Genomic DNA, 41,312 nt, shown 5'->3' with positions numbered 1-41,312 from the left:
CGCGTTGTGAGGTTATTAACGGCTTTGGTCGTTTCTTGTACCTGTTTTTTTAATTCTTCCATCGTGCGATTAGCTTCCTCTCTGCGGCGATCAGCTTCGGCACTGCGGCGATCAGCTTCCTTTTGAAACTCGGCAAATTGGGCCTCAGTTCTTTCAAATAACTTGTAAATATCGGAGATCGTTACAGCGTCTGACATAGGAAGATTCTTCAAGGTTGAGAAGTCTAGTCCCATTCTAGCGACTTGGCCCAGAAGAAATGTCCCTAGCTTCTCATCCGTGTTTTTTCAATCAATTATTGACTATCAACTAATCAGCGATCGCAGTTCAAGGGGAAGGGGTCAAAGGTCAAAAGGCGATCGCGGTCAATGGATAATTATCAACCGAAGCTCATGCGGCCATGGGCTACTATTTTGATCATCAGGAAGAAATTGACCTGGAAATCACCCAAGAATGGGATCAGGTACAAATTAGCATGACGCAAATAGCTAAATCACTTTTTACACCGGGATGAAAGAAGTGACTTTTTCCCCCCCCTTACCCCGAATGCACCCCGTAACTGATATAAGTAGAGATGTAGGTCTATAACCAAAATTGCCGCATCAGTTCGGTTAGGTGACTGTTTTTCGCTTGTCTAGGAGGGTAGATATGCTCAACGAATTAATTTATGAAGGATTAGGTTTAAGTGCTGTTTTCGGAGGACTATTCCTCTGGTCGCGCTCTAGTCTCGTCAGCAAAAATACCGCCCTTTTAGCCGCACAAGCGCAATTACAGCAAAGTAACTCAGATTTGTTGGCTCAAGTCAAGGGTTTAGACGTGGCGCAATCAGAGTTAAAAGACGAAAATCAGCAGCTGCACGCCAAAATCATTCACATAGAACAACATTCCGCCCAATTACAGCACAAAGCTACGGATTTAGAAAATTCTCTCCAGTCCCTCCAGCAAGCTGTGCAAATAGGTGAGAGTGAAATCGAACAACTGAAAACCACCGCTAAGGACATAGAAGCGGAGAAAGCTGGTTTGATGGAGCAGTTAGAGGCAGAAAAAGCCCAAATTACTAGCCTAGAAGCACAAATTCAAACTTTAGAGCAGCAAAAAGGCGAAATTAACCGTCAATTTGATTTGACCAAAAAACAGACCACCTCTCTCTATAGTCAAATTCAGACCCTAGAACAGGATAAAGCTCTCTTACAGCAAGATATAGAAAAAGCCGAGGAATTAAGGGCGAAAGTGGCCGATTTAGAGCATAAAAACCAAGAATTAAGCGATTTAGCCGCCCAAATTCCCAGCTTGCAAGGTCAAATTCAAACCTTAGAACAGAATCTGGCTCACCAAACAGAACAGTATGAGCGAGGACAGCAGGAAATAGCCAGCTTACAGGGTCAAATTACTGGGTTAGAGCAGCAAAAAAAGTCTCTCAGCGAAGATTTAGCCGTAAGTCAAACTCGATCGCTCTCTTTAGGTCAAGAATGCGACAATTTAACTATAAAACTGCAAGAAACCGTCGCTCAAGTGACCGCCATAACCGCCGAAAAGGACAGTCTCGGCGCTCATCTCGAAGCAGCTAAACTGGAGTTACAAGCTTTAGAAGTCCAGAAAGAGGAATTATCGGCAGAATTAACCACTGCTGCCGAAAAAATTGCTGATTTAGAAGGTCAATTACAGGAGTTAACTCAGTTACCCCAACAATTGGCTGATTCTCAGGCAACAATTGCTAATTTAGAAGGGCAATTACAGGAATTAACCCAGTTACCGCAACAGCTAGAAACCTATCGGGAAAATATTTCTAATTTAGAGATTCAACTACATCAATTAAGTGCCGAAAAAGACCAATTAGAAGCCACAACTTCCCGTCATATCGAGGAATTAAGCCAACAAAATCGCCAACTAACTGAAGGTTTAGAAGCCCAAAAAATGGCGGCTAAAGCTTTAGAAAAGGAAAAAATTAAGTTTGAGGGCGAGTTAGCAACTAAGCAAGCAGAAATCGCCGCTTTAGAGGTTAAAATTCAAAACCTACAGCAAGAAAGAGACTATTTCTCTCGACAAACTGCTCCCATTATTACTAATGAACCAGAAGCAATTATTAGTGAAACTCCAGTAGTAGCAGAACCAGAAACCCCCCCGGTGATTGCCAAGGAAACTCCGGTAGTAGCAGCAGAAAAAATCCCGGTTGCCGACACAAGTTTAGAAGTGCAACCAGCAGCAAAGATAGTGCAAACGAGTCAAGAATCCGCAGAAAATCCCCTCAGGGGAAAAACCTTAGTTATACTAGGAACTTTCAGCAAAATCAGTCGCGAGAAAGCGAAATCATTGATTATTAATGTCGGTGGTACTGTTACCGGTTCCCCCAGTGCGAATACTGATTATATTCTCCTCGGTAAAGCTCCCGGTGAGAAACTCAAAAAGGCTCAAAAATTAGGCATTAAAACCCTTTCAGAAGCCCAATTTCTGCAAATGGTAGAATCCTAAATCAGTAATCAGTTATCAGTAATCAGTTATCAGTAATCAGTTCACTGTTTACTGATTACTGTTCACTGAAAATACACCCCACACCCCACACCTCCCTTTCCCTTAATTACCAAAATTATGAGTCAAAAAATTGCCTTTTTAGGATTAGGAGTAATGGGAGCGCCGATGACGGCTAATCTTGTCCGTCAGGGTTTTGCTGTCAATGCTTGGAATCGCACCCCAGAGGCGCCGGGGATAATCATTGCCAGGGCAGCAGGTGCGAACATTTGTTCTAATATTGCCGCCGCCGTCAGGGATGCCGAGATTGTCTTTACCTGCGTCGGGGATGTGCCTGACGTGGAGGCAGTAATTTTAGGACCGGGGGGCGTCATGGAATCGGCAGCAATGGGAACTCTGGTGGTGGATATGAGTACCATTGGCTCTCAAGCCGCTAGGATGATTGGTAAAAAGCTAGAGGAAAATAATCTCCGTTTTCTCGATGCTCCCGTCTCTGGGGGCGATATTGGGGCGAAAAACGGCATTTTAACTATTATGGTGGGAGGGAAAGAAGCGGATTTTCAGACTTGTCTGCCCTGTTTTCAAGCCATGGGCAAAACTATTCGCTGGTGTGGCGAAATCGGCAACGGACAAGCGGTAAAACTCTGTAATCAAGTCTTGGGGGCGGTTCACATGGTGGCGCTGTGTGAGGCTCTAAAAATGGCAAAAATTCAAGGATTAGACCCCAATTTAGTTATAGAAGTCTGTAAAACGGGGGCGGCGGGTTCTTGGGCGTTGGAAAATTTGGGACCAAAAATCCTCGCCCAAGATTTACAGCCAGCTTTTATGATTGAACATATCTTAAAAGATTTGCGATTAGTCAAAGAAACTGCCCAGACAGCCGAGGAAATTCTGCCCGGGACAGATTTAGCAGAAGCTTTATTTAAAGTAGTAGCGGAATTGGACGAAGGTAAGGGAATTAAACAGGGAACCCAAGCGATGATTCGCGCCTACGATTAGGCCTTTTGTTGGCGATAAATATCATCGGTACGGGCAGCCATGATGAAATCATTTTGATGTAATCCCCCCACGTCATGGGTCCACCAAGAAACGGTAACTTTACCCCATTCTGTCAATAAAGCTGGGTGATGGCCTTCTTTTTCCGCCGCTTCTCCCACGGCATTAGTAAAGGCAATTGCCCCTTGAAAATTGTCAAATTTATAGAGTTTTTGCAGACGGGGAATACCCTCGTATTCTAAGAGATTCCAATCGGGAATTTTAGCCTGTAAAGCGGTAATTTCCTCGGCAGTGATAGGAGAAGAACCCGATTGATAAGGTTGACATTTTTGTTGAGCAAGTTCGGTCATAGGGGTATCAATCCAGATTTTTTAAGTAAGTAGTTATAATTAAATTGAAGATAGATTTTGCCTCTGATCCCCCCTGCCCCCCTTTGATAAGGGGGGTGCCGATAGGCGGAGGGATCCCCCCTGCCCCCCTTGATAAGGGGGGTGCCGATAGGCGGGGGGATCCCCCCCGCCCCCCTTGATAAGGGGGGTATCTGACAACTTTTAACACCTACCTACTTACCTTTATTATAGAGGAAAATCCCCCAGAGAAATTTTCTATTCTTCCTCTGACTCTGGAGAACTTACCCAAGGGGTAGAAGATTCGGCAGCTTTCGGGAAAGAAAAAGATTTTTTTGAAGGAGAAGGCAATAATTCCAATTGTCGATTACCGGTTTTATAGCTAGTTTTATTTTTATGCTCTCCCCGTCGTCGTTGGGAGGTTTTTTCCTCCGTGGTATTTTCGGCTATCACTTCATACAAAATCGCCCGTTTATCCTCTTGTTGTCCTTTTCTTAAAACCCGTCCTAAACGCTGAATATATTCCCTAGTGGAACCAGTTCCCGATAAAATAATCGCGATGCGTGCTTCTGGCACATCAACCCCTTCATTGAGAACATGGGAAGTCACCAGAATTTTGTATTCTCCCTGACGAAAACGGGTCAGGATTTCATGGCGTTCTTTCACGGGAGTTTGATGGGTTATGGCAGGTATTAAAAAGCTCTCGGAAATGCGGTAAACTGTGGCATTATCGTTGGTAAAAATTAAAATTGGTTCCGGATGGTGTTCACAGATTAATTCGGCTAAAACCCGCAATTTTCCCTGGGTTCCGGAGGATATTTCCTTCGACTCCCGGTGGGCTAACATCGCCCGGCGCCCTTCGCTACTTCTGGCACTAATCATGACAAAATTTTGCCAACCATCTAAACCAGACAAACTGAGATTATTTTTTCTTAAAAAATCATTGCGAATTTTAATCGCTTCTTGATATTTTTCCTGTTCTTTGGCAGATAGTTTCACTTTAATTTGAATTATTTCATGATCCGCTAGGGCTTTTCCTGACAAGTCTTGGGGACTTTTTTGATAAACAATTGTACCAATAAGATAATCTAAATCCTGATGACTACCATCACCGCGATCTGGTGTTGCTGTTAAGCCTAAACGATAGGGTGCGATCGAATCTTCCGCTATTTTCCGAAAGAAATCCGATGGTAAATGATGACATTCATCAAAAATCAAAAAAGCGTAACGATTGCCAAGAGTTTCTGAATAAATTGCCGCACTTTGATAGGTGGCGATTAAAATAGCACTATTATCCTTAGAACCTCCCCCTAATAATCCCACCTCGGCATCGGGAAAAGCCGCCAACATCTGGGCATACCACTGGTGCATTAAATCAATAGTCGGCACGATAATTAAGGTGCTGCGGGGAGTCGATTGTAGAGCTAATTGGGCAAGATAGGTTTTACCGGCAGCGGTGGGAAGGACGATAACACCCCTTCTCTGGGATTTTTTCCAAGCGATTAACGCTTCCGTTTGGTGGGGGTAGGGTTCCCGTTCAAAACTGGCAATTAATTCTAAATTGTTGAAAGCTTTTGCTTCATCTTGGAAGTTAATGCCCTCCTCCTGTAGAGTTTCCACGAGAGGACGATAATGAATGGCCAAAATGCGAAATCTTTCGATACGATCATCCCAAGTGGCAAAATCTAGCCATTTTTTTCCTTTTGGTGGTGGATGGAGAATTAAGGTTCCTCGCTCATATTTGAGGGTGGGTAAGCGCATTTTTCAGTTATCAGTTATCAGTAAACAGTTATCAGTAAACAGAACGTAGGTTGGATTGAAGCATGAAACCCAACGCCCGCTCATGTTACGCTACCGCTAACCCATCCTACAAATAATTGTGCCTCCCTACTTATCAGTAAACAGTAAACAGTAAACAGTAAACAGTATAAGTGAACTGAAAACTTACATCTGATAACTGATAACTGATAACTGATAACTGATTCAAGGCTGACGGCGGCAAGATAGCTTATCGCTAGATTATATTGATCGGGTTAAAAAAATAGAGTGTGAATTAACACACTCTCAGCATATCGAAACAGCCAAAGTTTGGCAATAGATTAAATCTTTTCGGTTAGCTTAGTCAGAACGCGATTGGAACGTTCCACAAAAGCTTGCATTCCCTCAGCATCAAATCCTTTTTGAGCGATTAAAGCTAAATCATAAACGTGCTGACAGAGCATTTTTGCTAATTGCGCCGATGGAGATTCGCCACTACCGGTAACAATACTTCCCTGACTAATCTGGACAATCTGTTGAATTAGGGGATGATTAGTATTAATCATCAGAATATGTTCTTCGGGGAAAGCCATGGATTTTTGTTGCATCATTGCCGTCATTTCCTGTAAGCGTCGCATCGCTTCTGGAAGTAAGACAATTGCCGGGGGAGTACCTTGGGGATCATCGGATTTCAAGGCTTCAGTTTTGATATTGATGCGGGAATTATCGAGAGCTTTGGCGAAGATTTCTTTGATCAATTCAGCCCGGGTTTTATTACTACCGGGATCGATAATTTCACTAGCTTGATCCTGTTCGAGCAGCGTCGAGTCTAATTCAGAATCAACCCGGGTGAATTTCACATCGGAGTATTCTCTTTCTAGGAAAGGAATAAAGTAATTAGTATCGATGAAAGAATCAAAGAAGAGTATCTCTAACCCTTGATTTTTGTAGAGTTCAACGTAGGTGGATTGGCTACGAGGATCGGTACAGTAAAAAACTCGATTTTCGTGGCGTTCTTTATGGCGTTCTAGGTAGGCTTTGAGAGTAGTATAACCTTCCTGTTCGATCGCTTCTAGGGGAGTTTTCGCCGTTGCTTCTTGCCATGCGTCACCTTCGGCGGTTTGCACTTCCACTTGTACTGTGGTTTCTGGGGGTTTGTAGGTAGTGCGATAGATTAAAATATCTTCTACCTGCTGTTTAAATTTATCCTCTTTCAAGGAACCAAATTTAATAAAGGTTCCCACATCTTCCCAACAACGAATATATTCTTTTGCGTCTTCGTTGTAGAGAGATTTGAGGCGATCAGCAATTTTTTTGGCAATAAAATCGGCAATACGGCGAACGGTACGATCTTTGGTTAAAGCACTTCGAGACACATTTAAAGGAATATCTGGACTATCGATAACTCCTCGCAAGGGCATCAGGAAATCGGGAATAATTTCCTCGCAATGATCGCTGACAAAAACCTGATTACAGAATAACTTTAACTGTCCTTTTGAGACATCTACATCTGGTCTGAGTTTGGGAAAATAAAGAATGCCATTGAGCAAGAAAGGATAATCGGTATTCAGATGTACCCAGAGTAAAGGTTCTTCTTGGAAAGGATAGAGATAACGATAGAATTCTAGGTAGTCTTCTTTCGTCAGATTTTGAGGAGATTCTTTCCATAAAGCTCGTTGTTGATTAATCACTTCCCCATCAATTTTAATGGGAACGGGCATAAAATCCGAGTAGGTTTTGACTAACTGGCGAATGCGGGCAGCTTCTAAATATTCCCCTTCCTCATCCATTAAAGTTAGGGTGATAGTGGTGCCGATTTGGCTGCGGGAAGAATCGGTTAGTTCAAACTCTGGAGAACCATCACAGCACCAATGGACAGGGGTAGCACCTTCCTGATAGGAAAGAGTATCAATCTCTACCTTTTTAGCCACCATAAAAGCCGAATAAAAACCTAGTCCAAAATGACCGATTAAATCGTTGGCTGATTTTTGGTATTTATTGATAAATTCTTCCGCACTGGAAAAGGCAACTTGGTTAATATATTTCTTGATTTCTTCCCCCGTCATCCCGATTCCATTATCGGTAATTGATAGGGTACGATTTTCTTTATCGATGGCGAGATTAATTTCTGGTTCGGGGACTTCTCCTCTCGCTTCTCCTGCTAAGGAAGCCATTTTTAATTTCGAGATGGCATCAACACTATTAGATATCAATTCCCGCAGAAAAATTTCATGGTCAGTGTAGAGGGATTTTTTGATAATAGGGAAGATATTCTCGGTATGAATCGTGATATTACCTTTTTCGAGTACCGTCATACGTTCAATTACTAAGGGCTTGACTATTCTAACTTTTTTATTTTGCTCGATGATGGCAGCATTGATCACAGAGCGATTGCCCAACTTCCTCTAGGGTGATAACCGTACCGATAAAGGGATTTAACGGCAGCGGGGCGATTTCTAGAACTCGAACGCAAAAATCGCGGTTATTGATGACTTTTTGACTTTTACAAGCGGTTGGTTGAGATTTGCCGATTGAGGGGGAATTGCAGTAGCTCTACTGGTCACTTTGCAGATATCCCTCAATCAAAATATCGGGATTGAGATAATTAACCGTGACATTTTCTAACTGTAAAGCTTCGCTCATTAACTGGAAACCTAAATCACCCACAGCAGTAGGTGCCTTGATTCCCCCGATGATTTTGGGCGCGATAAAAGCGATAATTTTTTGTACCATGCCCTCAGCGATCGCTGCCGCACTTAAACCGCCGCCGCACTCCCACAAAACCTGACAAAATCCTCTCTGATAGAGATTTTCCATCACTAAAGTGGGTGTCACCTCGGTGAGTTCGATCACTTCCACGCCTTTTGTTAATAATTGTTGCTGAAGCTTGACATTAGAATCAATTTGTGTATAGACAAGCGTGGGAAATTGACTGGTATCCCAAAGATGGGCCGAGGGAGGTAAATCGAGCGATCGAGTCATGACCACGCGCAGGGGATTATGATCAGAGAGGCCGTGAGTGGTGAGGTGGGGATTATCTTGACGGACAGTGCTACCGCCGACGATAATCGCATCACAAGCCGATCGCAGTCGATGGACTATTTGGCGAGAAGCGGGGCTAGTAATCCAAGTGCTATGACCGGTAGTAGCGGCAATTTTGCCATCGAGAGTCATGGCATATTTGAGAATACCGAAGGGTTTTTTAGCGGTGATGCGATGGATAAAACCCTGATTGAGTTGACGACATTCGGACTCCTCCACTCCCACCAGCGTCTCGATGCCTGCCGATGCTAGTCTTTGAATGCCTTTCCCCGCCACCAGGGGATTAGGATCGATCATCCCCACCACCACTTTTTTAATACCTGCTTGCACAATTGCCTCGCTACAGGGGGGAGTCCGTCCATAGTGGTTACAGGGTTCAAGATTGACGTATAAAGTGGCACCACGAGCTTTTTCTGCTGCCTGTCTCAGGGCGAAAACTTCTGCATGGGGTTGTCCGGCCTCTGGGTGAAAACCTTCGCCGATAATTGTCCCCTCTTGAACAATCACAGAACCCACCAAAGGATTAGGAGAAGTTCGCCCCAAGGCTTGCCTAGCAAGGGTTAGACATCTTTGCATCATTTTGCGATCGAATTCCGTTGCCTGGGCCATGGTTGATTTCTCCAAAGGAGGGGAGACTTTATCAGTGATCAGTAAACAGTAATCAGTGATCAGTGGGAAGCTTTTTTCAGTGTTGCCAAAGGCACGGCGTAGCCGTCCAGTAAACAGTAATCAGTGAACGGAAAACTCACATCTGATAACTGATAACTTCTCTACTATTGTTATTTTAAAGTGAAACGTATCAGAGGATACAGAAATCTCAAATAAAAAAAAACAAAGATCGAAAAACGTTGACTACTCACACATCAAGATAAATCCCTAGCTGTTTGGTCTTCTGAAATGATTGACCTCTGTTCCTAGGATTTAGCGGTTGAACGGACATAATTGCTCGGTAATTATTTTCAAAAGTAATGAATCGACCTACTAACTCAACAAAGTAAACGAATTAACGATGAAACGAATTGCTCGAAAATCTGGGGAACTTGTCGGTTTATTACCGAAAATTAACCCTGTCTGGTTAGCCTGTGTTCCCTTGTCTGCGATTATTTTTGTGGTTTGGAACACAGCCGTACAGGCCCAAGATGCGAAACCCCTAACCCCCGAAGATGTCCAAAACGCCCTTAATACAATCTGGGTTTTGATTGCCGCTATCCTCGTGATCTTTATGAATGCGGGTTTTGCGATGCTAGAAACGGGATTCTGTCGTCAGAAAAACGCCGTTAACGTTCTGGCCAAAAACCTGATCGTTTTCGCCCTCTCCACCATATCATTTTGGGCGATCGGTTTCTCCCTGATGTTTGGGTCTCTCAGTAACGAATTTTTCGGTACAGGAGGCTGGTTCCTTAGCAGTAGCGATCCCGCCACCTACGTTATGCCTGCCTCTTTGCCCACCTCGGTGTTCTTCCTGTTCCAAGTAGCTTTCGCGGGAACGGCGGCAACCATTGTATCTGGGGCGGTGGCAGAACGGATTAAATTCGTCGATTTCCTCGTTTTTAGCTTAATTATCGTCGGTATCATGTACCCGATCACCGGTCACTGGGTTTGGGGTGGCGGTTGGTTAGCTGACCTTGGTTTTAAAGACTTCGCTGGTTCGACGGTGGTTCACTCGGTGGGTGGTTGGTCTGCTTTAACCGGGGCGGCAATTCTCGGCCCGAGAATGGGTAAATACATCAACGGTCGCACCAGTGCCTTACCCGGCCATAACATGAGTATCGCGACCTTGGGTTGTTTAATTCTCTGGATTGGCTGGTTCGGTTTTAACCCCGGCTCTACTTTAGCGGTTAATGAAACTGTACCCTATATCGCTGTCACCACTAACCTCGCCGGGGCTGCAGGTGGCATTGCCGCTACCTTTACCGCTTGGGCGAAAGATGGTAAACCCGACCTTTCGATGATTATTAACGGTATTCTCGCCGGTTTAGTAGCCGTTACTGCCGGTTGTGATGGTGTATCCTATTGGTCGGCGGCAATCATCGGTTTAATTGCCGGTGTAGTCGTGGTTTACTCGGTGTCTTTCTTCGATAACCTGAAAATTGATGACCCGGTGGGTGCGACTTCCGTTCACCTCGTCTGTGGTATGTTTGGAACTTTAGCCGTCGGTATCTTCAACAAAGATGCGGGTTTAATCACCGGTCAATTCCAACTGTTTATTAACCAAATTATCGGAATTGTGGCAGTAGGGGCATTTACCGTGATTGTCAGTGGTATTGTTTGGACAATCCTTAAGGCTACCCTCGGTATTCGTGTTACTCCCGAAGAAGAAATGGAAGGTTTGGATGTGGGTGAACACGGAATGGAAGCCTATAGCGGTTTCGTCAAGGAGTCCGATATCGTTACTGGTGGCTATTATGCTTCCAGTGTTGACATGGAAACGCCCAGCAGTCGTTAGGGTGAACCTTGTAAAGATAGATTAATTAGATCCCCGACAAAGTTAAAGAGAAAAGGAAGAAGGCCTCGCCCCGATGCGATCAGTGGCTATAATTAGCTTCTAAACCTTTTCTCTTTCGGTTTTTTGTCTCTTTCCAGACAGAAAAAATTAATCTTGCTACTAGGCACCAACCGTCAATGAAAAAGATCGTAGGAATAACCATGCTTTTGCTGGGACTGGGATTCAATTTCGGAGTTGCCCCGGTTTTTGCGGAAACCGTCGCCGCCGCTCCCCCCAATCCGATTAGTGCTGGAGATACAGCTTGGATGCTGATCTCGTCGGCTTTAGTTTTATTAATGACCCCCGGACTGGCTTTTTTTTATGGGGGTTTAGTACGTTCGCGTAACGTCCTCAACACCATGATGATGAGTTTGGTAGCCATGGGCGTCATCGGTGTAACTTGGGTGTTTTGGGGTTATAGTCTCGCTTTCGATGTCACCCCGGGTAAAAGTGACTTTGGTGAAGGGATTGAAGCTTTTATCGGTGGTCTGGATTGGATTTTTCTCAACGGAGTCACCGCCGCCGCACCTGACAATATCGGTTATGCACCCACCGTTCCCCATCAAGTGTTTATGGTCTATCAGATGATGTTTGCGATCATCACCCCGGCTTTAATTTCAGGGGCGATCGTGGAACGGGTCAACTTTAAGGCCTATTTTTGGTTTTTACTGCTTTGGTCTACCTTGATCTATTCTCCCCTAGCTCACTGGGTTTGGGGTAAGGGTTGGTTGGCAGCCACTGGGGCGCTGGATTTCGCCGGTGGAACCGTTGTTCACGTTAGTTCCGGGATTTCCGCACTGGTGGCCGCTTGGGTAATCGGTCCGCGGCGTAGTTTTGGAACTCAAACCTATGCACCCCATAATGTGCCGTTTGTTCTCCTCGGTATCGGTTTACTCTGGTTTGGTTGGTTTGGTTTTAATGGGGGTAGCGCACTTTCCTCTAGTTCCCTAGCCACGACAGCTTTTGTTAATACCAGTATCGCCGCTTCGGCTGGGGGTTTGACATGGATGCTGATAGAATGGATTTTACGCGGTAAACCGACGGCGATCGGTATTGCTAGTGGATTTTTGGGGGGATTAGTGGGTATAACTCCCGCTGCCGGCTATGTGCTGCCGATTGGGGCGATTCTGATTGGTTCGATCACTGCCCTTAGTTGTTTTTTTGCGGTTAGTCTCCGAGCAAAATTGCGCTTTGATGACTCTTTGGATACCTATCCCGTCCATGGTGTGGGTGGGACAATAGGGGCAATCCTTACGGGGGTTTTTGCGACTAAATCGGTTAATTCCTTCGGTAATGACGGTTTACTATTTGGCAACCCCGGCTTAGTTTGGACGCAATTTGTTGGCGTTGCCGCTACTTATATCTTTGCTGCCGTGGGTACTTTTGTCATCCTGAAAGTTCTCAGTTTATTCATGGATTTGCGGGTTAAACCGAATACGGAAGCAGAAGGTTTGGATGTGCCTCAACACGGAGAGGAAGCCTACGGACAGGAATTCGAGTTTGGTAGCAGCTTTTCCTACCAAGAAAATCCTCCTAGCACAAATCCTCGAGAAAATTATTAGCGATTCAATCGGCTATCAGTCCGGCTAACAGAGGCGAAATTTCGTCTCTGTGGAACTTGGCTGAACAATCAAAAAAAAAGAACGGGTCTGCTTCTAGATGATACTAAATCTGGTTATTAAAAACTGATTATTTATTCCCCCTTTTGCCTCTTGCCTCTTGCCTCTTGCCTTTCCTGATATGTAGCCTATACTCAACGGATTTAGTGAGATGAGGTTTCAACCCCTCACACATTGCGCCAATACCAGCGAGTAACATCGGTTAAAAACTGTTTGACTCTGGGAGGAGGGGTTATTTTTAATCCTAGCCATTGATAGGGAAGTTCTCCTACTACATGATATTTCTTAGAGATGTTCATATTCGTCGGTAACTCCATTCCCCAGCGTTTAAAACTAGCGGCGCAATTTTCTGTGATTTCACCGCGACTGGTGCTTTCCCCATACACGGCTATATTCTTGTCCACAATTAATTGTCTTTCTCCCACTAACTTTGTAATTCTGAAACTATCCATTTCCTTAGCAACAAATGGTCGATCAGGAAAACTTTCAAAAACTCTTCTCAAAGCTTTTACTTTTATGAATTGATGAGACCAGAGATCCGGGAGAGTATCTGCTTGAGAAAATACCGTTTCTCGTAAAACGACTTGCTTTTTAGGGGTGAGAATCTTGACTCCTTCTTGAATAAATTTGTCGCTTTTAAAGTAACCACCTTTAAGGTGGCGCAGGCAGAGAACTGTTAAGAGATCGGACTCGGTGTTATTGATAACAAAATTGTAGATATCATTAGCTGCCTCTTCTTGAATTCGGATCAGGTAACGATCATCCATGCACCAATAAATCCATTCTTCATCAGGCAAGTCTTTTAAGAGATTTAAAACCGTATCCCTGATCTTGGAACAGTCCATCGGAATTAACTCCACTTTATCGCCATATTTTGCTAAGTTCTCAGGATAATTGTCGTAGGGAACACGAAAAGTAAAAGGATTACTTGGCCACAATTTTTGATAAGTATAAATCATGTGATCAGCAAATTTAATGTACTTATCGCAGGTCAAAACGATCGCTTTCATAAATGATTCTTAATCCTGAATAGTTTTTTAGTTTTAGCTGTTATCCTTACGGAGCGACTAATTATAGGATTATCACCAGCAAATTTACAGCAAAGCTGTCTATTTGTCAATACTTTTGGTATCCTAGTCTTGAAAAAACAGAGAGCGGCACTCAAGAAGGCCGTTTATTCTCTCCATCAACTGGCAATTTTAGCGATTATTACTGACAATAATCAAGAATAACGAATCGAGTTAAGTAGCTGGTTATAATTAAATTAAAAATGGATTTTAGGTTCGATCCCCCCTGCCCCCCTTGATAAGGGGGGTGCCGATAGGCGGGGGGATCTGAAAGTTTTTAATACCTATCTACTTAAGTAGTTATCAAGTCACAAACATTTAAAAAAAGAAATAGGTTTATATTGGGGTAAAATCCAGTTTAGAATGGTCACAAGACCCAGAAAAAAGAAAAAAATTCAACAGAAACTAGCGGAATATTTAAAAATAGCAAAATCTCAATATAGACTCACAGCGATCGCACCATACCAGAATTGAGGGATAACTTTCCCAGGTCCGCAAACCGGAGGGGACAAAACTGGTTTATGCTAGAAAGGGTTACTCTTAACGTAACTTTACAAAGTCATCGATCGCCCACATTTATGGATTGCATCATCAATCGTCGAGCGCGGTTTTCAGCCAGCCATCGCTATTATCTACCAGAATGGGACGAAGCCGAAAATCAAAGACTTTTTGGTCTTGGTAGCCGTTTTCCCGGTCATGGTCACAATTACGAATTATACGTCTCCCTATACAAAGAACTCAATCTTTATGGCATGGTGGAAAATCTCTCCACCGTGAAACAGGTAATTAAACGAGAGATAACCAGTCAATTAGACTACTCCTATCTCAATCAAGTCTGGCCGGAATTTCAGCAAACCCTACCCACCACAGAAAATATCGCTAGAGTTATCTGGCAAAGATTAGCACCCTATTTACCATTGGTCAAAATTCAACTATTTGAACACCCCGAATTGTGGGCAGAATATCAAGGAAAAGATATGGAAGCAACTTTAACTATCAAAACCCATTTTAGCGCCGCCCATCGTTTGGCTTTACCGCAATTAACCCTCGAACAAAACTCGGAAATCTACGGCAAATGCGCCAGGGTAAACGGTCATGGTCATAATTATCACCTAGAAGTATCCGTGGCGGGAGAAATCGATCCCCGCACCGGTATGATTGTGGATCTAGGGGATTTACAAAAAGCGATCGATGAATTGGTAGTAGAACCCTTCGATCATACTTTTTTAAATAAGGATATTCCCTACTTTGCCGAAGTGGTTCCCACCGCGGAAAATATTGCCCTACATATCGCTCAACTATTAGAGGAACCAATCCGCCAATTAGGAGCCGAATTAGATAAAGTTAAACTAATTGAAAGTCCCAATAATTCTGCCGAAATCCACTGCCGTGGTTCGGTTCAAGCTCCCCGACAACTTCTAGAAAAAACCCTGACAGCCGTTTAATTGCCTGTTGGTTAAGGTGATTAGGGTGAGCATGGCTCACCCTGATGGATTTAATTAAACCCTAGTTAAACACTTCTCGCCATCCTCGCTTTCCTTTGCTTTGGCGCAAGGGAGAGGCTAAATCGACAATTTTCTCCAGCAGTTTCGGGGCCAATTTTTGACACCAAAGAGCTAGATGACTTTGCCAACCGACGACAATTTCCGTTTTTTCCCTATTTAACCCGGTAATTAGGGTTTGGGCGACTTCTTCGGCGCTCATCGGCTTTAACCATCGAAATAACTGCAATTCTCGCACCATATCCGTATCGGTTAAAGAGGGTAAGAGGGTGACAACTTTGATGTTGTGTTCCCGTAATTCCGACCTGAGAGCCTGACTAAAACCCAAAATGGCAAATTTGGTGGCTGAGTAGGTAGCGAAGCTAGGAGCGGCAATTTTACCCATCATGCTGGAAACATTGACGATGGTTCCCTGTCCCCGAATTGCCATCCGGCGGGCAATTAAGCGAGTGACCGTGTACATGGCCATCAGATTTAAAGATATTTCTGCTTGCACTTGCGAAAATTGCGATCGCAGAAAGGGGGTTTGATGGGCAATACCGGCACAGTTAACGAGGATATCAATGCCACGACATTCTTGCCAAACGCGGATAATTGAAGGACTAACAAGGTCATTTTCGGTTAAATCTAGGGCTAAAGGTGTGGCAATGACCCCTAGAGACTCAATTTCTTTGGCTAGTTTGTCTAATCGCTCTTGATCTCTGGCAAGAATCACAATTCTGCTTAAACCTTGTCGGGCTAATTCTAAGGCGATCGCTCGTCCAATGCCCCGGGATGCCCCCGTGACTAGGGCTGTTTTTCCCTGTAATTTCATGATCAAACTCCTGTTTTAAGCAACAGTACAGAAATTTATTGGTTTTGCTTCTGAAATCTTTGATTTGTGCATCTATGCCCTACATAAGTAGCGAAGCAATCGGGGGATAGATGGATAGGTTAGGGTGCATGGGATTTTTCCTCCTTCAAAGCGCACTCTTGAACCCACGGTAACAGTTGTCTTTACAAACAGCAATCTTTTTTAACACTTTTCCGCAAAATCACTCGATCGGATGAACGCTCAGGGTGATCCTCAATCCTATGGAAGGGGAGCAGGGAGAGGGGAGAGGTAGGGTTGATTCATGAATCAACCCTACTATGAATCAACCCTAGGGGAGAGGGGCAGCAGAAAAAAAAATTGTGGTTCCACCCTATTGTTGATCTCAATTTAGGTGTTCAATGTCGGTAATAATCGGTAGAATCACCGTGATCTTTGTGCCTTTTCCTTCCTCACTTTCTATGTAAATTTGTCCTTTGTGCGCTTCCACACAGCGTCCGACAATGGCTAATCCTAATCCCGTTCCTTGAATATTATCGACATTGCTACCGCGATAAAAAGGTTTAAATAAATTTTCTTGATTTTTGCTGGGAATACCAATGCCTCGATCGATAATTTTAAAGACTACCTGCTCGGATTCGACAATAATCTTAAATTCTACGGGGTTTCCCTGTGGTGAATATTTGATAGCATTTCCCAGTAAATTTGTCAAGATATGTTTAATTAAATTAACATCCCAAAGTCCTCTTTCTAAGCTGCCCTCAATTTGGAAAATAATTGCCGATTGTTTTTCTGGCTTAACCATAAAAGATTCTACCAATTTCTGACAATAATCGAGCAAATCCACCGGATCAAATTGACAGTATAATCTCCCGGAATCGGCCCTACCAATTAATAACACTTCTGTGAGCAATTGATCCATGTCTTTAATGGCCGATCGAATCATGCGAAAATAGCTAACTTGCTGATCTTTTGTCAACCGATCGCGACTTTCTTCTAATAATCCAGCCGAGAGTAAAATTTTATTTAAAGGATTGCGAAAATCGTGAGATAACATGGAAACAAATTCAGTTTTTAACTGATTTAATTCCTGAGCTTTTTCCAGTTGATTAGTGCGTTCAATCACGCTCATTTTTAAAGCTTCGTTCGATTCTCGTAAAGCTTCCTCCATCTGTTTTCGCTCGATCGCATAACATAGCGATCGAGTTAAAATTTCTAAACTTACTTCTCTTTTAATTAAATAATCCTGCGCTCCCTGACGTAGTGCTGCCAAAGCTAAATTATCATCATTAGTATTAGTTAAAACCACGATTGGTAATTTCGGAGCCGTAATTAAAAGGGGAGCTAAGGATTCCAAATCCTGACTATCTGGTAAAGTTAGATCTAATAAAATTACATCAAAATTTGTTTGTTTTAAAAGAGAAATTGCCTCCGATAATCTTGACACATTAACCAGATGAAATTCTTTTTTTTCATTACCCTTAAGAATTTCCTTTAATAATCGAGCTTCGGCTAAATTATCCTCGATTAAAAGAACTTTTATATCCTGCGAGAGTCCCATTGTTTAATCAAGAGTTAAAGAGATTTGGGAAGTTAGGAAGTGGGGTGTGGGGTGTGGGGTATAGGGTGTAGGGTGTAGGGTGTGGGGAGAATAAAGCTGCCTCCTGCCTCCTGCCTCCTGACGACCGACTCCTGATAACTGATAACTGATCACTGATAACTGATCACTGATAATGATTCACTCCCCAGGTAAAGTAGCGGTTTCTAACCAAAAAGCCTCGATATTTTTGACAATTTTGAACAAATCGTTGAGATTGCGCGACTTGGTTATATAACAATTAACGTGCAGTTCATAGCTATAAAAAATATCCTCCTCGTTGCGAGAAGTGGTTAAAACCACCACAGGAATTCTTTTTAAACTGGGATCGTTTTTGATTTCCGCTAATACCTCCCGTCCGTCTTTTCTTGGCAAATTCAGATCGAGAAGAATCAGATTAGGACGAGGAGAATCGATATACTCCCCTTCTCGACGCAGATAATCCATAGCGTTGACACCATCCCTAACGATAACTAATTCATGCGGGACGGTGCTAGTTTTTAATGCCTCTTGGATGAGGCGAATATCAGCTTTACTGTCCTCCACTAATAAGATAATTTTGTGTGGCACGTCCTCGCCAGCGCTCACGCTCGTTACCTCCTAGGGGAATTGTAAAATAGAAAACCGCTCCTTCACCTAATTGGGATTCTACCCAAATTCGTCCGCGATGACACTCGATAATTTTCTTACAAATCGCCAAACCCATGCCTGTGCCAGGGTACTCGTCGCGGGTGTGCAGTCGTTGGAAAATTACGAAAATGCGTTCGGAAAATCGGGGATCGATGCCAATTCCATTATCGCTGATAGAGAACAGCCATTCCTCCTCTTGACGTTGAGCAGCAATATGAATAGTGGGAGTCGCTTTTCCTCGGAATTTAATGGCATTACCGATGAGATTTTGGAACAATTGCATTAACTGGGTTTTATCTGCCATGACAATTGGCAAAGGATCAACGGTGATTATAGCTTGACTTTCCTGAATTCTCCCTTTCAGGTTAGCGAGAGCTTTTTCCAGTGCCAGATTAGCATCGATGGTATTAAACTCTACCGCCTGCATATCCACTTTTGAGTAAGCCAGCACATCATCTATTAATGTTTGCATCAAGCTGACACCTTCGACGGCAAAAGTAATAAATTCTTTAGCATCTTCGTCCAGTTCTTCGGTGTAGCGCATTTCTAGCAACTGCACATAGTTGGCGACTTGATTGAGGGGTTCCTGTAAATCGTGGGAAGCGACGTAGGCGAATTTTTTTAATTCGGCGTTTGATAGTTCCAAATCCCGCGCTAAACGTGCCAACTCATCCGCTTGTTTTAAGATGATATTGACGATCGCTTTTCGTAATTCTAGTGCGGCGTTAATTTCTACCGCTTTCCAGGGTAAAGATTTGAGGCGAACGGTTTCTTTCCAGAGGGAGAAAGATTTACGCGGACAGAGACGAATATTACCATCTATGGCAGTCGTTTCGATCGCTTTACCCGGATCACCACCCCAGTTCACGGTTTGAATTACTTCCGGACGAAACCAGAGGAGATAATTACGTTTAGAAATGGGAATTGCTAGTAAACCACTGGCAATGTCTTTAAACTTACCCGCATCGGCATAAATTCGCGGTAAGGAATTGGTATAGTAAACATCTTCATGGACGTTTTTTTCTAGCCAAGTAATCAGATAGTTTAGTTCTTCTTCGCTCGGTGTTACTCCAATTAAGGTATAGTTACCACCTAAGCAAATAGCGGCTCCCGTGGCTTTAGTTAGATCGAGCAGATTCGGTTTATGGGCAATTAATCCATCAATAAAGTTATTAGCTTCCGCCATATAATCGATTAATTGCGATTGCACAAAGCTTAATTTTACTCGATAGTCATAATCCTCGGTTTCTTCCCGTGCCGATATTTCCGAGAAAATTACTCTTCCTAAGAACTCACAAGCTTTACGCAGTTCGTAGGGTACATATTTAGGGGTGCGGTGATGACAGGCAATAATGCCCCAGAGACGTTTATTTTCAATCAGAGAAATGGTTAGAGATGCTCCCACTCCCATATTATGCAGGTATTCTAAATGACAGGGAGAAGCACTTCTAAGACTGGACAGGGTTAAATTTAAGGGTTGTTGAGTTTCGGGGTGAAGACTAGGCACTAGATCGACGGGTTCAGAGGTAGCATCGGGAATCTGTCGAATCCAATTAGCACTTAATAAATTTCGTGCCGGGAGAGGGATATCGGAAGCGGGATAACGTAAACCGAGATAGGGTTCTAGTTGCTCTATTTTGTCTTCTGCTATCACATCACCGTTATCTTCTTCGTCGAATTTGTATAACATAACTCGATCGAATCCTGTCATTTTTCTGACTTCTTTAACGATGATATTACAGAAATCTTTCAGGCTACGGGTAGCTTCAAGTTTATCGATCGAAGTTTTGGCTAGGTGATAGAATCTCAGGAAAGGAATGTTTTCATAGGAAATAGCTGGTTCTAACTCTAAAATCAGCATTTGTTCGGCGTTGCGGTGAAAAATAGCATCAAAGACGGCAAAATCATCCCCTTTAACCCGCGCCCAAATTTTGGCAGGATTGAGAGCATCAAAATCGTTATTTTCTATGGCTGATTTTAGAGGATCGATCTGAAAGGGATCGAAGATTTCCTCTAGGGTTTTACCGATAATTTCCCCCGGAGAAATGCCCAATAAACTGCGGCTATTACTGCTAGTTTGGCTGACTTTTAGCTCCGGTTCGCTGAGAACTAAAAGCACCCCGTGCGGTTGAATTCGGTTATAGAGATGGATTGGTTCCCGTTCGATCGAAGTTGGGTTAATTGTCTCGGTTATAACTTCCATGTGTATTTCTCCCAGAGGATTTTTGCCAAGTTGAAAACTCTTTGTTTATTAAAACTATTTCTTCTCACTTTCAGGGGGCGATCAAGAATAAATTTACTTCTCTTAATACTAGGCCATCAAAAGTAATAAAACTTTAATTAATCAGTTATCTATCGATCGAGCAGTTCTGTTCAGTTCCCTTTATTATAATCAGTTTTTCTCTGAGAATCTATGGTAATTTGTTAAGAATTAAGAGTTAATGTTACAAAGGAAGGATAATTCTTAATAAAAATATACGGTAGTTAAGGGGTTTCAGACCCAAAAATTTCCAGGAACGCACCCTAGAAAAGTAGGCGATATCGTACTGTAATTATACAATTGATAAGCAAGAACAAATTCAAGAGATAAATTAGTAAACTTGATCGTGTTTTCCAATATCAACTATAACAATTAAAGTTTCTCCTGAATCAGTATCTTGACGAAAAGTAAAAATAATACGGCAATCGTAACTAACAGAACATGACCAATAACCTTCTAATCTACCTGTCAGCTTATGAGATTTTAAAGAAGGGGTAAAGGGATTATCTTCTAACAAATGTAGAACCTCTGATACCTTGCTTTGTAGTTGAGGATTTTTGCTGATTAAGCGTTGAAAAGCTCTTTTAAAGCTTTTGTCAGCAACTAATTTCATTCTTCTTCATCCTCTAACAAATAAGCCATTATCTCTTCAGCACTGCCTTTTTTTGCTGTTCCCATTGCTAAAGATTTTAAGGTTTCTTCGCCATTTTTAGCCATCTCCTCCCGGCGTTTCTCAATGCGTCTTTTACGAATTAGCTCAAACAAATAATCTTGGTCTTCAATGGATAGACTCTCTACCGATTCGATCAGATCTTGAAAAAATGCGATACTCATTAAAGTTTACCCCTGTTAGTTAACTTTTTTTCCTGATATGTTATCACAATATAGTCAAGTAGGGTGCGTTAGGCAATCCCTTGTTTTTAGGGAAAAAATCAAGAGCTAAATATCGCCGTAACGCACCACACAGAAAGGTTTTTGGTGCGTTACTACTGGATGTTTCAGCAGTTAAGTAGGGTGCGTCAGACAATCCCTTGTTTTTAGGGAAAAAATCAAGAGCTAAATATTACCGTAACGCACCACAAAGAAAAGTGTTTGGCTACTTTTATAAGCCGCTATGACGGAGGAGAGGCTCGGTACTAGGTTCGCGACCGCGGAAAGCTTTAAAAACATTCATAGGATGGGAACTTCCCCCCATAGCTAAGACAGTATCGCGAAAACGGCGACCGATCGCTTTCACTGCTTCTTCGTTATCTAATCCTACTTCCTCGAAAGCGGCAAAAGCATCGGCACTGAGAACTTCTGCCCATTTATAACTATAGTAACCCGCCGCATAACCGCCAGCGAAAATATGTCCAAAAGAACACAAGAAAGCATCTTCTGGTAGAGGAGGAATTATCGTCGTCGTCGCCGCTAAACGCTGTCTGACTTGTTTAGGAGTTTCGCCGCCATTGGGTTGATAACGATGGTGTAATTCCAAATCTACTAAAGACAAATGTAGCTGACGCAGCATAGCCGAACCGCTCATATAATTCTTAGCTAGGAGCAGTTTTTGGTAGTAATGTTCGGGGAGAGTTTCACCGGTTTCGTAGTGTTTGGCCATACTCATTAAAGTAGGGCGATCATAACACCAATTTTCCATAAATTGACTGGGCAATTCCACCGCATCCCACTCAACGTTACTAATACCCGCTGCGCCGGAATAGTCCACAGTGGTTAACATATGCTGTAAACCGTGGCCAAATTCGTGAAATAGGGTAGTTACCTCCTCAAAGGTCATTAAACTGGGGTTTCCGTCCACTGGAGGCGTTTGATTGCAGATTAAATAAGCCACAGGTAAACGCACCTCGGTGCCGGTTTTGGCGCGACCGATACAGACATCCATCCAAGCGCCGCCGCGTTTTTCGGCGGGACGACTGTAGGCATCGAGGTAGAAATAGGCGATTTTTTCGCCCTTTTCGTCATTAATCTGGAAATAACGCACATCGGGATGCCAGATAGGTGCTTTACCGTCGGCGGCGATAATTTCTACCCCAAAAATCCGTTTAGCGAGGCTAAATAGGCCTTCTAAAACCCGTGGTAGGGGGAAATAGGGGCGTAATTCCTCGGCACTAAAGTTAAACTTGGCCTGACGCTGTTTTTCTGACCAATAGGCTATATCCCAATGCTTGAGATCGTCGGTTCCCGCAAAAGTTTTTAAGGCCTCTAAATCCTGTTTTGCCGCTTCATAGCTTACTTGGCGTAAATTGTCAAGCAATTTCTCGATTTCATCCACAGAATTGGCCATTTTCCTGGCAAGACTGACCTCGGCGTAGGTACTATAACCTAGAAGATGGGCCTGTTCCTGACGAAGTTGCAAAATGCGATCGATTAAGGGATTATTATCCAATTCTCCCAGATCGGCCCGACTAACGTAGGCTTTATAGAGTTTTTCGCGCAATTCCCGATTATCGCTGTACTTCATAAAGGGGAAATAACTGGGAAAATCGAGGGTAATCACCCAGGGGCCGGTTTCGGTGCTGGCGTTAGTTTCTCCTTGAGTGCGGGCGGTTTGGGCGGCTAAACTAAGGAGACTAGCGGGTAAACCGCCGATATCTTCTGGGGTTGTTAGTTTCAGTTGAAAAGCTTTGGTGGCATCGAGGAGGTTATTAGAAAATTTCGTGGTGATTTCCGCTAATTCCAGTTGAATTGCGTTAAATCTGTCTTTTTTCTCCCCTACCAATCCCACCCCGGCCAATTGGGCATCCCGCAGGGAAGCTTCGACAATGCGCTGTTGTGCCTCGTCTAATTGCCCCCAGCTTTCCCCTTGACGCAGGGACAAAAATGCTTCATAAATGGGTTTACTTTGGCTTAAACGGCTAATAAACTCGACTACCTGTGGTTGTACGGTTTCGTAAGCTTGACGCAATTCCGGGCTATTTTTTACCCCCATCAGATGACCGATAATCCCCCAACTCCAGCTTAAACGTTCTTCGATCCGGGTGAGGGGTTCGACTAATTTTTCCCAGGTGGGGGTAATCTGCGCTTCTAGTTCGGTTAATTCTCTGGCCAGTTCCTGCAAAAGTTGCGTCATCCCAGGGACAATCAGGCCGGGTTGGATTTGGTCAAAAGCCGGTAATCCTTGACCGGCAAGCAGCGGGTTACTGGTGTTCGTCATAATTGTTGGTCTGGAAGGGTGGGTAATCTGTATCTTTTACTACCCTAACCCAAATCCCCGACCATCTATCCGGGCGATCGAACGCCGGAGCTTTTTCAGTGGGGTGTAGGGTGTGGGGTGTGGGGTGTGGGGTGTGGGGTGTGGGGAAAGAAACCTCTTTCATCTGTGGGGGTGAAAATTTTTTCATTGGGACTGCCTCTGTTGATCAAAGATAAGCAAAAATTATTTATTGACTGCAAAAACTTGAGAATATTTAAATTAACATTCCGCAATATTTACAAATTCTTAAGAATTAATTGAGAAAGATTTTTATTTAACAACGATGTTACAATGGTTACAGCGATTTTACTGAATTTCATAATGGTTTATTCTGTGCTTTTTTGGGCAGCAATGGTTGAAACCCTTGCCACATATAGAAGGTGATCCTAATTAAGACGGTCAAATCAGTCAATTTCACCCATAACGATGATCTTTTTTTTATGTAGTTTTATTGCAAAAAAAAAGTTTTTTTGACAAAAAGCACAAAGTATGATATTACCCAACGTATTTCTGGCTGCGAGTAATTATTGTAGAGGGGGAGAAAGGAGAAGGGAGAGGGGAGAATAAATAAAAATAATCTCCCTACCCCACACCCTGTCCCTAGGAAAAACTTCTTCAGCAAACCCTAGTTAAGGCCTGCTCGATTCTCTGACTATCGAGGGAGCGGCCGATAAAGACCAAGCGAGTTTGCCGCGTTTCCGTGGATTGCCAGGGTCGGTCGAAGAAAGAATCAAAGCGATCGCCGACTCCCTGTAACACCATACGCATCGGTTTGTTGGCCACATTAACAAATCCCTTGACCCGATAGATTTCTTCTCGGGCCACCAATTCCTTGATCCGTTGGGTCAAAATTCGGGCATCTACGGGAGAATCGAGGCAAAACTGCACAGAATTGATATCCTCATCGTGATCGTGTTCTTCCTCGTGATCATGATGACTAGGACGACTAGCTAAATTATCCTCGACGGCGGCATTAAATCCCAATAGCACATCGGGGCTAATTTGTCCATCGGCACAAGTAACTATTTTGACCGTTGATCGCAGTTGTGTTTTCAGCCAATTAATAATTTTTTCTAATTCAATTTCGCTGATGAGATCGGTTTTAGTTAAGAGTACCAGGTCAGCGCAGGCTAACTGATCCTCAAATAACTCCTCAATAGGCGTTTCGTGTTCTAAATTGGGGTCTGCTTGCCTTTGTGCCGTTAAAGCATCTAAATCCGCCACCAGACGACCCCTAGCGATAGCAAAACCATCCACCACGGTGATTACTCCGTCCACCGTCGCACCGTTGCGGATTTCCGGCCAGCGAAAAGCTTGAACCAAAGGTTTAGGTAAAGCTAATCCGGAAGTTTCGATCAGCATACAATCCAACTGTTGCCGTCGCTCCAGCAATTTCTGCATGGTGGGGAGAAATTCTTCCTGTACTGTGCAGCACAGACAACCGTTGGTCAATTCCACAATATTATCGTTGGGGTTGTCGTCGCAGGTCTGACAACTTTTCAACAAATCACCATCAATTCCCACTTCTCCGAATTCATTGACCATAACGGCCACCCGTCGGCCTTGATTATTTTGCAGTAGATGACGGATGAGGGTAGTTTTTCCCGCACCCAGAAAACCCGTGATCACAGTAACTGGAATTTTATGCATAGATAGGGCGATCGATCATATTCTTAGATCAATGTATCAGACTCTCGGTCTAGGGTTGAGGGTTTCAGCGCTAATTCTTTAGGATTGCCCCACCAATTGCCGGACTGTCACAAACTAGCTGAAATTTTCCTAGTTAGTCGTTATTCTGGTAAAAGTTTCAGCCGGCTAAAATAATCGCTGAAGAACTTTTGTGGGAGTGGATTATGTTACAACGTCTTTTTTTAGCCTTTACCCTCGCTTTTCCCCTTTATCTAGGCATCGCTATTCAACAAACTTCTCCTCTAGCTGATAGAATAAATCGCCCTTCTTCTCGCGGAATCAATAAAATTGAGCAGACGGTAAAAGCTATCCAAAAGCAATTAAAACAAGAGCATTCGGTTCAATTAGATTAATAAATTTTGGCAACAAGAGGAGAGGTAAAACTCCTCTTTTTCACTTTTGATTTGACAAATTACTTGCCATTTGCTGCGGGGGACGGTATTCGGGAACTAAATCTTGTAGGGACTTAACTAAGCCCTGACGGTCATTAACTTGAATAGAATTAAGCAATTGCTCTAATTTGATTTGTAATTTTTCCCAAGCAAGAAAGTGTTCATTAGCGCAAAAAATCTTTGGGTGAGCGGTGGGACGAGCTTTATCGGTATCGATTAATAATTCTTCGTAGAGTTTTTCCCCCGGTCTTAATCCCGTGATTTCAATATCGATATCTTGTCCTAATTCCAAGCCACTTAAACGGATCATCTGTAGGGCCAAATCGTAAATTCTTACCGGTTCACCCATATCTAACAGGAATACCTCACCCCCTCGGGCCATGGCTCCTGCTTGCATAACCAAACGCACCGCCTCGGGAATAGACATAAAATAGCGAATAATATCGCGATGGGTGAGGGTAATATTCTTACGTTGGGCGATTTGTTCCCGGAAACGCGGCACCACGGAACCGCTACTATCGAGAACATTGCCAAAGCGGACGATAGCGCAACAGGTGGAAGTGTCGGGTAAAGCGGCCAAAGCTTGCACGACTAACTCAGCACAGCGTTTACTGGCCCCCATAATGTTAGTCGGTCTGACGGCCTTATCGGTGGAAATGAGAACTAAATTACTAACCGAATTCTCGATCGCAGTCTGAGCGACATTTAAACTACCCCAAACATTAGTGTAAACCCCCTGACTAGCATTGGCTTCCACAAGGGGAACGTGCTTATAGGCGGCCGTGTGATAAATTGTCTCAATCTGGTGTTGTTGGATGACTCGGTCTAGATGATTGCGGTCGAGAACATTGCCTAGATAGGCATACTTGCGTAAATCGCTATAATTTTCGCTTAAATCAAGATCGATTTTGTAGAGGGAAAACTCGTTTAATTCGTAGATTACCAGGCATTTTGGCTTGAGGAAGGCGATTTGTCGGCATAATTCCGAACCGATGGAACCACCACCCCCGGTGACTAACACCGCTTTACCGGTGACATTTTTTCCAAAAAGTTCGGGATGAGGTAGAATTTCTTCCCGTCCTAATAATTCCGAGACATCGACACTGCGAATCTGATTGATGGTCGTTTCTCCCGATAAAATTTTTGAGAGGGGAGGAACGGTTTTAATGTCGATGGGTAAAGTTTCTAGACTTTCGATGATTTGCCGCTTTCTGGCCTTGGCTACATTAGGAATAGCGAGAATAACCCAGTCAAAGGCTGTTTTTTGGTGCAGTAGTGCCAATTGAGAGGGGGGATAAACCCTAAAGCCTTGGATCACTCGGTGCTGCAAATCGGGATTATCATCAACAAAGGCCAATAAACGATAGTGGGGGTCATTTTGTAGGGAACGTGCCAATTGACGACCCACAACCCCCGCACCATAGATAACAATTGTCGGTTCTCTATCAACACTACTGACGTAAATATTCAGACGGTGAAAGACAGAACGAATCAACAATCTCACCCCGATAACCAATACTAGGGTTAACAATGCGTCGATAATCAGGACTGAACGCGGCAAAAAGGCATCCCCTTGAAAGTAGGCCAGAATGATTAAAAACCCTGAACTATAGAGAACCGCTTGCAGTACGGAGGAAAGAAACTCTAATCCTGTATAACGTACTACGGGACGGTAAATACCTTTGAGATAGAAAACTAGAGTTTTAATGGCAATTAAGCCCAATATTGGCTCTAAAAAAGGTCTAATTTCCCGATATTCGAGGCTCAGATTCAACCTGAGAGAGAAGGCCAGATAGATGGTTAGACAAAAAACAAGGCAGTCGGTGATCATTAAAAGAGATCGCTTCGATGACCTAGATAGGTAATTAGCCAATTTAAGGATTTTGTTCGCCAGTTTTCTATACATTATCCAATTGATTAATTAATCTTAAGGTAAATTACTTGGCTCCTCTCGACTTTGTCTGGTAATCAGTGCTTATTATTCGGACGAGTCTTGCTAGGCAAGGCTTTGAAGAATATATTTACGGAAAACTACCCCTATTTTTCTCTCTTCCATACAGAAACGAGAAGAGCCAATATTTTTTTTATAACAGTAGCACTGTCCGTCTTTCCAGAGGATAATATCACCTAAATCCAATTATGTCAAGCGGCGGGATTTGTCAAGACTTTGGCTCTCTTAGGTTTGGTGGGTAAAATGTATTCTAAGATACAGTCCTGCTGGCGAGGGAGTGGAGGGAACCACTCCAGACACAGAGGACACAAAGATTGATCGCTTCTAGAGTAAGTTAAACTGGTCGCAACGCGCTCGCTACGCGAGATCACACAAAGAATAAGAGAGCCGGACTTTTTTCCTTTTAGCAACTTTTCATCGCTCCCTAAAAATTTTTTGCTTCCCCAAACTAACCGATAACTGACCGCTAGTCAAGGGTTACAATCAAGAATTGATACAAAAATTTATCGAGTCAAGTTATGAGTAATCAGTACGATGCGATCGTGATTGGGTCGGGAATCGGGGGATTGGTGACAGCGACGCAATTAGCGGCAAAAGGAGCAAAAGTCTTGGTTTTAGAGAGTTATCTGATTCCGGGGGGCAGCGCGGGTTATTTTGAACGAGAGGGTTATCGTTTTGATGTGGGTGCTTCGATGATTTTTGGTTTTGGCAAAAAGGGGACGACTAACCTCTTAACCAAAGCTTTGGCAGCGGTGGATATGAGTATCGAAACCATTGCCGATCCCGTCCAGATCCATTATCATCTCCCGGACGGATTAGACTTAAAAGTTCATCGCGACTACGAACAATTTTTACAGGAATTAATTAGCCATTTTCCCGCAGAAAAAACTGGTATCCGGCGCTTTTACGATGAATGCTGGCAGGTGTTTAATTGTCTCAATAGTATGGATTTACTATCGCTGGAAGAACCCCGCTATCTGACTAGGGTTTTTTTCCAGCATCCTTTATCCTGTTTGGGATTGGTCAAGTATTTACCCCAAAATGCGGGAGATGTGGCCAGAAAATATATTAAAGACCCGAAATTATTGAAATTTATCGATATGGAATGTTACTGTTGGTCGGTAGTACCCGCCGATCGCACTCCGATGATTAATGCGGGAATGGTCTTTAGCGATCGCCATTACGGCGGAATTAACTACCCCCGGGGGGGAGTGGGACAGATTGCTCTCAAGTTAGTCGCGGGATTGGAAAAAGCTGGTGGTGAAATCCAGTATCAAGCGAGAGTGAATAAGATTATTTTAGATGCAGGACGGGCGATCGGGGTAAGATTGACCAATGGTAAAGAATATTACGCTAAAAAGATTGTTTCTAATGCCACCCGTTGGGATACCTTCGAGAAACTACTCCCCCCGGAATCTCTCCCGGGTAGCGAAAAAAAATGGCAAAAACGCTATCAAAAATCCCCCAGTTTCCTGAGTTTGCATCTGGGAGTCAAGGCCGATGTATTGCCATCAGGAAGCGAATGTCACCATATTTTACTAGAAGATTGGGAAAATATGGAAGCAGAACAGGGAACTATCTTTGTTTCTATTCCTACCTTACTCGATCCCTCCCTAGCACCCCCGGACTATCATATCATTCATACTTTCACCCCTAGCTGGATTGATCAATGGCAAAAACTGCCTCCCCAAGAATATCAACAGAAAAAAGAGGCCGCTGCTCATCGTCTCATCGAGCGCCTGAAAAAACTCTTTCCCAAACTAGATACAGGATTAGATTATATCGAAATTGGCACAGCCCGCACCCATCGCCGCTTTTTGAATAGAATCGATGGCAGTTACGGCCCAATACCGCGAAGAAAACTGTTAGGTTTATTAGGAATGCCCTTTAATCGCACAGCTATTCCTAATCTTTATTGTGTGGGAGATAGTACCTTCCCCGGTCAAGGATTAAACGCGGTGGCCTTTTCTGGTTTTGCTTGCAGTCATCGTCTAGCGGTAGATCTCGGTTTGCCTCGTCCCAGAGATTAAAAGCTGAAAATCAGGATTTTTACCGGCGAATTCGCAAACGGGAAGGGGATACTTGACAGCGTTTCTCAGATAGATGAAGCGCATTTTTGCGACTGGAATCCTTACTTCGGCAAGGTTTGATTTATACTTCACCTTGACGAGAAACGCTGTAGATCGGTTTTGCTGATAACTGATAACTGATAACTGATAACTGATGCTTACTCCCTTTGATTCCTCGAAGTCTTTACATTGGCAGCAAAGCTTGCGATCACCGATTGTTCGTCAATTGGAGATATTTAGCTTTACAACGCAGTTTTTGACTTTTTTGCTCTGGGATCGTCTAACGGGGGCTAATAGGGGCAAAAAACGGCAAAGGAGAGCGAAATGGTTAGTTGATCGCCTCATGAATTTGGGACCAACTTTTATTAAAATTGGACAATCTTTATCGACGCGAGCAGATTTAATTCCGCTCGAATATATCGAACAATTAACCCAATTACAGGATCGAGTTCCCGAATTTAATAGTCAAGAAGCGATCCGAGTTATTGAAACAGAATTAGGACAACCCCTAGATAATTTATTTGCAAGTTTTACCGTGTCTCCCCTCGCTTGTGCCAGTTTAGGACAAGTACATCGAGCGCGGTTATTAAGTGGGGAAGAGGTCGTTATTAAGGTACAAAGACCGAATCTAGAAGGACTATTTAATCTCGATTTTGAATTGTTGCATCGTCTCACCCGTTGGTTAAATATTTTACCCGTGGTGAAAAAATATAATTTAGAAGCTATCTATCAAGAATTCTTTGAACTACTCTTTCAAGAAATTGATTATATTCATGAGGGCAAAAATGCTGATCGCTTTCGGGAAAATTTTAAGAATTATCCTCAAGTAAAAGTCCCTTTAGTTTACTGGCAATATACCACCCGCAAGGTATTAACTTTGGAGTATGTACCCGGGATTAAAGTCGATGATCGAGAGACTTTACTAGCTAATGGTATTAACGTAGATGGGATTATTCAACTGGGGATATGTTCCTATCTCAAACAACTATTACAGGATGGTTTTTTCCAATCGGATCCCCATCCGGGTAATATGGCAGTTAGTCAGGAAGGGGAGTTAATTTTCTACGATTTTGGCACGATGTTCGAGTTAAAGTCCGTCGCTAAAGATCAAATGATCGAAACCTTTTTCGCTGTCTTGAGAAAGGATACGGAAACAGTCTTAAAAACTCTGGTGTATATGGGTTTAATTGAACCCGTTAGAGATCTGCAACCCGTGCGAAATATCGTCCAGTTTCTCTTAGATGAATTTCGCGATAAACCGGTAGATGTGAGGGTCTTTGAACAAATTAGCGATCAAGTGTATTTAATGTTTAAACAGCAACCTTTTCGCTTACCTCCCCAAATGACTTTTATTATTAAATCTGTCACCACTTTGGATGGGATTGCCCGCTCTTTAGATCCTCAGTATAATTTATTAGCAGCTAGTCAACCTTTTGTGAAAAGTCTAGCGGTATCAGGAGGAACTACCAACACCATGCTTACCCTAGCTAATCAAGCTCGCACTTTTTTTCAACAACAATGGCAAAAAGGTAATAAAAACGAAAGAATGATCCGTCAGTTAGAGGAAAAGATCGAGCGAGGAAATTTAGTTTTTCAAGTTAAGTCACGGGAAAATGAGCGACTTCTGAAAAGAATTTATCTGGGAATTAAAGTATTAATTAATGTCTGTCTATTGGGATTTAGCATTATCTCAGCCATATTTTTATTAGACACCAACTATAGCAAACTAGCTATTATTCCCTTCAGTTTAGCGGGGTTATTTGGTTTATTTTTTTTGCGTTCTTCCCTAGCTTTATTGATTCAGGAAAGATTAGATAAAATGTTAGATAAGTAAATAATTATCATTTTTATTAGTAGATGGTTTTTGTTATCCGCAACAAAAATTAAAGTTTGACAGGCTGTCTGTTGACAAGATTTTCCAGAAGTTATCATAATGAAAATGTTTTCATTGCACCCAGCAGCAAGAGGACAAGAAAATGTTATTAAAATCTTTAGCCCTTGGTTCCCTTGTCGGATTATCCTTAGTTACATCTATCCCAGTCTTGGCTAATCCTTCCCTTTCTCCAGTACAAACTAACGAAGCAATAATCGCTGTCGGTCAACAAAAATCCGATTTATTTGTTAATTTAACCACCGATGATCCTTGGCGAGCTGCAATGGCCATTGGTGTCGCCACCAATATGCTGAAAAAAGGTCACTCAACCACCATTTTTTTGAATATTACAGGGGTACACCTGGCAGCGACGACCATTCCTCAACACACTAACGGTATCACCGGTAAAACCCTGCAAGCAATGTTAGTAGATTTCATCAGTCAAGGGGGAAAAGTCTTAATTTGTCCATCCTGTATGAAACAAGCAGCCATAAAACCCGAAGATCTAATTGCCGGTGTGGTGACAAGTTCCCCCGATTCCCTAGAAGCAAATTTATTTAAGGAAACGGTTAAAGTAATTAGCTGGTAATCGAGCATTTTCTAGAGAATATCGAGGCTGCCTCTCAATGTTGTCTGAGATGCAGCCAGATAACTGGATATTCTCCCCTCGTAATGGTGATTTAAATCACTGTTTAATCCAAGCTGATGGCCAAATACCGCCAATTTCGAGACCAGCTAGACGACTAGAGCTATTTATAAGGGTTTTACCACGACTATCAGCCAATTTTATCGATAATTTACCTTTGAGGGTATCTTGACAAGCAAAAGAGAGACCTTTTTCCGTGGGTACACGCACGCGATCGGGAGGATGATCACTGATCCCGATTAAGACAATGGTATAATTCTCGTTAGTTGCCCTCATTTCCCAGTATCCCCAGGGTTGCACTGTCCAAGTTAGTTGAGAATTCCAGATATCAAACTTATAAAAGCGATTTTGCCAGTGAATACCGATAATTCCCACCGATTCCGTCCAGTTAAGAACTTTCCGGGTAGAACCCACTGCGGTTAAGGTTAAATCGGGATTTTCAGGGAAAGCATTACAATTAATCCAAAACCACTTTTCGGGGAAAGAATAGCCCCAATTTTTCTCGCTATAAAAAGGTACATTCTCAAATTGATAATTTTTTCCCCGATGGGTAATCATTCCCGTTGCTAAACCATGAGCAGTTAAAATCTGCCAACCCGGGTCAAAAATCGGTAAATAAGATAATATTCCTGCTGTTGCTTGGGGTGGACGCTTGTTATCTCCCCAAGTGTACCTAGTTTCAAGGCGATAATCCCATTGACAGATTTCTCCAGTGACAGGATCATAAATTCGTCCTTGCTGCTGGTTTGCCGTTGCTTGATAACCCTCTTGAATAGACTCAAAAAAATCTGACGAAGAAAGCAAACAGGGACGGGTTTTTAAGTTAGTTTTTCCCCAATGGATAATGGCTAATTGCTGACGACTTGCCCAAAATTTATCCGTATCGGGAAAAGTGCGACAAAGATAATTAGATTCTATGGCTAAAATTTGCACTGCTCCGCCGCTATTGACTTGACCGCCCCTTGGGTCTTGAATAGAATACATAAAGGCGAATCCGTCGGCTAATTGCGGAATCATGACTCGGAAGTACCAACCTTCAAAGAATCGGGAAGTGATACCATCCCAATGGTAGCCAGAATGAGGGGGTTGTGAAGACATCTATGGGTTTATCTTTAGGTATTGATTTTGGCACGTCGGGAGCGCGAGCGATTGCTATTGATTCTAGCAAAAATATCGTCGCTGAGGTTCATTATCCTTTCACTAATGCCAATTTTCAGGATTGGCAAAAGTCCCTATTTTATTTATTGGATAATCTAGGGGATTCGGTGCGTTCAGAACTTAAATCGATCGCGATTAATGGTACTTCCTCGACGGTGTTATTATGTGATAATTGGGGTAATCCTCTTTCTGAGGCCATATTATACAATGACGGGCGAGGAATTGGGTTTTTAGAAGCAATTAAAGCTATAGCACCCCCTCACCATCCCGTGATTAGTGCCACCTCTAGTTTAGCCAAATTACTTTGGTGGAGTCAGCAAGAAATTTTTTCCCAAGCGCGTTATTTTCTCTCGCAAGCGGACTGGTTAGCATTTCTGCTGCATGGTAAACTGGGAATTAGTGATTATCATAATGCCTTAAAGTTAGGTTATGATCTCGAAAATCTCTGTTATCCGGATTGGTTAGAGAATTTACCGATGTTTAATTTACTGCCGCAAATTTTTGCCCCGGGTACAGAGATCGATACTATTAAACCGGATTTAGTGACTCGTTTTGGTATCCCGAAAGATTGTTTAATTTATACGGGAACCACCGACAGTATAGCGGCATTTTTAGCCAGTGGTGCTAATTCTTTAGGGGATGCAGTGACATCTTTAGGTTCAACTTTAGTTTTAAAGTTATTAAGTAGCCAGAAAGTTGATGATAGTAACTATGGCATCTATAGTCATCGTTTAGGAAATTTGTGGTTAACTGGTGGGGCATCTAATACGGGGGGAGCGGTGTTAAAGAAGTTTTTTTCTCATGAAGAATTGAGAAATTATAGTTTAGCAATAGATGGACAAAAAGAAAGTAATTTAGATTATTATCCTCTACTAAAAGCGGGCGAGCGCTTTCCCATTAATGAGCCTTTTTTACCCGCAAAACTGACTCCTCGCCCCGATAATCCTCTAGAATTTTTGCATGGTTTACTAGAAAGTATTGCCCGCATTGAAGCTTTAGGTTATCAGCGTTTACAGGAATTGGGAGCCAATAAATTAGAGCGAGTTTATAGTGCCGGTGGTGGGGCAAAAAATTCGACTTGGAGAATAATTCGTCAGCGTCATTTAGGGGTTCCCGTACTTTTATCTCAACAGGAGCAAGCAGCCTATGGTACTGCCCTATTAGCACAGCAATCGGTTACGCTGTTGAAATAGTCTCATAAGTAGGATTTGCGGCAAAAGTTGGCTCTTCTCGACTTTGTGTGATAATTTTTGCTTATGGAATCGTGAAATGTTGACTGAGAAGGACTTTTACGACTATTTTGCCGAAGAAACTATCAGTATAGGCTTCGTTTCCACACATAAACCAGAAGAGCCAAAAGTTTGTTGGTGGGGTTAGGAGTCGGTCGTCGGTCGTTAGGAGATAGGAGTCAGGAGACAGGAGATTATTTTATTTATTCTCCCCACACCCCACACCCCACACCCCACACCCCACACCCCACACCCTACACCCTTCGTTAATTAACCATAATAGGGTGGCTCATTACCCGGTTTCCATTTGATATTACAGCCTAAACTGGGTTTTTGCTCCGTCGGCACCGGTTGACCGGCTAAAACCTTGTCAATAGCGGCCCGGAGATCTTTGCCTGTCACCGGTACACCATTACTAGGACGACTATCATCCAATTGACCGCGATAGACTAGAATGCGCTGACTATCAAAGAGGAAAAAATCGGGAGTACAGGCTGCCGTGTAAGCTTTCGCCACTTCTTGGCTTTCGTCATAGCATAAATTGAATTTAAAGTCAAGAGTTATCGCCATTTTTTTCAAATTTTCTGGCGAATCATCGGGATATTTCTCCACGTCATTAGAACTAATGGCGAGGATGCCCAGATTGGTGTTAGCATAATCGCAACCTAGACGGGTAAGTTCTTCTTGAATGTGTTTAACAAAGGGACAATGTTCACAGAGGAAGATGACTAACAGAGCGGTTTTAGCCGCAAAGCTGTCCAGAGAAATAGTTTCACCCGAAACCACATCGGGTAAGGCAAAACTGGGAGCTTTTGTCCCCAAATCTAACATTGTGGACTCGGTGCGTGCCATAAAGTTTTTACTCTTTTCTATAGGGAGAACTGAGATTTTTATAACATTTCATGCTTCATCGCGCAAATTTAACGCCTTAGACACCATCAGTGAACAGTAAACAGTGAACAGTAAACAGTAAACAGTGAACTGATAACTGCCATAACCTACTGAAACTGATCTGACCAATTTTCGATCACACGCTGACTTTCGCGAGCAATAACTAAAGCGTTATCGGGGACATTTTTAGTGATAGTTGAACCAGCGGCCACGGTGACATTTTTTCCTAATTTTAAAGGGGCCACTAAAACACTATTTGCCCCAGTTTTTGTGCCACTGCCGATCATAGTTTGGTGTTTTTTCACGCCATCGTAATTAGCAGTAATTGTTCCCGCACCAACGTTCACTTTTTCCCCTAAAGTGGCATCTCCCAGATAGGATAAATGGGCAATATTGGTTTTATTGCCGATGCTACTTTTTTTAATTTCAACAAAATTACCGACTCGACAATTAGCCCCAATTTTCGCTTCTCCGCGCAAATGAGCATAGGGACCGATGCGACAACCAGAATCCACCTGACTATCAGAAATAACCGAAAATAAGACCGTTACATCGCTGCCTATCCGACTATTTTCGATTAAACTCCCCGGACCTATACGACAACCGGAAGCGATTATCGTCTCACCGCGCAGATGGGTTTGGGGTTCGATAATCACATCGGCACTGAGGGTGACAGTATCCTCAATGGTGACACTATCGGGGTCAATAATGGTGACTCCAGCGGCCATCCAATCATCTTTGACTCTAGTTTGCAGGATATCATAGGCGGCGGCCAATTGTTTGCGATCGTTAATGCCGCTAATTTCTAAACAGTCCTCCACATCCACAGCCATGACGGGATCGAGAAAATTGACCACATCCGTGAGATAATACTCACCTTGATCGTTATTGGGCGTTAAATTAGGGAGTATAGCAGCTAATTTTGACCAATTAAAGCAGTATATACCTCCATTAACCCGGTGGTTTTGTCGTTGGGCATCGGTACAGTCTCTTTCTTCGACAATCTGCTTAACGAGATTATTGCCATCACAAAAAACTCGACCGTAACCTTTCGGGTTAGGAAGGTTAGCAGTTAAGAGGGTGGCAGCGTTACCATGGTTTTTATGAATCTGGAGAAGATTTTGCAAGGTTTCGGGACGCAACAGGGGAACATCGCCATTTAAGACCAACAAATCCCCCTGAAAGTCCTCTAAATGGGGGATTAACTGCTGAATAGCATGGCCAGTGCCTAACTGTTCCTTTTGTTCAACAAATTCGATATCCGCAAGATGCTGTAGAGTATTTCGCACCTGTTCCCCTTCATAACCGATAATTACCAGTTTTCGCCGGGGATGTAAGGATTCGCTGACATTAAGTACCCGTTCCACTAGCGATCGACTGCCGAGGGGATGTAAAACTTTCGGAAGGCTGGACTTCATTCGGGTTCCCTTACCCGCTGCTAAAATTGCTACCGCTACCATGGTCATGCTTGCCAATATCGTTCGCGACTGAGTATATCGCACTCCGATCCCCTTGGTTGCAAGAATTTTTCCCCTCTTTCATCCTGTGCCAGTTGAGAAACTACCATAAAAAGGTTTTCTTTAAGACATTGTCAAGGTACTATACACAAATTGAAACAATTGAACATAATCAGCACTCTATAGATACCGCTATGACAACTGTACTAACTAAGGAATCCTCTGCCATGAAACAGATTCGCACCACCTACCAAGCTGACCAACAGGTGAAATACCTGCATCTGGAAGCGGAAATCGAGGTACTGCTGCAACAACTGCAAAACCTCAAGCGCAAAAACCAAGAGAATCAACACCTAAATTAAAGAAAATTTCCCTAAGAATTCTCAAATCCCACCCTCTGATCGGCGAGAAGGTGGGAAAATGTTTTTTGAGAATTCCAGATAGGTGTAGATTAATGATCAATTTTGCCTTACAGCAAGCCTTCGCCCGTCGTCATGCCCTGAAAGTGATTAGTGGGTTAAATAATTTCGATCGCTCGCAGGTTCTCTCAGTAGTTAAAGCCGCTACAGCCGGAGGAGCAACTTTTGTCGATATTGCCGCTAATGCTGACCTAATTGGGTCCGTAAAAGCCTTGACAAATTTACCCGTATGTGTATCGGCCGTCGAGCCAGAATTGTTGGTGATGGCAGTGGATGCAGGAGCAGATTTAATTGAGATCGGTAATTTCGATAGTTTTTATGCCCAAGGACGCATTTTTGAGGCGGCGGAAGTTTTAGCCCTAACCCGTCAAACTCGCGACTTACTGCCCGAAATTACCCTGTCTGTGACAGTTCCCCATCTCCTACCCCTCGATGAACAGGTGAGACTAGCAGAAGCTCTAGTTAGTCAGGGTGCCGATATCATTCAAACCGAAGGCGGCACTAGCAGTCAACCCCGTCACGCCGGTATTTTGGGACTGATTGAAAAAGCTGCCCCGACTTTAGCGGCAGCCCACGCTATTTCCCATGCGGTTAAGGTTCCCGTCCTCTGCGCTTCTGGGTTATCCATTGTCACCGCTCCTATGGCGATCGCTGCTGGAGCGGCCGGTATCGGTGTTGGTTCGGCGATCAATCAATTGGATAATGAAGTGGCCATGGTGGCAGCCGTGCGCGGTTTAGTTGAATCTCTGCAAGCACAACCGGTCTATATTGGCAACTAGAACAATTTTTGTCTAGATACGGCAGAGAAGGGGCCGTTTTCCCTTCTCTTTTTCCCTCTGTCACCAGTTATCAGTATTCGGGATTCAGGAGTCAGGAGTCAGGAGGCAGGAGTCAGAAGTTAGAAGTCAGAAGTTAGAAGTCAGGAGTCAGGATTCAGTAGATTATTTTATTTATTCTCCCCACACCCCACACCCCACACCCCACACCCCACACCCCACTTCCCACTTCCCCACCCCCATCAACTGTGGTAAAATGCGCTATGGCTCAAAACATTAGAGATAGAAGCACTCCACCATGATTCGAGATATCTTCATGCCCGCGCTCAGTTCCACCATGACCGAAGGAAAAATAGTTTCTTGGGTGAAGTCCCCCGGGGAAAAAGTCAGCAAAGGGGAAACGGTGTTAGTGGTCGAATCCGACAAAGCCGACATGGACGTGGAATCGTTTTATGATGGCTATCTCGCTGTAATTTTAGTCGAAGCTGGCCAGGAAGCACCCGTAGGAGAAGCGATCGCCTATATTGCCGAAACTGAAGCGGAAATTGAACTGGCCAAAGCTCAGGGAAAAACCGCCGCAGTCGCCCCTAGCAAGCCCGTAGAAACCCCAGAAATCACTCCGCCTCCCGTTTCGATCCCCGTCGCCGCCGTTAAAGATAATGGCCGTTTAGTCGCCTCTCCCAGAGCCAAAAAACTGGCTAAAGAATTAAAGGTGGATCTGAAAACCCTAGTGGGTAGCGGTCCCCACGGACGAATTACCGCCGAAGACGTAGAAAAAGCGACAGGAAAAGTCAGCACCGCCCCCGCTCCCGTCATTACTCCTCCGCAACCCGTCAGCGTCCCTGTAGCGGCTCCTAAAGCCCCGATTCCAACCAGCGCCCCAGTCGGTCGGACTGTTCCCCTCACCACTCTGCAAAAAGCTGTCGCTCAGAATATGTCGGTTAGCCTACAGGTTCCCACCTTCCAAGTGGGCTACACTATCACCACCGACCCACTGGATCAACTCTATCAACAGCTAAAATCCAAGGGTGTCACCATGACGGCCCTGTTAGCAAAAGCAGTAGCCAACACCCTCGCTAAACATCCGATCGTTAATGCCAGCTATAGCGACGCAGGAATTCAATACCACGGGGCGATTAACGTGGCTGTAGCCGTAGCTATGCCCGATGGTGGCTTAATTACGCCGGTTTTGCGCTCTGCTAACCAGATGGATATCTATTCCCTCTCCCGCAGTTGGAAAGATTTAGTCGATCGCGCCCGCAGTAAACAACTGCAACCGGAAGAATATAATAGCGGTACTTTTACCATTTCTAATCTGGGAATGTTCGGAGTCGATCGCTTTACGGCTATCTTACCCCCCAACCAAGGTGCAATCCTAGCCGTGGGTGCTTCCCGTCCCCAAATCGTCGTCAATAAAGATGGTTTATTCGGAGTGCAAAAACAGATGACGGTTAATCTCACCAGTGACCACCGAGTCATCTACGGGGCCGATGCGGCCTCCTTCCTGCAAGACTTGGCTAAACTGATCGAAACCGAGGTGCAGTCTTTAACTATGTAATCAGAATCTAGACAGCAGGAGCCAAGAGAGTTTCTCTCTAGCTCCTGCTTTGTTGTTACTAAAAAAATGTAAAGAATTAGCTAAAATAGGTTTAACCTTATCTATCACCCCAAACTATCGCCCAAACAAGGCCAAAAAAAGTGTTAATCTCAGGGAACTTTAAGATCTAAGCTAATATCGGTAAATTAACACTCAATTTCGCCCTATATATTAAGCCTACAATAATTCGTATTCCCACGCCCTAACGCCTACCCATAGGAAAAAATGATCACAGAGAATAGTCGCTTACGTTCAGAATTTTTAAATACACAGGTTATCACTCGCAATACAGGCAAAAAACTCGGCGTTGTTAAAGATATCCTTGTAGATATCGATCAACGAGAAGTATTTGCCCTGGGACTCCGCGACAATATCCTCTCCTTGTCGGGAATGCCTCAATATATGTATTTATCGAGCATCAGTCAGACAGGAGACGTGGTTCTCGTGGAAGATGATAACGTCTTGGAATCCGTCGATATCGATGCTTATACTCCCTTAATCGGTAGTGAAGTGATCACGGAAACCGGCGAACCTTTAGGCAAAGTCCGCGATTATCAATTTGATCCCCTCAGTGGTCAATTACATTCCATTATCATTGCTTCCCTGGGATTGCCTCTGATCCCCGAACAATTGATCAGTACCTACGAAATTTCTATCGAAGAAGTGGTTAGCAGCGGTCCGAATCGCTTAATCGTCTTTGAAGGGGCCGAGGAACGTCTCACGCAGGTTAGTGTGGGGGTTTTGGAACGTTTGGGTATTGGTCGTCCCCCCTGGGAAAGAGAAGAGGAAGAAGCTTACTATACCCCCGCTGCTCGTCCAGAAAATCAGTTAGGTACGGGTATTCCCCTCCGCACCCCCGTGGAGGCCGCTAAACCCGTTGAAGAACGCTGGAGTGAGGATGAATGGGAAAAAGAACCCCTGCGTGCCACTCCCCCACCGCAAAAACGGGCCGAGGCTCGTTATTATGAGGAAGAATACGAGGAAGAGGAAGATAACTGGGGAGAAGCTCGCTCAGAACGCGCAGAAAGCTTTTCTCGTCCTCAGTACGACGATTACGAAGATAAGGCCGAGGATGATATGTGGGATGATGACGTGGAACCAGATTACAATCCCCCCCGCATCAATATCACCGAGAAGAAAAAAGAGAGAATCCCCGAATACGAAGACGGTTAATCTTTGACAGTCCCCCTATCCATTAGTTACATCTTTCTTAACATAAAATTTGACAAAAAAAGAAAAGTGTGCTATGTGGCTCAAGGGGGTTCTCTGGGGGGACTAAATAGGGTTTGCTGAATAAATCTAAAAACCTTACAGGAAAGGGCTTTTAGCTTGATTGAGAGCTTCCCAAATGCACTTAAATCTGCTAGAATCTCTTAAAACCCTTGCATCACCCTT

General features: G+C 43.5%; 31 protein-coding genes and 1 pseudogene. 14 read left to right on the top strand and 18 right to left on the bottom strand.

Annotation, left to right across the window (positions count from 1 at the left end):
- Positions 1-197: pseudogene (locus EWV60_RS00930) on the bottom strand (DUF3782 domain-containing protein); the annotation flags it as partial.
- Between the two features lie 448 nt (positions 198-645).
- On the opposite strand from EWV60_RS00930, the gene EWV60_RS00925 reads away from it, so the two are divergent.
- Both EWV60_RS00925 and EWV60_RS00920 read left to right on the top strand, forming a co-directional pair.
- The gene (locus EWV60_RS00925; protein ID WP_287230306.1) at positions 646-2,466 is read left to right on the top strand and encodes a BRCT domain-containing protein; all 1,821 of its coding nucleotides are present in this window, start codon (positions 646-648) and stop codon (positions 2,464-2,466) included.
- 117 nt (positions 2,467-2,583) lie between these two features.
- Positions 2,584-3,462 (top strand): NAD(P)-dependent oxidoreductase, encoded by an 879-nt coding sequence (locus EWV60_RS00920; protein WP_287230305.1) that lies wholly within the window; start codon positions 2,584-2,586, stop codon positions 3,460-3,462.
- Here EWV60_RS00920 and EWV60_RS00915 read toward each other — a convergent pair.
- From EWV60_RS00915 to ribD, 4 genes are all read right to left on the bottom strand, one after another.
- Positions 3,459-3,809 (bottom strand): 4a-hydroxytetrahydrobiopterin dehydratase, encoded by a 351-nt coding sequence (locus EWV60_RS00915; protein ID WP_002777452.1) that lies wholly within the window; start codon positions 3,807-3,809, stop codon positions 3,459-3,461. The genes EWV60_RS00920 and EWV60_RS00915 overlap by 4 nt on opposite strands.
- Before the next feature lie 255 nt (positions 3,810-4,064).
- On the bottom strand, positions 4,065-5,567 hold the full coding sequence (locus tag EWV60_RS00910) for a DEAD/DEAH box helicase (protein WP_287230302.1): 1,503 nt from the start codon (positions 5,565-5,567) through the stop codon (positions 4,065-4,067).
- A gap of 338 nt (positions 5,568-5,905) precedes the next feature.
- Complete coding sequence (gene htpG / locus EWV60_RS00905; RefSeq protein WP_287230310.1) at positions 5,906-7,879, bottom strand: molecular chaperone HtpG; 1,974 nt, start codon at positions 7,877-7,879, stop codon at positions 5,906-5,908.
- Positions 7,880-8,117: 238 nt separating this feature from the next.
- Positions 8,118-9,215, bottom strand: a complete 1,098-nt coding sequence (gene ribD / locus EWV60_RS00900) for a bifunctional diaminohydroxyphosphoribosylaminopyrimidine deaminase/5-amino-6-(5-phosphoribosylamino)uracil reductase RibD (RefSeq protein WP_287230300.1) — start codon at positions 9,213-9,215, stop codon at positions 8,118-8,120.
- Positions 9,216-9,615: 400 nt separating this feature from the next.
- Here ribD and EWV60_RS00895 point away from each other — a divergent pair, with 400 nt between their 5' ends.
- On the top strand, positions 9,616-11,052 hold the full coding sequence (locus tag EWV60_RS00895; protein ID WP_287230299.1) for an ammonium transporter: 1,437 nt from the start codon (positions 9,616-9,618) through the stop codon (positions 11,050-11,052).
- Between the two features lie 176 nt (positions 11,053-11,228).
- Positions 11,229-12,653: an ammonium transporter gene (locus EWV60_RS00890; RefSeq protein WP_287230296.1), complete on the top strand. Its 1,425-nt coding sequence runs from the start codon at positions 11,229-11,231 to the stop codon at positions 12,651-12,653.
- A 224-nt stretch (positions 12,654-12,877) separates the two neighbouring features.
- Here EWV60_RS00890 and EWV60_RS00885 read toward each other — a convergent pair whose 3' ends face one another.
- A complete protein-coding gene (locus tag EWV60_RS00885) occupies positions 12,878-13,720 on the bottom strand; it encodes a hypothetical protein (protein WP_002794508.1) in 843 nt (280 codons plus the stop codon).
- A gap of 635 nt (positions 13,721-14,355) precedes the next feature.
- On the opposite strand from EWV60_RS00885, the gene EWV60_RS00880 reads away from it, so the two are divergent.
- Positions 14,356-15,222 carry a 6-pyruvoyl trahydropterin synthase family protein gene (locus EWV60_RS00880; RefSeq protein WP_002777480.1) on the top strand — a complete coding sequence of 289 codons (867 nt, stop codon included), beginning with the start codon at positions 14,356-14,358 and terminating at the stop codon, positions 15,220-15,222.
- 61 nt (positions 15,223-15,283) lie between these two features.
- Here EWV60_RS00880 and EWV60_RS00875 read toward each other — a convergent pair whose 3' ends face one another.
- The 8 genes from EWV60_RS00875 to cobW form a co-directional block, all read right to left on the bottom strand.
- Positions 15,284-16,093: an SDR family NAD(P)-dependent oxidoreductase gene (locus EWV60_RS00875; RefSeq protein WP_103111086.1), complete on the bottom strand. Its 810-nt coding sequence runs from the start codon at positions 16,091-16,093 to the stop codon at positions 15,284-15,286.
- Positions 16,094-16,475: 382 nt separating this feature from the next.
- The gene (locus EWV60_RS00870) at positions 16,476-17,651 is read right to left on the bottom strand and encodes a hybrid sensor histidine kinase/response regulator (RefSeq protein ID WP_069473898.1); all 1,176 of its coding nucleotides are present in this window, start codon (positions 17,649-17,651) and stop codon (positions 16,476-16,478) included.
- A gap of 177 nt (positions 17,652-17,828) precedes the next feature.
- A complete protein-coding gene (locus EWV60_RS00865) occupies positions 17,829-18,275 on the bottom strand; it encodes a response regulator (RefSeq protein ID WP_002777485.1) in 447 nt (148 codons plus the stop codon).
- Entirely contained in the window at positions 18,220-20,520 is a 2,301-nt protein-coding gene (locus tag EWV60_RS00860; RefSeq protein WP_287230288.1) for a sensor histidine kinase, read from the bottom strand. The genes EWV60_RS00865 and EWV60_RS00860 overlap by 56 nt, the downstream gene beginning before the upstream one ends.
- Before the next feature lie 388 nt (positions 20,521-20,908).
- The gene (locus EWV60_RS00855; RefSeq protein WP_004163338.1) at positions 20,909-21,190 is read right to left on the bottom strand and encodes a type II toxin-antitoxin system RelE/ParE family toxin; all 282 of its coding nucleotides are present in this window, start codon (positions 21,188-21,190) and stop codon (positions 20,909-20,911) included.
- Positions 21,187-21,411 (bottom strand): hypothetical protein, encoded by a 225-nt coding sequence (locus EWV60_RS00850; protein ID WP_002744271.1) that lies wholly within the window; start codon positions 21,409-21,411, stop codon positions 21,187-21,189. Before EWV60_RS00850 ends, EWV60_RS00855 begins: the two co-directional genes overlap by 4 nt.
- Positions 21,412-21,679: 268 nt before the next feature.
- A complete protein-coding gene (locus EWV60_RS00845) occupies positions 21,680-23,731 on the bottom strand; it encodes a M3 family metallopeptidase (protein WP_287230284.1) in 2,052 nt (683 codons plus the stop codon).
- 654 nt (positions 23,732-24,385) lie between these two features.
- Positions 24,386-25,420, bottom strand: a complete 1,035-nt coding sequence (gene cobW / locus EWV60_RS00840; protein ID WP_002732696.1) for a cobalamin biosynthesis protein CobW — start codon at positions 25,418-25,420, stop codon at positions 24,386-24,388.
- A 203-nt stretch (positions 25,421-25,623) separates the two neighbouring features.
- On the opposite strand from cobW, the gene EWV60_RS00835 reads away from it, so the two are divergent.
- Positions 25,624-25,812, top strand: a complete 189-nt coding sequence (locus EWV60_RS00835) for a hypothetical protein (RefSeq protein WP_287230281.1) — start codon at positions 25,624-25,626, stop codon at positions 25,810-25,812.
- A gap of 40 nt (positions 25,813-25,852) precedes the next feature.
- Here the strand turns inward: EWV60_RS00835 and EWV60_RS00830 are convergent, their stop codons facing one another.
- On the bottom strand, positions 25,853-27,682 hold the full coding sequence (locus EWV60_RS00830) for a polysaccharide biosynthesis protein (RefSeq protein ID WP_287230279.1): 1,830 nt from the start codon (positions 27,680-27,682) through the stop codon (positions 25,853-25,855).
- Positions 27,683-28,320: 638 nt separating this feature from the next.
- On the opposite strand from EWV60_RS00830, the gene crtH reads away from it, so the two are divergent.
- The 3 genes from crtH (at position 28,321) to EWV60_RS00815 (ending at position 32,333) form a co-directional block, all read left to right on the top strand.
- Complete coding sequence (gene crtH / locus EWV60_RS00825; RefSeq protein WP_287230277.1) at positions 28,321-29,832, top strand: carotenoid isomerase; 1,512 nt, start codon at positions 28,321-28,323, stop codon at positions 29,830-29,832.
- Positions 29,833-30,025: 193 nt separating this feature from the next.
- The gene (locus EWV60_RS00820) at positions 30,026-31,705 is read left to right on the top strand and encodes an ABC1 kinase family protein (RefSeq protein WP_287230274.1); all 1,680 of its coding nucleotides are present in this window, start codon (positions 30,026-30,028) and stop codon (positions 31,703-31,705) included.
- A gap of 142 nt (positions 31,706-31,847) precedes the next feature.
- Positions 31,848-32,333 carry a DsrE family protein gene (locus tag EWV60_RS00815; protein WP_002777498.1) on the top strand — a complete coding sequence of 162 codons (486 nt, stop codon included), beginning with the start codon at positions 31,848-31,850 and terminating at the stop codon, positions 32,331-32,333.
- A 96-nt stretch (positions 32,334-32,429) separates the two neighbouring features.
- On the opposite strand, the gene EWV60_RS00810 is transcribed toward EWV60_RS00815, so the two are convergent.
- Positions 32,430-33,488 carry a tocopherol cyclase family protein gene (locus tag EWV60_RS00810; protein WP_287230271.1) on the bottom strand — a complete coding sequence of 353 codons (1,059 nt, stop codon included), beginning with the start codon at positions 33,486-33,488 and terminating at the stop codon, positions 32,430-32,432.
- Positions 33,489-33,490: 2 nt separating this feature from the next.
- Here EWV60_RS00810 and EWV60_RS00805 point away from each other — a divergent pair, with 2 nt between their 5' ends.
- Entirely contained in the window at positions 33,491-34,741 is a 1,251-nt protein-coding gene (locus EWV60_RS00805) for an FGGY-family carbohydrate kinase (protein WP_287230268.1), read from the top strand.
- A gap of 306 nt (positions 34,742-35,047) precedes the next feature.
- On the opposite strand, the gene EWV60_RS00800 is transcribed toward EWV60_RS00805, so the two are convergent.
- Positions 35,048-35,629, bottom strand: coding sequence for a thioredoxin family protein (locus EWV60_RS00800; RefSeq protein ID WP_287230265.1), 582 nt, complete (start codon positions 35,627-35,629; stop codon positions 35,048-35,050).
- Between the two features lie 146 nt (positions 35,630-35,775).
- A complete protein-coding gene (gene glmU, locus EWV60_RS00795) occupies positions 35,776-37,128 on the bottom strand; it encodes a bifunctional UDP-N-acetylglucosamine diphosphorylase/glucosamine-1-phosphate N-acetyltransferase GlmU (protein WP_287230262.1) in 1,353 nt (450 codons plus the stop codon).
- A gap of 191 nt (positions 37,129-37,319) precedes the next feature.
- Here glmU and EWV60_RS00790 point away from each other — a divergent pair, with 191 nt between their 5' ends.
- The 4 genes from EWV60_RS00790 (at position 37,320) to EWV60_RS00775 (ending at position 41,090) form a co-directional block, all read left to right on the top strand.
- Complete coding sequence (locus EWV60_RS00790) at positions 37,320-37,487, top strand: hypothetical protein (protein ID WP_002756735.1); 168 nt, start codon at positions 37,320-37,322, stop codon at positions 37,485-37,487.
- A 92-nt stretch (positions 37,488-37,579) separates the two neighbouring features.
- Positions 37,580-38,323: a DUF561 domain-containing protein gene (locus EWV60_RS00785; RefSeq protein ID WP_123231134.1), complete on the top strand. Its 744-nt coding sequence runs from the start codon at positions 37,580-37,582 to the stop codon at positions 38,321-38,323.
- 295 nt (positions 38,324-38,618) lie between these two features.
- A complete protein-coding gene (locus tag EWV60_RS00780; protein ID WP_287230255.1) occupies positions 38,619-39,878 on the top strand; it encodes a dihydrolipoamide acetyltransferase family protein in 1,260 nt (419 codons plus the stop codon).
- A gap of 264 nt (positions 39,879-40,142) precedes the next feature.
- The gene (locus tag EWV60_RS00775; protein WP_002777510.1) at positions 40,143-41,090 is read left to right on the top strand and encodes a PRC-barrel domain-containing protein; all 948 of its coding nucleotides are present in this window, start codon (positions 40,143-40,145) and stop codon (positions 41,088-41,090) included.
- The last annotated feature ends 222 nt before the right edge of the window (positions 41,091-41,312 follow it).

The sequence above is a fragment of the Microcystis sp. Msp_OC_L_20101000_S702 genome (assembly GCF_007095705.1).
GTDB classification, from domain to species: domain Bacteria; phylum Cyanobacteriota; class Cyanobacteriia; order Cyanobacteriales; family Microcystaceae; genus Microcystis; species Microcystis ichthyoblabe_A.
Note: the sequence above shows the minus strand (reverse complement) of the source record. Positions and strands in the feature narration are given on the sequence as shown.

Coding starts and splice junctions, on each gene's coding strand:
- EWV60_RS00925 (WP_287230306.1), top strand. CDS start 646: ATGCTCAACGAATTAATTTATGAAGGATTAGGTTTAAGTGCTGTTTTC.
- EWV60_RS00920 (WP_287230305.1), top strand. CDS start 2,584: ATGAGTCAAAAAATTGCCTTTTTAGGATTAGGAGTAATGGGAGCGCCG.
- EWV60_RS00915 (WP_002777452.1), bottom strand. CDS start 3,809: ATGACCGAACTTGCTCAACAAAAATGTCAACCTTATCAATCGGGTTCT.
- EWV60_RS00910 (WP_287230302.1), bottom strand. CDS start 5,567: ATGCGCTTACCCACCCTCAAATATGAGCGAGGAACCTTAATTCTCCAT.
- htpG (WP_287230310.1), bottom strand. CDS start 7,879: ATGACGGTACTCGAAAAAGGTAATATCACGATTCATACCGAGAATATC.
- ribD (WP_287230300.1), bottom strand. CDS start 9,215: ATGGCCCAGGCAACGGAATTCGATCGCAAAATGATGCAAAGATGTCTA.
- EWV60_RS00895 (WP_287230299.1), top strand. CDS start 9,616: ATGAAACGAATTGCTCGAAAATCTGGGGAACTTGTCGGTTTATTACCG.
- EWV60_RS00890 (WP_287230296.1), top strand. CDS start 11,229: ATGAAAAAGATCGTAGGAATAACCATGCTTTTGCTGGGACTGGGATTC.
- EWV60_RS00885 (WP_002794508.1), bottom strand. CDS start 13,720: ATGAAAGCGATCGTTTTGACCTGCGATAAGTACATTAAATTTGCTGAT.
- EWV60_RS00880 (WP_002777480.1), top strand. CDS start 14,356: ATGGATTGCATCATCAATCGTCGAGCGCGGTTTTCAGCCAGCCATCGC.
- EWV60_RS00875 (WP_103111086.1), bottom strand. CDS start 16,093: ATGAAATTACAGGGAAAAACAGCCCTAGTCACGGGGGCATCCCGGGGC.
- EWV60_RS00870 (WP_069473898.1), bottom strand. CDS start 17,651: ATGGGACTCTCGCAGGATATAAAAGTTCTTTTAATCGAGGATAATTTA.
- EWV60_RS00860 (WP_287230288.1), bottom strand. CDS start 20,520: ATGGAAGTTATAACCGAGACAATTAACCCAACTTCGATCGAACGGGAA.
- EWV60_RS00855 (WP_004163338.1), bottom strand. CDS start 21,190: ATGAAATTAGTTGCTGACAAAAGCTTTAAAAGAGCTTTTCAACGCTTA.
- EWV60_RS00850 (WP_002744271.1), bottom strand. CDS start 21,411: ATGAGTATCGCATTTTTTCAAGATCTGATCGAATCGGTAGAGAGTCTA.
- EWV60_RS00845 (WP_287230284.1), bottom strand. CDS start 23,731: ATGACGAACACCAGTAACCCGCTGCTTGCCGGTCAAGGATTACCGGCT.
- cobW (WP_002732696.1), bottom strand. CDS start 25,420: ATGCATAAAATTCCAGTTACTGTGATCACGGGTTTTCTGGGTGCGGGA.
- EWV60_RS00835 (WP_287230281.1), top strand. CDS start 25,624: ATGTTACAACGTCTTTTTTTAGCCTTTACCCTCGCTTTTCCCCTTTAT.
- EWV60_RS00830 (WP_287230279.1), bottom strand. CDS start 27,682: ATGATCACCGACTGCCTTGTTTTTTGTCTAACCATCTATCTGGCCTTC.
- crtH (WP_287230277.1), top strand. CDS start 28,321: ATGAGTAATCAGTACGATGCGATCGTGATTGGGTCGGGAATCGGGGGA.
- EWV60_RS00820 (WP_287230274.1), top strand. CDS start 30,026: ATGCTTACTCCCTTTGATTCCTCGAAGTCTTTACATTGGCAGCAAAGC.
- EWV60_RS00815 (WP_002777498.1), top strand. CDS start 31,848: ATGTTATTAAAATCTTTAGCCCTTGGTTCCCTTGTCGGATTATCCTTA.
- EWV60_RS00810 (WP_287230271.1), bottom strand. CDS start 33,488: ATGTCTTCACAACCCCCTCATTCTGGCTACCATTGGGATGGTATCACT.
- EWV60_RS00805 (WP_287230268.1), top strand. CDS start 33,491: ATGGGTTTATCTTTAGGTATTGATTTTGGCACGTCGGGAGCGCGAGCG.
- EWV60_RS00800 (WP_287230265.1), bottom strand. CDS start 35,629: ATGGCACGCACCGAGTCCACAATGTTAGATTTGGGGACAAAAGCTCCC.
- glmU (WP_287230262.1), bottom strand. CDS start 37,128: ATGGTAGCGGTAGCAATTTTAGCAGCGGGTAAGGGAACCCGAATGAAG.
- EWV60_RS00790 (WP_002756735.1), top strand. CDS start 37,320: ATGACAACTGTACTAACTAAGGAATCCTCTGCCATGAAACAGATTCGC.
- EWV60_RS00785 (WP_123231134.1), top strand. CDS start 37,580: ATGATCAATTTTGCCTTACAGCAAGCCTTCGCCCGTCGTCATGCCCTG.
- EWV60_RS00780 (WP_287230255.1), top strand. CDS start 38,619: ATGATTCGAGATATCTTCATGCCCGCGCTCAGTTCCACCATGACCGAA.
- EWV60_RS00775 (WP_002777510.1), top strand. CDS start 40,143: ATGATCACAGAGAATAGTCGCTTACGTTCAGAATTTTTAAATACACAG.